The organism is Brenneria sp. L3-3C-1 (assembly GCF_016456245.1).
Classification (GTDB): domain Bacteria; phylum Pseudomonadota; class Gammaproteobacteria; order Enterobacterales; family Enterobacteriaceae; genus Brenneria.
Window position 1 is genome coordinate 576,713 of record NZ_JAEMHF010000002.1, and the last position, 57,671, is coordinate 634,383.

54 protein-coding genes, 1 other RNA gene, 1 pseudogene and 1 riboswitch (1 of these 57 cut by a window edge) are annotated in these 57,671 nt (G+C 51.9%); of the genes and pseudogenes, 29 read left to right on the forward strand and 27 right to left on the reverse strand.

Annotated features, from left to right (window positions below; all coding sequences use genetic code 11):
- The 5 genes from JG725_RS09010 to manD all read right to left on the reverse strand — a co-directional run.
- On the reverse strand, positions 1-538 hold the start of the coding sequence (locus JG725_RS09010; RefSeq protein ID WP_199377676.1) for a TRAP transporter large permease subunit. 947 nt of this gene lie to the left of the window's left edge; 538 of the gene's 1,485 nt are visible here — the first part of the coding sequence; its start codon is at positions 536-538; its stop codon lies beyond the left edge, outside the window.
- The gene (locus tag JG725_RS09015) at positions 535-1,071 is read right to left on the reverse strand and encodes a TRAP transporter small permease subunit (protein ID WP_172289525.1); all 537 of its coding nucleotides are present in this window, start codon (positions 1,069-1,071) and stop codon (positions 535-537) included. Before JG725_RS09015 ends, JG725_RS09010 begins: the two co-directional genes overlap by 4 nt.
- Before the next feature lie 57 nt (positions 1,072-1,128).
- Complete coding sequence (locus JG725_RS09020) at positions 1,129-2,199, reverse strand: TRAP transporter substrate-binding protein (RefSeq protein WP_172289524.1); 1,071 nt, start codon at positions 2,197-2,199, stop codon at positions 1,129-1,131.
- 87 nt (positions 2,200-2,286) lie between these two features.
- Complete coding sequence (locus tag JG725_RS09025; protein ID WP_199377743.1) at positions 2,287-3,297, reverse strand: Zn-dependent oxidoreductase; 1,011 nt, start codon at positions 3,295-3,297, stop codon at positions 2,287-2,289.
- Positions 3,298-3,311: 14 nt separating this feature from the next.
- Positions 3,312-4,526 (reverse strand): D-mannonate dehydratase ManD, encoded by a 1,215-nt coding sequence (manD, locus tag JG725_RS09030; RefSeq protein WP_199377678.1) that lies wholly within the window; start codon positions 4,524-4,526, stop codon positions 3,312-3,314.
- Between the two features lie 686 nt (positions 4,527-5,212).
- Here manD and JG725_RS09035 point away from each other — a divergent pair.
- Genes JG725_RS09035 through JG725_RS09045 form a run of 3 tightly spaced genes read left to right on the forward strand, consistent with a single transcriptional unit; the run spans position 5,213 to position 8,250 of the window.
- Complete coding sequence (locus JG725_RS09035) at positions 5,213-5,917, forward strand: 4Fe-4S dicluster domain-containing protein (protein ID WP_172289521.1); 705 nt, start codon at positions 5,213-5,215, stop codon at positions 5,915-5,917.
- Positions 5,910-6,869 (forward strand): cytochrome c nitrite reductase subunit NrfD, encoded by a 960-nt coding sequence (gene nrfD, locus JG725_RS09040; protein ID WP_199377680.1) that lies wholly within the window; start codon positions 5,910-5,912, stop codon positions 6,867-6,869. The genes JG725_RS09035 and nrfD overlap by 8 nt, the downstream gene beginning before the upstream one ends.
- A 4-nt stretch (positions 6,870-6,873) precedes the next feature.
- On the forward strand, positions 6,874-8,250 hold the full coding sequence (locus JG725_RS09045; RefSeq protein ID WP_199377682.1) for an MFS transporter: 1,377 nt from the start codon (positions 6,874-6,876) through the stop codon (positions 8,248-8,250).
- Between the two features lie 11 nt (positions 8,251-8,261).
- Here the strand turns inward: JG725_RS09045 and alkB are convergent, their stop codons facing one another.
- Both alkB and ada read right to left on the reverse strand, forming a co-directional pair.
- Complete coding sequence (gene alkB, locus JG725_RS09050; protein ID WP_172289518.1) at positions 8,262-8,921, reverse strand: DNA oxidative demethylase AlkB; 660 nt, start codon at positions 8,919-8,921, stop codon at positions 8,262-8,264.
- Entirely contained in the window at positions 8,911-10,008 is a 1,098-nt protein-coding gene (gene ada, locus JG725_RS09055) for a bifunctional DNA-binding transcriptional regulator/O6-methylguanine-DNA methyltransferase Ada (RefSeq protein ID WP_172289517.1), read from the reverse strand. The genes alkB and ada overlap by 11 nt, the downstream gene beginning before the upstream one ends.
- 212 nt (positions 10,009-10,220) lie before the next feature.
- Between ada and JG725_RS09060 the strand changes: the two genes are divergently transcribed.
- Positions 10,221-10,901 (forward strand): DNA-3-methyladenine glycosylase, encoded by a 681-nt coding sequence (locus JG725_RS09060; protein WP_199377684.1) that lies wholly within the window; start codon positions 10,221-10,223, stop codon positions 10,899-10,901.
- 36 nt (positions 10,902-10,937) lie between these two features.
- On the opposite strand, the gene JG725_RS09065 is transcribed toward JG725_RS09060, so the two are convergent.
- Positions 10,938-11,405, reverse strand: coding sequence for a multidrug/biocide efflux PACE transporter (locus JG725_RS09065; RefSeq protein ID WP_172289515.1), 468 nt, complete (start codon positions 11,403-11,405; stop codon positions 10,938-10,940).
- A gap of 144 nt (positions 11,406-11,549) precedes the next feature.
- Between JG725_RS09065 and JG725_RS09070 the strand changes: the two genes are divergently transcribed.
- The 3 genes from JG725_RS09070 (at position 11,550) to tehB (ending at position 15,533) form a co-directional block, all read left to right on the forward strand.
- Positions 11,550-12,446 (forward strand): LysR family transcriptional regulator, encoded by an 897-nt coding sequence (locus JG725_RS09070; RefSeq protein ID WP_199377686.1) that lies wholly within the window; start codon positions 11,550-11,552, stop codon positions 12,444-12,446.
- Between the two features lie 410 nt (positions 12,447-12,856).
- Positions 12,857-14,500: a class I fumarate hydratase FumA gene (fumA, locus tag JG725_RS09075; protein ID WP_199377688.1), complete on the forward strand. Its 1,644-nt coding sequence runs from the start codon at positions 12,857-12,859 to the stop codon at positions 14,498-14,500.
- A 169-nt stretch (positions 14,501-14,669) separates the two neighbouring features.
- The gene (gene tehB, locus JG725_RS09080; RefSeq protein ID WP_199377690.1) at positions 14,670-15,533 is read left to right on the forward strand and encodes an SAM-dependent methyltransferase TehB; all 864 of its coding nucleotides are present in this window, start codon (positions 14,670-14,672) and stop codon (positions 15,531-15,533) included.
- Between the two features lie 99 nt (positions 15,534-15,632).
- On the opposite strand, the gene ribB is transcribed toward tehB, so the two are convergent.
- Positions 15,633-16,286, reverse strand: coding sequence for a 3,4-dihydroxy-2-butanone-4-phosphate synthase (ribB, locus tag JG725_RS09085; RefSeq protein WP_172289511.1), 654 nt, complete (start codon positions 16,284-16,286; stop codon positions 15,633-15,635).
- A gap of 127 nt (positions 16,287-16,413) precedes the next feature.
- Positions 16,414-16,583, reverse strand: a riboswitch (FMN riboswitch).
- Between the two features lie 171 nt (positions 16,584-16,754).
- On the opposite strand from ribB, the gene JG725_RS09090 reads away from it, so the two are divergent.
- On the forward strand, positions 16,755-17,033 hold the full coding sequence (locus JG725_RS09090) for an accessory factor UbiK family protein (RefSeq protein ID WP_172289510.1): 279 nt from the start codon (positions 16,755-16,757) through the stop codon (positions 17,031-17,033).
- 149 nt (positions 17,034-17,182) lie between these two features.
- Here the strand turns inward: JG725_RS09090 and zipA are convergent, their stop codons facing one another.
- A complete protein-coding gene (gene zipA / locus JG725_RS09095; RefSeq protein ID WP_199377745.1) occupies positions 17,183-18,148 on the reverse strand; it encodes a cell division protein ZipA in 966 nt (321 codons plus the stop codon).
- Positions 18,149-18,371: 223 nt separating this feature from the next.
- Between zipA and cysZ the strand changes: the two genes are divergently transcribed.
- The 5 genes from cysZ to crr all read left to right on the forward strand — a co-directional run bounded on the left by cysZ (position 18,372) and on the right by crr (position 23,290).
- On the forward strand, positions 18,372-19,145 hold the full coding sequence (cysZ, locus tag JG725_RS09100) for a sulfate transporter CysZ (RefSeq protein ID WP_199377692.1): 774 nt from the start codon (positions 18,372-18,374) through the stop codon (positions 19,143-19,145).
- A 151-nt stretch (positions 19,146-19,296) separates the two neighbouring features.
- Positions 19,297-20,265, forward strand: coding sequence for a cysteine synthase A (cysK, locus tag JG725_RS09105; RefSeq protein ID WP_172289507.1), 969 nt, complete (start codon positions 19,297-19,299; stop codon positions 20,263-20,265).
- Positions 20,266-20,705: 440 nt separating this feature from the next.
- Positions 20,706-20,963: a phosphocarrier protein Hpr gene (gene ptsH / locus JG725_RS09110; protein WP_172289506.1), complete on the forward strand. Its 258-nt coding sequence runs from the start codon at positions 20,706-20,708 to the stop codon at positions 20,961-20,963.
- Positions 20,964-21,012: 49 nt separating this feature from the next.
- Positions 21,013-22,740: a phosphoenolpyruvate-protein phosphotransferase PtsI gene (ptsI, locus tag JG725_RS09115; RefSeq protein WP_199377693.1), complete on the forward strand. Its 1,728-nt coding sequence runs from the start codon at positions 21,013-21,015 to the stop codon at positions 22,738-22,740.
- Between the two features lie 40 nt (positions 22,741-22,780).
- Positions 22,781-23,290 (forward strand): PTS glucose transporter subunit IIA, encoded by a 510-nt coding sequence (gene crr / locus JG725_RS09120; protein ID WP_172289504.1) that lies wholly within the window; start codon positions 22,781-22,783, stop codon positions 23,288-23,290.
- Positions 23,291-23,348: 58 nt separating this feature from the next.
- Here crr and JG725_RS09125 read toward each other — a convergent pair whose 3' ends face one another.
- Together JG725_RS09125 and JG725_RS09130 are read right to left on the reverse strand one after the other, a co-directional pair.
- Entirely contained in the window at positions 23,349-24,689 is a 1,341-nt protein-coding gene (locus JG725_RS09125; protein WP_172289503.1) for an ATP-binding protein, read from the reverse strand.
- A complete protein-coding gene (locus tag JG725_RS09130; protein ID WP_199377695.1) occupies positions 24,689-25,369 on the reverse strand; it encodes a response regulator transcription factor in 681 nt (226 codons plus the stop codon). The genes JG725_RS09125 and JG725_RS09130 overlap by 1 nt, the downstream gene beginning before the upstream one ends.
- 261 nt (positions 25,370-25,630) lie before the next feature.
- Here JG725_RS09130 and JG725_RS09135 point away from each other — a divergent pair, with 261 nt between their 5' ends.
- On the forward strand, positions 25,631-26,764 hold the full coding sequence (locus JG725_RS09135) for an efflux RND transporter periplasmic adaptor subunit (protein ID WP_233356385.1): 1,134 nt from the start codon (positions 25,631-25,633) through the stop codon (positions 26,762-26,764).
- 2 nt (positions 26,765-26,766) lie between these two features.
- Positions 26,767-28,725, forward strand: a complete 1,959-nt coding sequence (locus tag JG725_RS09140) for a MacB family efflux pump subunit (RefSeq protein WP_199377697.1) — start codon at positions 26,767-26,769, stop codon at positions 28,723-28,725.
- A gap of 254 nt (positions 28,726-28,979) precedes the next feature.
- On the opposite strand, the gene JG725_RS09145 is transcribed toward JG725_RS09140, so the two are convergent.
- The 4 genes from JG725_RS09145 to JG725_RS09160 all read right to left on the reverse strand — a co-directional run bounded on the left by JG725_RS09145 (position 28,980) and on the right by JG725_RS09160 (position 32,892).
- On the reverse strand, positions 28,980-30,272 hold the full coding sequence (locus tag JG725_RS09145) for a TRAP transporter large permease subunit (protein ID WP_199377699.1): 1,293 nt from the start codon (positions 30,270-30,272) through the stop codon (positions 28,980-28,982).
- A 58-nt stretch (positions 30,273-30,330) separates the two neighbouring features.
- Positions 30,331-30,933 carry a TRAP transporter small permease gene (locus tag JG725_RS09150; RefSeq protein WP_172289498.1) on the reverse strand — a complete coding sequence of 201 codons (603 nt, stop codon included), beginning with the start codon at positions 30,931-30,933 and terminating at the stop codon, positions 30,331-30,333.
- A gap of 53 nt (positions 30,934-30,986) precedes the next feature.
- Complete coding sequence (locus JG725_RS09155; RefSeq protein WP_233356372.1) at positions 30,987-32,024, reverse strand: DctP family TRAP transporter solute-binding subunit; 1,038 nt, start codon at positions 32,022-32,024, stop codon at positions 30,987-30,989.
- A 100-nt stretch (positions 32,025-32,124) separates the two neighbouring features.
- Positions 32,125-32,892, reverse strand: coding sequence for an SDR family oxidoreductase (locus tag JG725_RS09160; RefSeq protein ID WP_199377701.1), 768 nt, complete (start codon positions 32,890-32,892; stop codon positions 32,125-32,127).
- A gap of 411 nt (positions 32,893-33,303) precedes the next feature.
- Here JG725_RS09160 and JG725_RS09165 point away from each other — a divergent pair, with 411 nt between their 5' ends.
- On the forward strand, positions 33,304-34,557 hold the full coding sequence (locus JG725_RS09165; RefSeq protein WP_172289496.1) for an enolase C-terminal domain-like protein: 1,254 nt from the start codon (positions 33,304-33,306) through the stop codon (positions 34,555-34,557).
- A gap of 141 nt (positions 34,558-34,698) precedes the next feature.
- On the opposite strand, the gene JG725_RS09170 is transcribed toward JG725_RS09165, so the two are convergent.
- From JG725_RS09170 to JG725_RS09190, 5 genes are all read right to left on the reverse strand, one after another.
- Positions 34,699-35,412 carry a FadR/GntR family transcriptional regulator gene (locus JG725_RS09170; RefSeq protein WP_172289495.1) on the reverse strand — a complete coding sequence of 238 codons (714 nt, stop codon included), beginning with the start codon at positions 35,410-35,412 and terminating at the stop codon, positions 34,699-34,701.
- A gap of 173 nt (positions 35,413-35,585) precedes the next feature.
- Positions 35,586-36,473, reverse strand: coding sequence for a cysteine synthase CysM (cysM, locus tag JG725_RS09175; protein ID WP_199377703.1), 888 nt, complete (start codon positions 36,471-36,473; stop codon positions 35,586-35,588).
- Between the two features lie 31 nt (positions 36,474-36,504).
- Positions 36,505-37,404 carry a Dyp-type peroxidase gene (locus tag JG725_RS09180; protein WP_172289493.1) on the reverse strand — a complete coding sequence of 300 codons (900 nt, stop codon included), beginning with the start codon at positions 37,402-37,404 and terminating at the stop codon, positions 36,505-36,507.
- A gap of 149 nt (positions 37,405-37,553) precedes the next feature.
- The gene (locus JG725_RS09185) at positions 37,554-38,141 is read right to left on the reverse strand and encodes an RpoE-regulated lipoprotein (protein WP_172289492.1); all 588 of its coding nucleotides are present in this window, start codon (positions 38,139-38,141) and stop codon (positions 37,554-37,556) included.
- Between the two features lie 201 nt (positions 38,142-38,342).
- Complete coding sequence (locus JG725_RS09190) at positions 38,343-38,768, reverse strand: GNAT family acetyltransferase (protein WP_172289491.1); 426 nt, start codon at positions 38,766-38,768, stop codon at positions 38,343-38,345.
- 188 nt (positions 38,769-38,956) lie between these two features.
- On the opposite strand from JG725_RS09190, the gene hemF reads away from it, so the two are divergent.
- Both hemF and JG725_RS09200 read left to right on the forward strand, forming a co-directional pair.
- On the forward strand, positions 38,957-39,886 hold the full coding sequence (hemF, locus tag JG725_RS09195) for an oxygen-dependent coproporphyrinogen oxidase (protein WP_172289490.1): 930 nt from the start codon (positions 38,957-38,959) through the stop codon (positions 39,884-39,886).
- Positions 39,886-40,332, forward strand: a complete 447-nt coding sequence (locus JG725_RS09200; protein ID WP_199377706.1) for a YaiI/YqxD family protein — start codon at positions 39,886-39,888, stop codon at positions 40,330-40,332. The genes hemF and JG725_RS09200 overlap by 1 nt, the downstream gene beginning before the upstream one ends.
- A 72-nt stretch (positions 40,333-40,404) precedes the next feature.
- Here the strand turns inward: JG725_RS09200 and maeB are convergent, their stop codons facing one another.
- The 4 genes from maeB to grpE form a co-directional block, all read right to left on the reverse strand.
- On the reverse strand, positions 40,405-42,684 hold the full coding sequence (maeB, locus tag JG725_RS09205; RefSeq protein WP_172289488.1) for an NADP-dependent oxaloacetate-decarboxylating malate dehydrogenase: 2,280 nt from the start codon (positions 42,682-42,684) through the stop codon (positions 40,405-40,407).
- A gap of 281 nt (positions 42,685-42,965) precedes the next feature.
- Positions 42,966-43,544 (reverse strand): GDP-mannose pyrophosphatase NudK, encoded by a 579-nt coding sequence (gene nudK, locus JG725_RS09210; protein ID WP_199377708.1) that lies wholly within the window; start codon positions 43,542-43,544, stop codon positions 42,966-42,968.
- A 66-nt stretch (positions 43,545-43,610) separates the two neighbouring features.
- Complete coding sequence (locus JG725_RS09215; RefSeq protein ID WP_172289486.1) at positions 43,611-44,849, reverse strand: Nramp family divalent metal transporter; 1,239 nt, start codon at positions 44,847-44,849, stop codon at positions 43,611-43,613.
- Between the two features lie 225 nt (positions 44,850-45,074).
- Positions 45,075-45,662 (reverse strand): nucleotide exchange factor GrpE, encoded by a 588-nt coding sequence (gene grpE, locus JG725_RS09220; protein WP_172289485.1) that lies wholly within the window; start codon positions 45,660-45,662, stop codon positions 45,075-45,077.
- A gap of 132 nt (positions 45,663-45,794) precedes the next feature.
- Here grpE and nadK point away from each other — a divergent pair, with 132 nt between their 5' ends.
- From nadK to bamE, 3 genes are all read left to right on the forward strand, one after another.
- Positions 45,795-46,673, forward strand: a complete 879-nt coding sequence (gene nadK / locus JG725_RS09225; RefSeq protein WP_172289484.1) for an NAD(+) kinase — start codon at positions 45,795-45,797, stop codon at positions 46,671-46,673.
- An 84-nt stretch (positions 46,674-46,757) separates the two neighbouring features.
- Complete coding sequence (recN, locus tag JG725_RS09230) at positions 46,758-48,419, forward strand: DNA repair protein RecN (protein ID WP_199377710.1); 1,662 nt, start codon at positions 46,758-46,760, stop codon at positions 48,417-48,419.
- Between the two features lie 223 nt (positions 48,420-48,642).
- Positions 48,643-48,978 carry an outer membrane protein assembly factor BamE gene (bamE, locus tag JG725_RS09235; RefSeq protein WP_172289482.1) on the forward strand — a complete coding sequence of 112 codons (336 nt, stop codon included), beginning with the start codon at positions 48,643-48,645 and terminating at the stop codon, positions 48,976-48,978.
- A 98-nt stretch (positions 48,979-49,076) separates the two neighbouring features.
- Here bamE and JG725_RS09240 read toward each other — a convergent pair whose 3' ends face one another.
- Positions 49,077-49,361, reverse strand: coding sequence for an RnfH family protein (locus JG725_RS09240; RefSeq protein ID WP_172289481.1), 285 nt, complete (start codon positions 49,359-49,361; stop codon positions 49,077-49,079).
- Entirely contained in the window at positions 49,354-49,788 is a 435-nt protein-coding gene (locus JG725_RS09245) for a type II toxin-antitoxin system RatA family toxin (RefSeq protein WP_199377712.1), read from the reverse strand. Before JG725_RS09245 ends, JG725_RS09240 begins: the two co-directional genes overlap by 8 nt.
- Positions 49,789-50,406: 618 nt before the next feature.
- Here JG725_RS09245 and JG725_RS09250 point away from each other — a divergent pair.
- From JG725_RS09250 to JG725_RS09285, 8 genes and pseudogenes are all read left to right on the forward strand, one after another.
- Positions 50,407-51,390 carry an NAD(P)-dependent oxidoreductase gene (locus tag JG725_RS09250; RefSeq protein ID WP_172289479.1) on the forward strand — a complete coding sequence of 328 codons (984 nt, stop codon included), beginning with the start codon at positions 50,407-50,409 and terminating at the stop codon, positions 51,388-51,390.
- 53 nt (positions 51,391-51,443) lie between these two features.
- The gene (locus JG725_RS09255; RefSeq protein WP_199377714.1) at positions 51,444-51,959 is read left to right on the forward strand and encodes a cupin domain-containing protein; all 516 of its coding nucleotides are present in this window, start codon (positions 51,444-51,446) and stop codon (positions 51,957-51,959) included.
- Positions 51,956-52,660 (forward strand): SDR family oxidoreductase, encoded by a 705-nt coding sequence (locus JG725_RS09260; RefSeq protein WP_172289478.1) that lies wholly within the window; start codon positions 51,956-51,958, stop codon positions 52,658-52,660. The genes JG725_RS09255 and JG725_RS09260 overlap by 4 nt, the downstream gene beginning before the upstream one ends.
- 150 nt (positions 52,661-52,810) lie before the next feature.
- Positions 52,811-53,293 (forward strand): SsrA-binding protein SmpB, encoded by a 483-nt coding sequence (gene smpB, locus JG725_RS09265; protein ID WP_172289477.1) that lies wholly within the window; start codon positions 52,811-52,813, stop codon positions 53,291-53,293.
- Positions 53,294-53,343: 50 nt separating this feature from the next.
- Positions 53,344-53,706: a transfer-messenger RNA gene (gene ssrA, locus JG725_RS09270) on the forward strand.
- A 190-nt stretch (positions 53,707-53,896) separates the two neighbouring features.
- Positions 53,897-55,137, forward strand: a pseudogene (locus JG725_RS09275) (integrase domain-containing protein).
- A gap of 235 nt (positions 55,138-55,372) precedes the next feature.
- Positions 55,373-55,618: a helix-turn-helix transcriptional regulator gene (locus JG725_RS09280; protein ID WP_199377716.1), complete on the forward strand. Its 246-nt coding sequence runs from the start codon at positions 55,373-55,375 to the stop codon at positions 55,616-55,618.
- Positions 55,619-56,411: 793 nt separating this feature from the next.
- The gene (locus JG725_RS09285) at positions 56,412-57,287 is read left to right on the forward strand and encodes an integrase domain-containing protein (RefSeq protein WP_199377718.1); all 876 of its coding nucleotides are present in this window, start codon (positions 56,412-56,414) and stop codon (positions 57,285-57,287) included.
- The last annotated feature ends 384 nt before the right edge of the window (positions 57,288-57,671 follow it).

A 57,671-nucleotide genomic window follows, 5' to 3' on the forward strand; every position in this document is an offset into this window, starting at 1 on the left:
CGGCCCGCTGCATACTGGGCAACGCCAGCGTCGTCATCATAATTACCGTGGCCGACACCACGCCGGTCGTTGCGCCCAGGATCCCGCCGATCAACACAACGCCCAGCGCCATGCCGCCGGGCACGCGTTTGGTCAGGATACGAATAGCATCGAGCAGATCCACCGCAATGCCGCTGCGCTCCAGCAGTATCCCCATGAAGATAAACATCGGCCCGGCGACCAGCGTCAGGTTTTCCGCAAGCTGTTGCCAGGCTCGCGGCAGGATATTAAAAAACTCAATCATGGAAAACAGATCGTACTGGCTGGCGATAAAGCCAAACAGCATTCCTGTTCCCCCTAATACATAAGCCACCGGATAACCGGAAAAAATCAGCACGGATAATGTTAAAAACATCGCAATGGGAATTAGGTATCCGGCATCCAGATCCGAGCGAATAACCCCAACCACAACGAAAATAAGCAGCAACGCAAACACCACGCAACCTAACGCTTTACGGCGCGGAGACTTTTTCCCCATGACTGTAACAGAGGCACTCATGATGGATTCCCCGATGAAGATGTGGATAACGTATGTAATTGCCGGCAGATATTAATAATACGGCTGAGGGTGGCTAATAATAATAGCGTCATTCCAATCGGAATAGTGGCCTTAATTATCCAGCGATGCGGTAAACCATGGCTGGAAATAGATCCTTCTCCTTGTTCAAAAGACATCAAGGCGAAATGATAGCCAAAATAAATCACCGCAATAAGGTAAGGCAGGGCAAGAAACAGCGCGCCGAAAAGATCCACACGGAGTCTGGTTTTCTCGCTGAAATTCTCCCTGAACACATCGACACGCACATTCATATCCTTCACCATGACCCCGGCGAACAGGAAAATAAACAGTAAGGTGTGCAGATGCCATTCCGCTTCTTGCAATCCGGTGGAGCCAATACCGCCAAACCGTCGGGAAACGACGTCATACAGCGTAACCAAGGTAAGCGGTATCAGAAACCAGGCGCAAATCCGACCGGTCTTCAGCAGAATCGCATCAATAATATTGGCCAGTTTATAGAGTCGGTTAACCATAAAAAGATTCCTTATGGAAAGCAGCGGGCCATAGCCCGCTGCTGAGCACTATGCAGACTACTCAGGTAAATTGCCCGCTGATAATGCTCTCCACTGAGAGTAGGATTTTTGAAATTGGTTATATGAATCCGCCACCGCTTTAAATTCCGCATTATTACCGCTCAGTTCTTCACTGACCTGTTGCCAGGCGGTATTCAAATCATCCAGAATAGGTTGTGGGAATATTTTAATCTGTACACCTTTTGATTTAATAAAATCAAGCGCGGAGCCTTGAATGGCCTCTCCCACGGCAATACTTTCCAGCACGGCTTTGTTACAGGAAGCCTGAATAGCCTGCTGTTGACGCGGACTCATGCCATCCCATTTGTCCTTATTGATCAAAAGCGTCTGAATGGAAGAGGTCTGATGCCAGCCGGGGAAATAATAATATTTGGCGATTTCATACAACCCCATATTCTGATCCAGCGCGGGCATCGAATATTCCGCGGCATCAATCACGCCGCGTTCCAGCGCGGCATAAATATCCCCACCGGCCATATTCTGCGTGGAAACGCCTAACTTTTCATAGGTTCTCCCGCCCAGCCCGGCAATACGCATTTTTAATCCGCGTAAATCCTGTACGGCGTTAATTTCTTTATTGAACCAGCCGCCGGCTTCAGGGGCATTAAATCCGCAGATCAGTCCTTTAATTTTATATTTTTCCAGCAGCTTATCTCTCAGATCATTACCGCCACCCTGCTCCAGCCAGGAGATAAGTCCATTTGCGTCCATACCAAAAGGAACGGCATCAAAAAAAGCCAGCGCCGGATTTTTCTGGGCAAAGAATGACAGCCCGGCATAGCCCATATCAATTGAACCCGTGGACACGGCATCAAAGATCCCCTCATTGGGAACCAGCCCTTTAGGCTCGAAATACTGAATACGGATGCTGTTATCGGAAGCCGCGGCGATATCTTTGGGTAATTGCTGAGTAACCGGCCCTAATATCGCCAGGGAAGAGGCATAACCACTCTGCATTTTTAAGCGAATTGTTTTATCTTTTTCATTGGCGCTGACCGGCCCAAGACAAAACGCCATGATTAAACTGGCAAGAGACAGGGTACGAGGTATTTTTTGTAATACTTTCATCTTTATATTCACCTTATTGTATTCGGTGCTATCACAGGTAATCATCAGAATGATGCCGAGCGAAAATAAATCCCCCGGGCATGATTTTTACTCCACGCACAAGATAACTTTGCAACACGTGCGCTGTTCAGTTTCAAATAGCGTTAAAGCGGCCTCCGCATCATGAATATTCAGATAGTGCGTCACCAGCTTTTCCGGTTCGAGCAAACCCTGTTGCAGCCAGTCAATCACCTGCGGGAAACGATGGCTATTAAGGCGTGAGGTAAACAACGACAGTTCTTTACTGGTAAGACTTTGTTGGGTGACAGTGCAAGGCTCGCCGGAAAAACCCAGTAGTCCGATACGGGCCGCCGGCGAAGCCAGCGCAACCGCTTCCGCCAGAATGGACGGATGACAGGCGGCGTCGATAATCAGCGTCGGACGAACCCCGGTCAACTGTTCCGCCAATGGCGTCCGGCCGTTATCCAGCGTCAGGTCGGCGCCATTGTCGCGCGCCATCGCCAGGCGCTCCGGCAGGCGATCCGCCACCACGACCTGAGCAACGCCATACACCTTTTTCAGCACCTGAACCGCGGTCAATCCCATCGGCCCCGCGCCATAAATCAAGGCGATATCCTCCGGCGCCGGTTGCAGAAAGGCGCAGATATTGGCGGCGATGGTGAAAGGTTCAACCAGGCTTGCCAGCTTGTCCGGTATCGAATCGGGGATACGGTGGGCATTGGCGGCGGGCGCGCAGGCATACTCGCTGAACCCCCCGTCGCGATGCACGCCGATAACCTGTAATTCAGTACAAACGTTGGGACGGCCTACCGAACAAGGGTAGCAATGACCGCAACTGACCACCGGATCGACCACAACCCGCTCACCGATACGCAAACGATCGACATCCTCGCCGACCGCATCAATCACGCCAAAAAACTCATGCCCGATAACCCGCGGATATTTTGCAAACGGATTATGTCCGTGCCAAATATGCACGTCAGAGCCGCAGATGCTGGCGTAATTCACCTTTACTCTGACTTCGCCGGCAAGCGGCTGGGGGATCGGGCGTTCCTGAATAACCAATTTCCCGGGCGTTTCAATCACCACGCTTTTCATATTCGCTACCTCTGTCACCAATTCCACAGCGTGCCGTCTTCCAGACGCGCGACCGGTAAATGAGCGGGTTCATAGGGATATTTGGCCGCCAGCTTTTCATCAAACTCGATGCCCAGCCCGGGCTTGTCGCCGGGGTGCATATAGCCGTCGTCAAACACCCAGCTATGCGGGAACACGTCCAGCATTTGCTCGGAATAGCCCATGTATTCCTGAACGCCGAAGTTAGGCACCCAAAGGTCGAAATGCAGCGCCGCCGCCATACAAATCGGCGACAGATCGGACGGGCCGTGCGAACCGGTACGCACCTGATACAGAGAAGCGAAATCAGCAATCCGGCGCATCCCGGTAATGCCGCCGGTATGGGTAATCGTGGTGCGGATATAGTCGATCAACTGTTCTTCAATCAGCTGTTTGCAATCCCAGATACTGTTAAACACTTCGCCGACCGCAATCGGCGTAACCGTATGCTGGCGGATTAAGCGGAAACATTCCTGATTTTCCGCCGGGGTGGGATCTTCCATCCAGAACAGGCGATAATCTTCAATGCTCTTGCCGAAGCGGGCCGCTTCGATGGGCGTCAGCCGGTGATGCATGTCGTGCAGCAGGTGTTCCAAGAAGCCAAATTTGTCACGCACCGCCTCAAACAACTTGGGAGTGAAATCGAGGTATTTTTCCGTCGACCACAGTTGCTCTTCAGGCCAGTTGCCTTTTGTCGCCGGTTCGTAGGCCAGACCTTTGCCTTTCGCCATCCCATAGGTAGTTTTCATTCCGGGAACGCCGCACTGCACGCGAATAGCCTTGAATCCCATATCACGGTGTTTGGCGTAATCGTCCAGCACCTCATCGATGGTATGGCCGGTGGTATGGCAATAAACCATTACCCCGGTGCGCGATGCGCCGCCCAATAGTTGGTAAAGCGGCATATTGGCCGCCTTGCCTTTGATATCCCACAGCGCCATATCCACCGCGGAAATGGCCGACATCGTGACCGGGCCGCGACGCCAATACGCGCCTTTATAAAAATACTGCCAGATATCTTCTATCTGATGCGCGTCACGCCCGATCAACTGCGGGCACACATGATCCTTGAGATAAGACGCGACCGGCAGTTCACGACCATTGAGCGTCGCGTCGCCGATACCCGTCAAACCGCTATCGGTGGTAATTTTCACCGTGACAAAGTTACGCCCCGGGCAGGTAACAAACACTTCAGCGCTGACAATTTTCACATTACTTATCCTTCTCTACTCATGACGGCCCACGCCTTAATGGCAACTACCATACAAGTATATTAAGTCGGATAAATTGAATCACTTCACATTTATGCATTCAAAAAATGAATTTCTCACAACAAAGAATTAACAAAGACAAAGGAGGAAAACGCAGCCATCGCGGCCGGAACGGATAGGCGGCGATTTTCAAAAAAAAATTCATTATGTTGCGGATTATTCAGGCGCTATCGAACTGAATAGCCGGGAGACTTACCCGGATAACAGGGAGTTAAAGTAGATTTGGATAAATTTTATGTGGATATACAAAGAAATAAATGTGACTAACAGCACAACCCTATCCGTGGACCTATGGTCAAATAAAAAACAATAAAAAAACAGGGGGTATATCCCCTGGATAATTCGCGCCGCACGACGAAACGTTGTGGTTTTGAACCACGCACAGGCAACGTGAAGTATGACGGGTATGGGTAAGTTAGCGATCAGAATCGGAATATTCTAAGTCAAAAATTACCTCTGATGCCAGATTGGCGCCACTTTCCGCAATGGGTTTTTGTTACAGACACAGGGATTTTCTCGTCTATCCTCAGGATGACTCAAATCCAGCAAAAGCCTATCACGATGGTTTGCTATATCGGCGCCATTTTTCAGCTGCATGACTGCAGTTTCAATGTGAAGGTTATGTTATGGAAGAATTTTCTCGCCGTCGTTTTATCGCGTATCTGGGAAGCGCGATTGTTGTCACCGGGAATTCCAGTCTCGCGCTTGCAGAGACGACGGATCAACCGACCAAAACCGCTAAATCCACTGCCGTTAAATACGGCCTGCTGCACAATGAGCAACGCTGCATTGGCTGCAACGCCTGTATCGGCGCCTGTAAAACCACCAACAACGTACCCGATGGCGTGACCAGGCTGGAAATACTGAAAACCGTGGATATTCCCGCCGAGGGGAAAACGCGCTCATTCAGACAATATTTCCGCAAATCCTGTCAGCATTGTGAGAACCCGCCCTGCGTGTCGGTATGCCCGACCGGCGCGTCATTTAAAGACGCCTTAACCGGCATCGTCGACGTCAACGACAAACGCTGCGTCGGTTGCCGCTACTGCATCGCCGCCTGCCCTTATCACGTCCGTTTCATTAACCCGGTCAGTAAAACAGCGGATAAATGTAATTTTTGCCGGGAAACCAATCTGGCGGCGGGCAAACAACCCGCCTGCGTTGAAATATGCCCGACCAAAGCCCTGGTGTTCGGCGATCTGAACGATCCCGACAGCGATATTTCAAAAATGATTAAGAGCAATTCAACCTATCGGTCGAAAGTCTATCTGGGCACCGAACCACAACTTTATCGCGTACCGGGCAGACGGGGAGAAATAGACAATGCTTAACGCTTTCCATTTTGACACGCTGGTATGGGATTGGCCCATCGCCATTTATCTGTTGCTGGTGGGTATCTCGGCGGGAATGGTGTCGCTGTCGATTCTGATTAAATACTATGTGCCTGCCGAATATAACGGCAGCAATAACATTATAAAATCGACCGCCGTCATCGCCCCGCTGGCGGTCATCATCGGGCTGTTGATCCTGATTTTTCACCTGACGCGGCCGATGACCTTCTGGTATCTGATGGTTTTCTATAGCCCCACCTCCATCATGTCGCTGGGGGTGATGTTATTTCAGATCTATTTCTTGGCGATCGCGCTGTGGATTATCAACCTCTACCGTAGCGAGTTGCTCCACCTGATAGAAACTAAAATCCATCGCCCGGCGCTGACCGCGCTGGCGCAAAAAATCACCGCCGCGATTGCCAATAAAGCCGGCCTGATTGAAAAAACGCTGCTGGTGCTGGCCATTCTGCTCGGCTGCTATACCGGTTTCCTGCTGTCGGCGCTGAAATCGTTCCCGTTATTAAACAACCCGGTATTACCGGTATTGTTTTTGGCTTCCGGCACCACTTCAGGCATTGCGGTCGCGATGCTCGCCAGCGCCATGAATCGTCATGCTTCCGGCAATACCGCAACCATGCGTTTTATACATAAAATAGAGAATCCGGTTATCTACGCCGAAGTGTTTCTGCTGTTTGCCTTCTTTGTCGGCCTGTTTCTCGGCGGCGGACAAAAAGCGGTGGCGGCGCATACCGCGCTTACCGGCTTCTGGGGCGGCGTGTTCTGGATCGGTATTGTCGGCATGGGAATTGTCGTACCGCTGCTCGCCAGCTTTTTAGGCAAAAACCATGAACCGGGCAGAATGAATCTCGCGGCAATGGCCGCGTTAAGCCTGTTAGGCGTGTTTTTGTTGCGCATGTTCGTGCTCTATGCCGGACAAATGACGGTGGCCTGAGCCGATGAATACATCATGGGTGTTGTTCTGGATTGCATCGATCACCTTTTTTATGCAATCCCTGGATACCACCATGCTGTATATCGCCATTCCAGCCATTGCGGATTCACTGCATCAACCGGTGTTGCATATGGAAATCATCGTCATTTCCTACGTCATCACCGTGGTGGCCTTTACGCCGGTCAATGGCTGGCTGGCGGAGCGTTTCGGCGAAAAAAAAACCTATCTGTTGGCCATCGGCATATTTATGCTCGGCTCGCTGCTGTGCGTGACCGCGAACTCTATTCTTGGCTTAAGCGCCTTTCGTTTTATTCAGGGGATCGGCGGCGCGCTGATGTTGCCGATCATCAGAACCGTCATCTTAAGAACCACGCCGCAGGCCATGAAGCTGATATTCCTGAACCGCATTACCTTGCTCGGTTTATTGGGTACGATGATTGGGCCGGTATTAGGCAGCTTCGTGGTTAATCTTGTTTCATGGCGGGTTATTTTTATCGCTAATATTCCGTTATCGCTGCTCTGCCTTTTTTTGGCGCAAAAATATATTCCCGACGAAGCCATCAGCGTGGAGCGCCAGGCCGATTCTTATGGGCTGGTGTTGCTGGTATTAATGCTTTTTCTCGCCGCATTCACGCTCACCGCGATGCCCAAAAATCTACTCCCCGCGCCTACCGCCATCCTGCTTTGTTTGTCAGGCACCGGTCTGGCTTTTCTTTATTTCAAGCGGGACATCACCAAAAGAGAGACGCTGTTTCCCTCATCGCTATTTGAAATAAAAACGTTCTCCATCGGTATCTTTGGCGGAATTTTAACCCGGGTGTTGCTGTCGTCCACGCCCGTGGTGCTCTCATTAATGTTGCAGACGACGCTGGCCTGCCCGCCGGTGGAAACAAGCATGATCCTGCTGCTTTTTTCTACCGGCGCGCTGCTGTCGAAAATGCTTTTCGAGCCAATGATTAAACGCGCCGGCTACCGCAGGCTGCTAATGATGACCACCGGTTTTACCTCGATATTTATTCTTGCCATGAGTTTCGCGGTACAGGAAAAATCGATGATGCAGATCGGCATTATCGCCACTATTCTGGGAATATTGATTTCAACGCTGCATTCCGCAGAAAATACGTTGGCATTCAGCAACCTGAACAATTCAACTTATCATAGCGGCAATAACCTGCTGACCATGACGCAATTAATCTCGGTGATGGTCAGTATGGCGCTCACCTTTCCGGTATTACGCTTTCTGTCCCAATTTGAAACCATCTTTAACGTAAGCAGCTTTAGCCTGTTATTTTTATTGCTTGGCATTGGATTACCGATTTGCTGTCTGGTATTCAAGCATCTTAATGAAGACGACGGCCATCATTTTATTCACGGCAGATAACGATTAACGGTTCAGGCGCCCGCTTTACGAAACGTCAGATTAAACCGATACTCTCCCGGCAGGTACGAAGGCACCGAACCGCCTTTCAGCGGCAAAATCCCGTGATAGCGCAGCCGCGACGCGCCGCCCCAGACCACCACATCGCCGTGCCCCAGCGGCAGCCGCTGCGCCCGCTCGCCACGCGTCATGCCGCCAAACAAGAACACGGCGCTTAGCCCCAGAGAGAAAGAGACAATGGGCTGTCGGCGATCATATTCGTCTTTATCCTGATGCAGCGACAGCCGGGCGCCGACCTCATAACGATTAATCAGACAGGCATCGGGTTCAAAATCGACAAAACCGGCTTCACCGGCGGCTTTTTTCGCCAGTTGAGAAAAGATATCCGGCATAGCCGGCCACGGCTTCCCGCTGAGCGGATCAACGGGAGAATAGCGATAGCCGGTTTCATCCGTCACCCAGCCTAGCGGCCCGCAGTTGCTCATGGCGACCGACATGGTATAGCCGCCCGGCGTCGTCATATGGCGGAACGCCGCTTGCGCGGCAACGGCGTTGACCGCCGCCATCAACGCCGGAGCCTGTTGATAAGCAAACCCGCGCAGGATAACCGCGCCGGGCGCCAGTGGTTCCGTCCAGCGTCTCGGTTCTTCCTGCTCAAATAAATCAAGATTCATGACGCGCTGATGCCTCCGCTTCTTTTACCCGTGCTTCTTTCGCCAACAAGGCGCTTTTACGCGCCACGCCCCAGCGATAACCCGACAATGAACCATCATGGCGAACCACCCGATGACAGGGGATCGCCACGGCCAGCCGGTTCGCCGCGCAGGCGCCCGCCACCGCCCGCACCGACGCGGGTGAACCGATCCTGGCGGCGATGTCGCGATAGCTAGCGGTCTCCCCGGCCGGAATATCCCGCAGCGCCTGCCACACCCGTCGCTGGAATGCCGTTCCGCGGATATCAAGCGGCAACGCCAGCCCGATTTCCGGCGCATCGACAAAGCCTACCACCTGCGCCACTCGCTGCTCAAACGCCGCATCTCCGCCCACCAGTTGCGCATTGGCAAACATATCCTGCAACGCATTCACCAGTTGTTGCGCATCATCCCCCAACAGAATAGCGCAAATCCCCCGCTCGCTCTCAGCCACCAGAATATCCCCCACCGAACAGGCGCCGACAGCGAAATAGATCGTCATACCCAGCCCTTTGTGTTGAAAGGTTGTCGGCGTCATGCCCAGTTGCGCATTGGACTCCGCATAGAAGCGCCCGGTGTCGCTATAGCCGGCATCCAGGATCGCGTCGGTAATGGCGTGATCTTTCGTCAGCCGTTGACGGAGCTGTTGCTGACGATGAGCTTTGGCATAGTGTTTTGGCGTAACGCCGGTTATCGACTTAAATAAACGGTGAAAATGAAACCGGCTTAACCCCACCGCTTTCGCCAGCGCATCCAGCGCCGGGGGCTTCTCGGTCTGCTCTATCATCCGACAGGCCCGGACAATTTGTTCCGCCTGCTGCGCCTCCCGCGATATTCCGCCCTGGCGGCAACGCTTACAAGGGCGAAATCCCGCCGCCTGCGCCTGGTCAGCGGTGGCGAAGAACACCACATTTTCACGTCTGGGTCGACGTGAGGCGCAGGACGGCGCACAATACACCCCGGTCGTTTTCACCGCATAAATAAAGTGGCCGTCCGCCGCTTTATTGCGGGCCAGCACCGCCAGCCAGCGCGGATCGTCTTCCTGATGGGATTTATCGCCCGGTTTCATTTTTCACCTCCCGCGTAATGGACTCCGGCAGCCTTATCCGCCAGGGACAGGCAATCACCATAAGATGAAAAGACTTCGCCAACACGCTCAATTCTTGCTTTTTAATTCCGCATACCGCTCGCGGCCGCGCACGGCATAGCAGATCGCCATACAATCACCTATGCTCAGGTTCCTGACGCTTAATTTTATCACCCCAGACTTGGAAAAAGTTTATGACACCCGATCGCCAGCAGCACGTTGACCGCCTGGCCAGAGAACATCTCTGCGCGATTAATGACCGGTGGGCCGATCTGATATCACAAATCGGCGACTGCCATCATCAAACGGCGCCTCACCGCGAACCTTATGAGGCATTAATTCGCGCCGTTGCCTACCAGCAGCTCACCACCCGGGCCGGCGATGCGATGGTGGCGAAACTATTGCGCGTTCATGACCAGACAGGACAAACCTTTCCCAGCGCGGAGCAAATAGCCGCCTGCTCCAGTGAAACGCTAAGACAATGCGGCTTCTCCGCCCGTAAGGCTGAAACCCTGCGCGCTATCGCCCAGGGAGCGCTCAGCGGGCTGGTTCCCAGCCTCGAACAGGCCACGGCGATGGACGATGAGGCGCTCATCGAACAACTCTGCTCGCTAAAAGGCATCGGGCGCTGGACGGTGGAAATGTTTCTGATTTACTCGCTCGAACGCACTGACATTATGCCGCTGGACGATCTGGGGATTAAGCAAGGGCTGAGTTATGTTTACGGACTGCCGGAAACGCCGTCCCGGCATACGCTGCATGAATTGAGCCGCCGCTGTCAGCCTTATCGCACGATTGCGTCCTGGTATTTATGGCGGGTTCCGTCGCTGCCGGCGTACCAGGCGTTTAAAATGACGCGCCGGCGGAGCCGCTGACCGTGCGGCTTCCCTGAAAGCAAACCTGCGCCATCATCAGCGCAGGCGAGAATTCACGGATACGCCATGCGCATTGCTCATCTCGCGCCGATGAACGATACGCGCGCGCAAGATATCGTAAAGCCAGTTGTATGCCATGGTATAAGGCAGAAAGAACAGAAAAAAACCGATGTCGATCATCAACGCCTGCCACAGCGTAATATTCAGCATCCACGCCGCCAGCGGCAGGCCGATAAAAATAAATCCGCCTTCAAACCCTAACGCATGGCCTATCCGCAGCGGCCAACGGCGCGTCCCCCGCTCGACGGGCCACAGCCGGTCGAATACGGCGTTATAAATCATGTTCCAGATCATCGCCACGCCGGACAACACGATCGCCAGCGCGCCGATATCCAATATCGGCCTGTTCAGCACCCAGGCCCCCACGGGGGCGGAAATCAGCAGGGCAATAATTTCAAAACCAACCGCATGGACAATGCGTTCACGTAGCGTTTTCTTTTGCATAGCACATTCACTTCTATTCACTCGGTGTTCACTGATCGATCCCCGCCGCTTTCAAGGGCGGGAACGCGATACCGGGTATCATTTTCATCGTAATAGCTGATAGAATAAAATTAGAATCCATCGATAAAAGCGATAGAGTGAGAGATGCGTTATTCCCCTGAATCCTTGCTGGCGTTTATCGCTACCGTCAATACCGGCTCATTTTCAGCCGCTGCGCGGCATCTGCATAAAAGCCAGTCCACCGTCAGCGCGGCCATCGCCAATCTGGAAGCAGACTTAGGGCTGACGCTGTTCGATCGCGCCGGGCATCAGCCCGTTTTGACCCAGGCAGGTAAAAAAATTCTGGCTTATGTGCAGGCGATCCTGTCCGCCAGCGATGCGCTGGATGAGTTGGCGATCCGGCTGGCCGACAATATTGAACCACGGCTGACATTTGTGCTGTCCGATACCTGGAAAACCATGCATTACGAACCCGTATTGCAACGCTTCGCCCAGCGTTTTCCTGATATTGAGTTTGAATGCCTGATTGCGGAAGATGACGATGTGATTGATTTGCTGCAATCCCAACGCGCACACGTCGGGCTGGTGCGGGCGCAATCCGCTTATCCACCGGATATCGCGGTTTCCCGATCGCAGATAAAAACAGAAATGGCGATATTTGTTGCGGCGACGCATCCGCTGGCCACCGAGAAAAAAGTCACCCGCAGCCAGCTCTCCACCGTGCGCCAGCTTTATCTGAACACCTATAAACGCAACGATAGGCTACAGGCTGAAGGCGTAGTCTGGTCCGCGCCGTCCTATCTTATGCTGCTGGAAATGGCGGAACAGGGTTTTGGCTGGAGCATCCTGCCGCGCTGGCTGGTTTCACAGTACAGCCAACATTTGGTCGAATTGCCCGTCGCCGGCTGGCCGCTGCTTATCGAGGTCGATATCGCCTGGTCTAAACCCTGTCCGCCCGGCCCGGCGGGCCTATGGATGATTGATAACCTACTGGCTCAGCAGGACGTTGCCGCTGTTTCACCGACAACGCCGCATCCCTAAGACACTACGCGGCGCCGGGTTTCCGATGCCGCTTACTTATATTATTTTGGACTTATGTCAGCGGCTAAAAAAAATTACTGCGCTAATTAAATGATTATGATTGCCAAATAGAGGTTTATTTTAATTAAATAATTTAATTAACCAACTTAACCCCGCGTAATCTTAATAATTCAGCCTGTTTCATTACAATGATTTTACTTTTTATATTATGTTGTAAAAAAAACACTTACGCGATTTTCTTGCCAATTCTGTGATGAACCAAAGTGGTTCTACCCATCATAAAACCATACTATTATAGAGTGAATTGCTTTTGTATTTGCGCCAAATGCGGTTGCCCTGCCCTATGCAAAGGTTATTAGAATCATACGGGATATAAACCTACTAATAATGCGAACGCAAGTGAGAAAAAAATGTCGAATAAACCCTTTTATTACCAAGATCCTTTTCCGCTAAGTAAAGATGACACCGAGTATCGCCTTCTCAGCAGTGACTACGTGTCCGTTACGCAATTTGAAGGCCAGGACATCCTGAAAATCGAACCGGAAGCGCTTACCCTGCTCGCCCAGCAAGCCTTCCACGATGCATCTTTTATGCTCCGCCCGTCCCATCAGCAACAGGTTGCCGATATTCTTCACGACCCGGAAGCCAGCGAAAACGACAAATACGTCGCCCTGCAATTTCTGCGCAACTCTGAAATCGCCGCTAAAGGCATTCTGCCGACCTGTCAGGATACCGGAACCGCGATTATCGTCGGCAAGAAAGGCCAGCGGATCTGGACCGGCGCCAACGATGCCGAAGCGTTGTCCCACGGCGTTTACAATACCTTTATCGAAGATAACCTGCGCTATTCGCAGAATGCCGCGCTGGATATGTACCAGGAAGTGAACACCGGCACCAATCTGCCTGCGCAGATCGACCTCTACAGTACCGAGGGCGAAGACTATAAGTTCCTGTTTGTCTGCAAAGGCGGCGGTTCCGCCAACAAAACCTATCTGTATCAGGAAACCAAAGCGCTGTTGACGCCCGGCAAACTGAAAAACTTCCTGCTGGAAAAAATGCGCACGCTGGGCACGGCCGCCTGCCCGCCGTACCATATCGCCTTTGTTATCGGCGGCACCTCCGCCGAAACCACTCTCAAAACCGTTAAGCTGGCCTCAACCAAATATTATGACGAATTGCCGACCGAGGGTAATGAACACGGTCAGGCATTCCGGGATATCGCGCTTGAACAGGAACTGCTGGAAGAGGCCCGCAATCTTGGTCTGGGCGCGCAGTTCGGCGGTAAATATTTCGCCCACGATGTGCGCATTATCCGCCTGCCGCGCCACGGCGCGTCCTGCCCGGTCGGTATGGGGGTGTCCTGTTCCGCCGACCGCAACATCAAGGGGAAAATCAACCGCAAAGGCGTATGGCTGGAACAGCTTGAGCACAATCCGGGTAAATATATTCCTGAACATTTGCGAGAAGCGGGTGAAGGCGAAGCGGTCAAAATCGATCTCAATCGCCCAATGCCGGAAATTCTGCAAGAGCTGTCGCAATACCCGGTTTCCACCCGTCTGTCTCTGACCGGCACCATCATCGTGGGCCGCGACATCGCGCACGCCAAACTGAAAGAACGTCTGGACAAGGGTGAAGGTCTACCGCAGTACATTAAAGATCACCCGATCTACTACGCCGGCCCGGCCAAAACCCCGGCGGGCTATGCCTCAGGTTCTTTAGGCCCGACGACGGCCGGACGCATGGATTCCTATGTCGATTTACTGCAAGCCAACGGCGGCAGCATGATCATGCTGGCAAAAGGCAACCGCAGCCAGCAGGTGACCGATGCGTGTAAGAAACACGGTGGTTTCTACCTCGGCAGCATTGGCGGCCCGGCGGCCATTCTGGCGCAGAACAGCATCAAAAGCCTGACCTGCGTGGAATATCCGGAACTGGGTATGGAAGCGATCTGGAAAATCGAAGTGGAAGATTTCCCCGCCTTTATTCTGGTGGATGATAAGGGAAATGATTTCTTCCAGGTGATTCAGGCCGCCAAATGCACCCAATGCGCCTGATGGTTCACGGTTAACGTATCAGTCAGAACCATTCCGGCACTAACGCCGGAATGGTTTTTTTACTTTATCCCCGCCGAAAAACAAATAATGTATTTTAAATACATATTTCTGGTCAGCCTGCGCGCCGGTTTATAGAATACCGACATCCCGTTTATCGACCGAGGTAAAGATGCAAGATCTGATTAGTTATAAGAAGATGCCGCAGTGGAACCCTCAGACATTGCCCACAGCCTTTCAGGAGAGACACAACACCCAGGAAGGCACCTGGGCCAAGCTCACCATCCTGCAAGGGAAAATGACCTTTGCGCTGTTACACGAAAACGGCGACATTCAGGAAACATTTCATTGCTCACAGCAACATCAGCCGCCTTTTGTAGAGCCGCAAGTCTGGCACCGTATCGTCTCCTTTTCGGACGATCTTGAATGCCAACTGAGCTTTTTCTGCACCCCGGAGGATTTCTATCATAAAAAGTACGGACTGACGCGCACCCATTCCGACGTCATTGACGCCATGCCATTTATCAAACCCGGCAAAACGCTGGATTTAGGCTGCGGCGGCGGGCGTAACGCGCTATATCTGAATCTGCGTGGATTTAATGTCACCGCCTACGATAAAAACGAACACAGCATCGGCGCATTAAATGACATTATCCGAAAAGAAGATCTGAAGAATATTCAGGCGCGTATTTACGATATCAACCTGGCGGCAATAAAAGAGCGGTACGATTTTATTCTCTCAACCGTCGTTCTTATGTTTTTGGCGCCCGAGCGCATGCCCCATATCATTCGTAATATACAGGAAAGCACGTTGCCAGGCGGACATAACCTGATTATTGCCGCCATGTCGACCGATGACTACCCTTGCCCGATGCCGTTCTCTTTCACATTTAAGGAAGGTGAACTGAAGAATTATTATGCCGATTGGGAGATCGTCAAATATAACGAAGACCTCGGCGAATTACACAAGACGGATGAAAACGGCAACAGGATTAAGCTACGTTTTGCGACGTTGTTGGCAAGAAAAATATCATGATACGACCCGGCCTGATTCCATAAGCCGGTGGTAAAGACCAAATAACAAAGGGCCGATAAATCGGCCCTCTAACTGATTACCAGGCGTCAATGCGTGAAATCAACTTGCCTTACGTTCCGTCGCCTGACGATAGGCCACCAGGTCTTCAATGGTTAATACCGGCATATCATGTTGTTTGGCAAAAGCGATCACTTCCGGCGCATGCGCCATAGAGCCATCGTCGTTGGTCAGTTCGCACAACACGCCAGCGGGCTTAAGACCGGCCAGCGTCGTCAGATCAACGGATGCTTCGGTATGCCCGCCACGGGTTAATACCCCGCCCGGCTGGGCGCGCAGCGGAAAAACATGTCCGGGATGATTCAAATCGCTTGGCTTGGCATTATCCGCTATCGCCGCACGGATAGTGGTGATGCGATCGGCGGCGGAAACCCCCGTGGTGACGCCTTCAGCCGCTTCAATAGTGACCGTGAAAGCCGTTTGATAATGACTGGAGTTATGCGCCACCATCATCGGTAATTCCAGTTGCTGACGACGTTCTTCCGTCAGGCACAGGCACACGATGCCGCTGCCATGACGAATAGTCAGCGCCATTTGCTCTACGGTCATATTTTCAGCCGCAAAAATCATGTCACCTTCGTTTTCGCGATCTTCATCATCCAACACCAATACACCACGTCCTTGACGTAATGCATCTAGTGCGCGTTCCACACGTTCAGTCGGATTGCCGAATTCAGAAAGTAATGTCTGATTCATGGTAAAAAAACCTCAATGTTAATATGGATTACCAGAATCAGGGCGAGCTTGAGGAGTAATCATTACGACTGATTGCATTGTAATGACTAACAAAATAACGCGAGCGGGCGTTACACCCGACAGGTACCGTTACTCTCTCCCATCCGGACTTTAACCGTCGGCTCCGGAATCACACCGGATCTGCTGACCTCACGTTGGAAAACCAAACGGTGAGCGCTCGCGGGCTTCCAACACGTATACGTTATATACGGCTGGTTTACCGCCGGTGGGGAATCACACCCCGCCCTGAGAATAAGCAGGGTTACTATAACGCTAACAAAGTGGCAGGGCAATTGATTAGCCACAGGAAATGTGACATGACAACGATGAATAACGGCAATGTAAATAAGAGTTTTAGTTTATCCAACACTCAACTAGCATTACACTTACCGATATGATCATCCTACATAACATTATCAGGAAAGCGCCATGATTGACCCGAAAAAAATTGAGCAGATCGCCCGTCAGGTGCATGAGTCTATGCCAAAAGGTATCCGGGAATTGGGCGATGATGTAGAGAAGAAAATCCGTCAGGTATTGCAGGCACAATTCAGTCGGCTGGATTTGGTCAACCGCGAAGAATTCGACGTTCAGACTCAGGTTCTGCTACGCACCCGCGAGAAAATCTCCCGACTGGAGCAGCGCCTGACGGAACTGGAAGCGAAATTCTCCGCCGCTGAAAAATCAACGGCAGCAGATAACGAATAACTGCGCTCCGATAATCGATGCCGCCGACCATTTGGCCGCGGCGTTGAATCAACAGGTCGCGCATTCCGCTTGCCGACGCGCAGCCATGAACATCAATAAAAAAGCCTCCGGCACTGGAGGCTTTCACCATGATCAGGTCAGTGACGCTATCAGGTATTGGCTTTCAACACATCCCGAATACGCATTTTATAGGATTCGACTTTCTGCGGCGTCATCATTCTTCGCTCATCGTCCAGCACCACGCCGCCGACATCATCGGCGATACGCTGCGCCGACTGTAGCATCAGCTTAAAGTTCTGGCCGGCGTCACCGTAAGAAGGCACCATCATAAACATCGAAACGCCGGGAGTGGAAAACTCTGCCATGTCCTCAGGATCAAACGAGCCGGGCTTGACCATATTCGCCAGACTGAACAACACCGGCCCGGCGCCGGCCGGGTTGACATGACGGTGGAAAATATTCATTTCTCCGAACTGGAATCCTGCCTGCAACACGCTTTGCAGCAGCAGTTCGCCGCCGATGACGCCGCCATGATGCGCGGCGACATGCAGCACCAAAACGGCTTCTTTCGGTTGCTCGTCCTGAACAGGCTCTGGCGCTGCCGGCTGAGACTGGGCGGCGGTTGATTCCGTTTCTTCGTGCTCACTCTCCGCCAGAGAGAAATCATCGGAAAATGCGGAGCGTTCCCGTGGCGACATATCCAGTTTGGGTTCAACGATCTTGGGACGACCATCCCCATGAATTTGAGAACGCGGGGAATCAACAGGCGTGGCTTCATCCAGCAACGGATCATAGGCTGACTCAGGCTGAACAGTATTCCTGAATGGCGATTGGGTTTCAGGCCGTGTTTCTTCCTTTGCGCTATAACTCTTTTCGTTATAGCTGCCCAGCGAAGGCTCATTCTGCGTCCGCGCGCTTTTCACGCGCACCTCGCCGACGCCCTCATCAAGATCCTCAAGCGGAGTGTCATCACGCTCTTTTTTCAATCGCTTAACCGGGCGATCACGAAAAAGGGACGAACGCTCTTTACGGCTGGTCCACAAGCCGTGCAGTAACAGCGCTATTATAGCGATCGCGCCAACGACGATTAATATCAGACGCAAGTCCTGCATTATTGCTATCCCAATTGTTCCAATACATTGCCACCACGGCAAATGGTTATATACCACTAACTCTATTTGCCTGCGTACACAAGTGCAAGTCTGCACGGTACATTATGACAATAAAGATAGATACAACGCATTTTTTTGCTGTTTTTTCATCCAAATGCAGACTGGTCAGTCTAAAATCATCCCGATATGATGCAATCACGAATAGACGACTGAGAACAATCATCCTATGCCTTACTCAAAACAGGTTGCCAAACCCCGCAGCGGCGTACATTACTTTATCGAGGGATGGCGCCTGATTTCACTGCCCGGCATCCGACGTTTCGTCATCCTGCCCTTGCTGGTGAATAGTTTACTGATGGGGGGCGCGTTCTGGTGGCTGTTCACCCGCCTTGGCGATTGGATCCCGCAGCTCATGAGCCATGTTCCGACATGGCTTCAGTGGCTTAGCTATCTGATCTGGCCGATCGCCGTGCTGTCTGTGCTGCTGGTTTTCGGCTATCTATTCAGCACGCTCGCCAATTTTATTGCCGCACCCTTTAACGGCCTGCTGGCAGAACAGTTGGAAGCGCGCCTGACCGGCCAGTCATTACCTGACAGCGGCATGCTGGGGATGGCGAAAGACGTTCCCCGCATAATGAAACGCGAGGTACAGAAACTGGCCTATTACCTGCCACGCGCCCTGTTTCTGCTTTTACTCTACTTCATACCGGGCATCGGGCAGACCGTCGCCCCGGTGCTTTGGTTCCTGTTCAGCGCCTGGATGCTGGCCATTCAATATTGCGACTATCCTTTCGATAATCATAAGGTCAGCTTTCCCGACATGCGTCAGGCACTGCGGCGACACAAAATTACCAATATGCAGTTTGGCGCGTTGATCAGCTTGTTTACTCTGATTCCGTTCCTGAATCTGGTCATCATGCCGGTCGCCGTTTGCGGCGCAACCGCGCTGTGGGTCGAACGGTATCGCAATCTTTCCACGGCAATGCAAAAACAGCAGTGAGAGATGGCTCACATGAGCGGATGTTTTCTATTGTAATGAAAAGATATTTCTTAAGAACATAACGATATAGCAATTCTTTACTTCACTGGAGTGTGTGAACGAGTATTCTCTCTATGTTCGCAAAAATTTCATACAGTTATAAGGACAGGCTATGAGCAAGATCTACGAAGACAATTCTTTTACAATCGGCCATACGCCGCTGGTTCGTCTGAACCGTATCGGCAACGGACGCATTCTGGCTAAGGTTGAATCCCGCAATCCCAGTTTTAGCGTTAAATGCCGTATCGGTTCAAACCTGATTTGGGATGCGGAAAAGCGCGGCGTGTTGAAAAAAGGCATCGAACTGGTTGAACCAACCAGCGGGAATACCGGTATCGCGTTAGCCTATGTCGCTGCCGCGCGGGGTTATAAGCTGACGCTGACCATGCCGGAAACCATGAGTATCGAACGCCGTAAACTTCTGAAAGCGCTGGGAGCGAAACTGGTGCTTACCGAAGGAGCAAAAGGCATGAAAGGCGCCATCGCCAAGGCCGAAGAGATTGTCGCCAGCGATCCTGAGCGTTTTTTGCTGCTACAGCAGTTCAGTAACCCGGCCAACCCGGAAATTCATGAAAAGACCACCGGGCCGGAAATCTGGGAAGATACCGACGGCGAAGTGGATGTATTTATCGCCGGTGTGGGTACTGGCGGCACTCTGACCGGGGTTAGCCGTTACATCAAAAACACCAAAGGCAAGGCCATCACCAGCGTGGCCGTGGAACCTACTGATTCACCGGTTATCAGTCAGGCGCTGGCGGGTGAAGAGCTGAAACCCGGTCCGCACAAGATCCAGGGGATTGGCGCAGGCTTCATTCCGGGCAACCTCGACCTTACGCTGATAGACCGGGTAGAAAAAATCACTAACGAAGAAGCGATCAGTACCGCGCGTCGTTTAATGGAAGAAGAAGGTATTTTAGCCGGGATCTCTTCAGGCGCCGCCGTTGCCGCCGCGCTTAACCTGCTCAAAGAAAAAGAATTCGAGGATAAAACCATCGTTGTTATCCTGCCATCCTCCGGTGAGCGCTACCTGAGTACGGCGCTGTTCGCCGATCTCTTTACCGAGCAGGAATTGCAGCAATAAATGCGTTCTTCCATCCGCAAGGATAAGTAAAAAGAATGTTAAAAAAGCACCTGTTCAGGTGCTTTTTTTGGGCCATTTTTGTGGAGTAGTTCAAACTTTCCATCATCGATGGATTGCTTTTCTATGTCAGGTCTAGTATTTAACCGAACAATTATTTTGATGCGTGAAATAAATACCGCACCAAAATCCCTGGCGGCTGAATCGATTTAACCATGCAAAAATGGCTGCAACATCATTTTGCTACTGATTTCAAATAATGATTCGAGAACCAGGCGAGGTTTGGTGGTATTTTATTCAGGAAATACTTTTCGCCGTTTCCTTGCCGCATCCCGGCCTGCCCCTGTAACATATCAGGGCTAACCACACAGGCTAAAGTTTAGTGAATACACTAAGCTTTAGTTCCACAACATTAATTTAATCCACAAGTTGGGGAAAACAGAATGTTCCAGCAAGAAGTGACTATTACAGCACCGAATGGCCTGCACACTCGTCCTGCTGCTCAGTTTGTCAAGGAAGCCAAAGGGTTTACTTCCGAAATCACCGTAACCTCCAATGGCAAAAGCGCCAGCGCCAAGAGCCTGTTCAAATTGCAGACGCTTGGTTTAACGCAGGGTACTGTGGTGACTATCGCCGCAGAAGGTGAGGATGAAAAGAAAGCCGTAGAACATCTGGTTAAACTGATGGCGGAGCTTGAGTAACAACAGGCAAGCCTTTTTAGTGAGCATCAGAATCGAGTAAGGTAGGGTTATGATTTCAGGCATATTAGTATCACCGGGCATTGCTTTTGGTAAGGCACTGTTACTGAAAGAAGATGAAATAGTCATCAACCGGAAAAAAATCTCTGCTGACCAAGTAGAGCACGAAGTTGAACGTTTTCTGACTGGTCGGGCCAAGGCCTCTAAACAGCTGGAAGCCATCAAGAACAAAGCGGGTGAAACGCTGGGCGCAGAGAAAGAAGCCATCTTCGAAGGCCACATCATGTTGCTGGAAGATGAAGAGTTCGAGCAGGAAATCATAGCCCTGATTAAAGATGAACACGCTTCTGCCGACGCCGCCGCATTTTCAGTGATTGAAAATCAGGCCAAAGCGCTGGAAGAACTTGACGATGAATATCTGAAAGAACGTGCCGCAGACATGCGGGATATCGGCAAACGTCTGCTGAAGAACATTCTTGATATGACCATCGTCGATCTGGGCGATATCAAAGACGAAGTCATTCTGGTCGCCACCGACCTGACGCCGTCTGAAACCGCACAGTTGAATCTGGACAAAGTGTTGGGCTTTATCACCGATCTCGGTGGCCGTACTTCTCATACGTCCATTATGGCCCGCTCGCTGGAGCTACCGGCGATTGTCGGCACGACCAATGTCACCAAGCAGGTTAAAAACGGCGATTTTCTGATTCTGGATGCGGTAAATAACAAAATTTATCAGAATCCGTCCTCTGAAGTTATCGATGAATTAAAAGCGGTTCAGCAACAATACAGCTCTGAAAAGCACGAACTGGCCAAACTGAAAGATTTGCCGGCGGTCACGCTGGACGGTCATCAGGTTGAAGTGTGCGCCAACATCGGTACGGTGCGTGACGTCGCCGGCGCCGAACGCAACGGCGCCGAAGGCGTTGGTCTGTACCGCACCGAATTCTTGTTTATGGATCGCGACGCGCTGCCGACCGAAGAAGAGCAGTTCCAGGCTTACAAAGCCGTTGCCGAAGCCGTCGGCGCTCAGGCGGTGATCGTGCGCACCATGGATATCGGCGGCGATAAAGACCTGCCTTACATGAATCTGCCGAAGGAAGAGAACCCGTTCCTGGGCTGGCGTGCAATCCGTATCTGTCTGGATCGCAAAGAAATTCTCCATGCACAGTTGCGTGCTATCCTGCGCGCTTCCAGTTTCGGCAAACTGCGCATTATGTTCCCGATGATCATCTCGGTCGAAGAAGTTCGCGAACTGAAAGCCGAACTGGAGATGCTGAAAGGGCAACTGAGGGAAGAAGGTAAAGCCTTTGATGAGTCCATCGAAGTGGGTGTAATGGTCGAAACGCCGGCGGCGGCGGCCATTGCTCATCATTTGGCGAAAGAAGTTGACTTCTTTAGTATTGGGACAAACGACTTAACCCAGTATACTCTGGCGGTTGATCGTGGTAATGAGCTGATTTCTCATCTCTACAACCCGATGTCTCCAGCAGTATTGACCCTGATTAAACAGGTGATTGACGCATCCCATGCCGAAGGTAAGTGGACGGGAATGTGTGGTGAGCTCGCTGGTGACGAACGTGCTACACTACTGTTATTGGGAATGGGTCTGGACGAATTCAGCATGAGTGCAATCTCTATCCCGAGCATCAAGAAAATTATCCGTAATGCGAATTACGAAGATGCGAAGGCGCTGGCGGAGCAGGCTCTGTCCCAACCAACAGCACAAGAGTTAAGCAACCTGGTGAGCCGATTCATTAAAGAAAAAACGCTCTGCTGATTCCACATGCTGGCCCAATATTAATGCTTAGGAGAAGATCATGGGTTTGTTCGATAAGTTGAAATCTCTGGTTTCGGATGACAAAAAAGACACTGGCAGCATCGAAATCATTGCCCCGCTGTCCGGCGAAATCGTCAATATTGAAGATGTGCCCGATGTCGTCTTTGCTGAAAAGATCGTGGGTGACGGGATTGCCATTAAACCTACGGGTAACAAAATCGTTGCGCCGGTAGATGGCACGATCGGTAAAATTTTTGAAACTAACCATGCTTTTTCTATCGAGTCTGATAGCGGTATTGAGCTATTCGTTCACTTTGGTATCGATACCGTCGAACTGAAAGGCGAAGGCTTCAAACGTATCGCGGAAGAAGGTCAACGCGTGAAGAAAGGCGATCTCATTATTGAGTTCGATCTGCCGCTGTTGGAAGAAAAAGCCAAGTCCACGCTGACGCCGGTGGTTATCTCCAATATGGATGAAATCAAAGAACTGATTAAGCTGAACGGCACCGTGGTTGTTGGTGAAACGCCGGTTATTCGTATTAAGAAATAAACCGCATCGTCATTGATTGATGGTTGAAAAACGGCACCCCTGCGGTGCCGTTTTTGTATTACTTCCAGCGAGGAATACGCAGACAAATAATCAACCCGCCCTGCTCCCCGTTTTCTGCTTCAATGTGCCCACCATGGGCCAGCACAACTTTGCGGGCAATGGCCAACCCTAACCCGTAGCCTTTGCCGGAAAGCGGCGATTCGATGCGGATAAAGGGATCAAAAATGCTGGATAACTTACTTTTCTCGACCCCCGGCCCTTGATCGACCACCCGGATCGTCCATTCATGTTCATCTCCGCTGAGCGAAACGCAAACCTGTTGCGCGCGGGAGGAAAACCTCAGCGCATTACGCACGATATTATCAATCGCTCTGCGCATCAGATTAGCATTGCCCTTAACCGTGTGATCGACGCCGTCATCCGCTTGTAACAGGATTTCCACGCCGGGAACCTGCGCTTCGTAACGCGCGTCATTGACCACCGCCGTTACCAGTCCCAGCAAATCAAAATATTCTTCGTCAACGCCAGAATTTTGCGTGCGCGAGAGCGCCAGCAGTTCGCCGATCATCTTGTCCATACGGGCAGACTCACGTTCTATGCGCAACAGCGAACTTTCCGTATTGTCGGCATTCTGACGCGCCAGACCGATAGCCAATTGCAATCGGGCCAGGGGAGAACGCAATTCATGGGAAACATCATGCAGCAGTTGTTCTCTGGTACTGACCAGGATGTCCAGTCGTTCGACCATCGAGTCAAAGTCGCGCGCCACTTCACTGATTTCATCATGCCGTTTGCGCATCACCGGCAACAGGCGCACGGAGAGATCGCCCTGAGCCACCCGACCAAAGCCGCCGCGAAGCTGATTAAGCGGCCGGGTCAGATTCCATGCCAATAGCCAACTGAAAAGCAATCCGCCTAGACCGCCGACCCAGATCAGAGGCGCAGGCATATTGAGAATTTGCGGCGGTCTGCGGGACCGAAACTCGCTATGCAGCCGTTTTATATCATAACGCACCTGATACCACTCGCCCTGTGGCCCGTTAACCTGTTCGACTATATTGCGCGGCGCGCCCCTTTTAAACTCAGCAGCCGACTCCGTTCGAGGCGCGATTTCCCGATCGGGCAAGGGCTGCGATGACGTGGTTACCGATATATAGTGCCGTTCTTTTTCCGGCCACTGCGCCATCACGCCGTTCAGCGCAGTCAATCCCCCCTGCCGCAACGCTGTCGTTGCAATCGTCGTCTGCATGGTTGCAATGCGCGTAACAACGCTCTCTTCCAGCGGTTTAAACCGCTCGCCATACATAGAGAATGCCAACCATAACAGTTGCGAAATGACGATAAACGTCAACCAGAACCCCAGTAATATTTTCCAGAACAGCCGCCCGCGTATCATCATTAACGAATCCGATATCCCACGCTGCGCACCGTTTCAATCGTCATCTCATTGCCATCCAGCGCGCTGAGCTTCTGGCGAATATTACTGATATGCACGTCCACGCTGCGATCGTACGCCTCACGTCGGCGCCCAAGGCACGTTTCCGAGAGTTCATCTTTTGATACCACCCGTTCCGGGGATCGCAGCAGTAATTCCAATAAATTAAACTCCGATGCGGTCAGATCAAAAGCCTGCCCCCGCCACTCGCTGCTGCGAGTCGCCGGGTTAAGCACCAGTTCGCCGCACGAGGCGACGCCTTCATCCGATTTTTTACTTGGCTGGTCGTCATAACGACGCAGCACCGCTCTCAGCCGGGCAACCAGTTCACGCGGATAGCAGGGCTTCGGCATGTAGTCATCGGCGCCCATCTCCAGCCCGATGACGCGATCGATATTGTCGCCCTTTGCCGTCAGCATAATCACCGGCAACTGCTGGCTTTTTCTTATCTGACGCAAAACATCAATACCGCTCATGTCCGGCAACATGATATCCAGGATAATCGCGGTATACTCGCCTGATACCGCACCATCAATTCCCTCTTTGCCGGTCAGTACCCTTGATGTCGCAAACCCTTCGGCATTCAGATATTCGCAAAGCATATTTCCCAGTTCTACGTCATCATCGACCAGTAAAATTTTCATACCCTGTCCCCATTCGCGGATGTATCGTGTATTCTCAGGTCTGGCATAAATCTTCGCAGCCAGATTTACGAAATCCTTGCATATTCTTTCACTAAAGATTACCTATTCCTTTTCGTACCCGGAGTAAATTATCCTATCCAGCTGTTTACTTATTTGCCGATGTATTTTTAAGGACGCTTTTTCCTGATGCCATTACGATTCATGACAACCCGCAACGTTAGCGTGGCGGTTGGTGTTGTACTTACCGCCGTGCTTATTTATATGTTTTCATCGCGGTCGGATTCCACAGTAAATTATATCACCGCCGTCGCTGAAGTCCGCGATATGGAAGAAACCGTTCTGGCGGATGGCACCATAGAAGCACAAAAACTGGTTAGCGTCGGTGCGCAGGTTTCAGGACAGATAAAAGCGCTGCACGTGACGTTGGGAGATAGCGTCACCAAAGGGCAGTTGCTGGCGGAAATTGATGACCTTACGCAGCAAAACACGTTGAAAAACAGTGAAGCCGCATTAAAAAACGTGCAGGCGCAACGGGCGGCCAAAGTCGCCACGCTGCGCAATGACGAATTGAATTGGCAACGCCAGCAGATGCTGATAAAACGCGGCGTCGGCGCCCAGGCGGATTACGACAGCGCCAAAGCCACGCTGGATGCGACAAAAGCCGATATTGACGCGTTGGATGCGCAAATTGTTCAGGCCCAGATCGCCGTGAACACAGCCCAGGTCAATCTAGGGTATACCAAAATTCTGTCGCCGATGGACGGCACCATCGTCTCGCTGCCGGTCGAAGCGGGGCAAACGGTCAATGCAGCGCAAAGTACGCCCACCATCGCCAAAGTCGCCAATTTGGACACCATGACGATCAAAGCGCAAATATCCGAGGCCGACATCGTTAAAATCAAGACCGGCATGCCGGTGTGGTTCAGTATTCTCGGCGAACCGGCCCAACGTTATCAGGCAACGCTGCGGGACATTGAGCCGGCCCCGGACTCCATTGACGACGACGACACCTCATCATCGTCTTCCAGCAGCAGCACCAGCAGTTCATCATCCAGCAGCGCCATCTATTACAACGGCCTGTTCGACATAGAGAATCCCGACGGCATATTGCGCATCTCCATGACCGCGCAGGTCTATATCCTGCTGTCGTCGGTCAAAGGCGCCATTGCCGTTCCCGCCACCGCCTTAAGCTCTCACGACGGCATGAGCTTCGTACAGGTGGTTAACGACCAGGGACAGGTTGAATCCAGGGCGGTCACCGTCGGTCTTAACGACAACGTTTATACCCAACTGCTCACTGGCGTCAATGCGGGCGAGCGCGTCATCGTCAGCCAGCAATCAGGCAACAGCAGCAATACCACCACGCGTCGGGCCGGCCCGCCGATGGGGATGTAAGCATGTCTGAGCCATTACTCAAACTTAGCAATATCACGCGCCGCTTCATCAACGGCGAACAAACCGTCACGGTGCTGAAGAATATTAATCTGACGATCGGCGCCGGGGAAATGGTCGCCATCGTGGGGGCATCAGGATCGGGGAAATCGACCCTGATGAACATCCTGGGATGTCTGGATAAACCGTCAGAGGGGGACTATCAGGTTGCCGGGCACGCGGTGCAGACGTTAAGCAGCGATCGGTTGGCGCAGCTGCGCCGCGAAAACTTTGGCTTTATCTTCCAACGCTACCACCTGTTGGGCGATCTCACCGCACAAGGCAACGTGGAAGTTCCCGCCATCTATGCGGGTAAATCGCGCCAGCTTCGGCGGCAGCGCGCCGCCGACCTGCTTGGCAGGCTGGGGCTGGGCGAACGCCTGAACTATCGTCCCAGTCAGCTTTCCGGCGGGCAACAACAGCGGGTCAGTATCGCCCGCGCGCTGATGAACGGCGGCAGCGTTATTTTGGCCGACGAACCTACGGGCGCACTGGATACGCACAGCGGCAATGACGTGCTCGGCATTCTTAAAGATCTGCATACCCAGGGCCACACGGTGGTGATTGTGACGCATGATATGCAAATCGCGGAAATGGCCGAGCGAATTATCGAGATCCGCGACGGCGAAATCATCGCCGACCGTCAGGTGAAACCGTCGCCGGCGCTGCCGCAGCCGCAGCCCTCGCCCGCCGCGTCGTCATCAACAGTATCATCTCTTAACCAGATGAAAGATCGCTTCATTGATGCGTTTAAAATGGCGCTGCTGGCGATGAATGCGCAACGCATGAGAACCTTTCTGACGATGCTCGGCATCATCATCGGCATCGCCTCCGTGGTGTCCGTGGTGGCATTGGGAAAAGGTTCGCAGCAGAAGATACTGGAGGATATCAGCGCCATGGGCACCAGTACGCTGGAGATTTACCCTGGTAAAGACTTCGGCGATATGCGATCCAGCGCGATTCAGACGCTGCGCGCCACGGATATTTCACCGCTGGCGCAGCAGCCCTATGTGCATAGCGTAACGCCTTCGGTATCGACCAGCATTACGCTGCGCTACCGCAACATTGCCGTTTCGGCAAACGTGACCGGGGTTGGCGAACAGTTCTTTACCGTTCGCGGCTACCAGCTTGAACAAGGCATCACCTTTCCGAGCAGCAGCGTTGATAATCTGACGCAAGACGCGGTGATTGATAAAAATACCCGGGATAAGCTGTTCCCCAACGGAGAAGATCCGATTGGTCAGGTCATTTTACTTGATTCGATGCCGAGCCGGATTATCGGCGTGGTCAGTAAAAGCCAGTCCGGATTCGGCAGCGATGAAAACCTGAACGTCTGGGTGCCCTACACCACGGCGATGAAGCGCATGATCGGCCAGTCTTATCTGAAAAGCATTACCGTGCGGGTGAACGACAATGTCGATCTGAACGTCGCGGAACAGGGAATTACCCAGATACTGACTCAACGACATGGCACAAAAGACTTTTTTGTCATGAACACCGACAGCATCCGCCAGACCATTGAGAAAACCACCTCGACCATGACGCTGCTGGTGTCAATGATTGCGCTGATTTCCCTGCTGGTCGGCGGCATCGGGGTGATGAATATCATGCTGGTTTCCGTCACCGAGCGCACGCGGGAAATTGGCGTACGCATGGCGGTCGGCGCCAGAACCAGCGACATCATGCAGCAATTTCTGATCGAAGCCGTACTGGTCTGTCTGTTCGGCGGGGCGTTGGGCGTGGCGCTCTCGCTGAGCGTGGGGGTGATATTCGCCAAATTCAGCACCAATTTCGCCATGGTCTACTCCAGCGGATCGATTATCGCCGCCTTCCTTTGCTCCAGCTTGATTGGCATTATCTTCGGCTTCTTCCCCGCGCGACGTGCCGCGCAAATGGAGCCGATACACGCGCTGGAGCGGGAGTAAAGTCGAAGCCACGCCGCTGACGAGGTGTCTGCGGCGTTCTCCCCCTTATTTCGGAGCGCCATTCCATCCGAGGGGCGCTCTCTGACGAACCAGCGCCTGGCGCTCATTTTCTCCTGGAGTGGACTGACTTTCCGGTTTCTGAAACGACTATCAACTTAATAAAAAATAAACCCTGGTGTTAGCAATAATCAAATAATAATAAATATAACTTAATGATTTTATGAAGTTAGCATAAAACGACCATCCTATTATTATCAGGATGTCAACCATGCCAAAGGCGCCATGACTAACTGCGGAAACAGTACCAGCAGGAATAATACGACAAACTGGGCAAGGACAAACGGCCATACCCCCACCAGTGCCTGATTCATAGAAAGTCCGGCAATCCCTCTGACCACATTTAATACATTCCCGGCTGGCGGTGTTAATAACCCAATCGCGTTATTCATAATAAACAGGACGCCGAAATACACTGGATCAATACCAGCCTGTACCACAACAGGCAATAATACCGGAGTAAGAATCAGAATGGTTGGCGTGAAATCCATAAACATTCCGATGATAATGATAATTACCATCATGATCAGCAGCATCACCATGGGCTTATCACTAAAAGGACGGAGCATATCGGCGAAATCCGCCGGAATATTGGCAATGGTGATCATATAAGCCGAGAGCATCGCGGCAGCGACCATTAGCATAATCACCGCAGTTAACTTAGCGGCATTCAGACACAATTCAAAAATATGCCGTAACTTTATTTCCCGATAAATAATAACGCCAACAAAAAGTGAATAAACGGCGGCAACAACCGCGGCTTCGGTTGGTGTAAATAGCCCCATCCTTAAACCAACAATAATAATCACCGGCAGCATCAACGCCCAGACACTGCGACGTGTTTCATGCCAACGTTCGCGCAAACTGACTTTCGGGAAAACTTTCAACTGACCGATTTTATCCGTACGCCCCATCAATATATACCAGGTCACGACCAAAGACAGCGCCATTAATAAACCAGGTACAATACCGGCCATAAACAGTTTCGTAATAGAAACGTTTCCAATAATTCCAAATAAGATCAACCCGACTGACGGAGGTAACACCGGAGCAATAACACCTCCAGCCCCCAGCAAACCAGCAGAACGCCCAAGATCATAACCCCCTGCCCGCATCATCGGTAATAGCATGGCGGCCAGCGCAGCAGTGTCGGCCACAGCCGACCCGGATAGGCTAGCCATAATCAGGGCGGCAAAAATGACCACATAACCAAGCCCCCCTGGGACATGGCCGACCCAGGCCACCGCCAGATTAACAATACGCTTCGACAATCCGCCCGCCAGCATAAACTCACCAGCCAGCAGGAAAAAAGGGATCGCCAGCAACGCAAAATTATCCGCACCAGGAATAATGGTTTGAATAATAATTTGTGGATCAAACATACCCTGCGACACCATTAACACCACACCACTGAGCAACAGTGCAAATGCCACTGGAACGCCTAATGCCAGAGCACCTAACAGGGTGATAATAAATAGGGTTATAATCATATATTATCCTAAATTAACTGACAGTTTACTATGGCGATATATAGCGAATTAAACCGAGTTATTTTGTTTCAGAATCTGCCTCTTCGGATTTCTTTTTCCCACCAGACGCCATTGAGTACTCAGCCTCACTGACTTTATTCATCAATAATCGAGCCAGATTATAAATACATATTAGCGCCATACTTCCTGATGAAATATAAATTACCCCATAGACTAACAGCAGAGGAACACCACTGACCGGGGCCGGATCGTCGACAAATAATTCATGCTGTAACCAGAAACCATAAAACATCAGTACACAGCAAACCATGACCAGTAGCTGCGTAACCCCCCAGCATATTTTTCGTGATAATCGGGGTAATAGCTGCTGTACGGTATCCACGCTTAAATGCCGCTGATCGCGCGATGCGCTGATGACACCTAAAAATATCACCCAGAAAAAACAGAACCGAGATAACTCATCAGAAACAGGAAAGCCAGAATGAAAGCCATATCGCATAACCACATTGCCAAAAACCATCACCACCATACTGATGATGCATATCACTAAGATAATATCCACTAATCTGAATAATTTATTTATGATATAAGCCATATATTCCTCATTACCAGCACGGCTATCGGTATAGAAATATTTATCTTCTCTGAACACGCTATACATTAAGGTCCGGCACAGTGACACCGGACCACAGTAAAAACGCCTAGCCCCTCACTTTATTCTACTGCCTGCTGGCGAACTTTCTCTATCTCATCAATAAATGTTTTGACAAAATCGGCACCGATAATACCGGTATGTTTTTCAATAACCGGCTTAACAACGGTACGGATTTTATCCAGTTCTTCTGGCGGAAGAACGCTGATTTGCATACCGGCCTGTTCCAGTTGATTAACTGCATCGTCAGCCTGACGTATTTCTTCGGCGCGCTGAAATACCTGTGTTTCCTGAGCAATTTTATGAATAATATCCTTCTGCTGAGGGGTAAGCGAATCAAACCATTTCTCCGCCACGACCAACACTACCGGAGTATAGACATGGCGAGTTACGGTAAAATATTTTTCAACCTCGTATACTTTGTTCTGGTACATATCAACCACTGGATGCTCGTGTCCATCCAGTACCCCAGTTTCCAACGCAGTAAAAACCTCAGTGTAAGAAAGAGGTACCGGATTCATACCGATAGTCTGAAAGCTGTCAATCGCCACTTTGGTCGGCATCACGCGAATCTTCAGTCCTTTCATATCGGCCATGGTATTCACCGCATGTTTATTGTTGGCCAGATCACGAAATGCACCGCCGCTCCACGTTAATCCATACAGCTTAAGTTTCGACAGGTTCTTAAGCATCTCCTGTCCAACTGGCCCATCCAGGACTTTGGCGACTTCATCATGATTCTGGAACAAGAAAGGAAAGTCGAAAATCTGCAACGTTTTTTGTCTGCCAGCCAATGGTGAAACGGATCCCAGATAAAATTGTTGTACGTTGCTCTGGGTGGCCTGCAACATCTGTTGCTCCGATCCCAGCGAAGAAGAACCGAAAACATTAATTTTAATTTCGCCATTCGTGGCTTTATTGACTTCATCGGCAAATTTCTGCATGGCAATGCCACGCGGATGATGATCGGTAAAGCTGTGTCCCAAACGGGCTGTTTTCACGGTCTGAGCATTAACCATCTGTGCAAAGGTTACGCAACAGAAAGTAATCGCAACGATCACCCCGGCTTTTTTTAATCCGACAAACGGTTGAAATAGCATAGTAGGCTCCGTATTTATTATCGGTCAGAGATATTTGTTATAGTTGTCTGTGCCGTCGGTGCAGGGACGGGAAATCACGCCCTCTTTACCAGAGGCAAAATTACAATACGGCCAGCCACCCTCCATCAACATAGACTATCTGTCCATTTACATAGTCCGAAGCGGATGAAGACAGATAAATAGCCGTACCAATCAACTCGTCTGGATGACCCCAGCGTTTGGAGGGGTTACTCGCTTTCACCCAGGCGTCAAACTCTTGGTTATCAATCAGCGCCGTGTTCATATCGGTGAGGATGTAACCTGGGCCGATAGCGTTGGTCTGAATATTAAACTCCGCCCATTCTGCGGCCATGGAACAGGTGAGCAATTTAATCCCTCCTTTGGCGGCGGTATAAGGCGCGACAGTAGGACGGGCGGCCTGACTGGTGAGTGAACCAATATTGATAATTTTTCCGCCCTTTCCCCGTGAAATCATGCGTTTTGCCGCCGCTCGCGAAACAATAAATGTACTGGTCAGGTTGGTATCAATCACACGTTTCCATTGTTCCAGCTCCAAATCGACCATCGGTTTGCGATATTGGATGCCGGCATTATTGATCAGGATATCCACTTGCAGGCCTTGCTGATCCAGCGCGACGAACGCACTTTCCACTGCGTCTTCATTGGTGACATCAAAGGCTATGCTGTGTGCCTGATACCCTTTTTCACATAGTTTTTGTACTGATTCATTCAGTGACGCTTCACGTATGTCGTTTAAGATCACACGGGCGCCAGCAGTGGCTAACCCTTCAGCATAGGCCAACCCCAGACCACGTGCAGAACCCGTGACCAGTGCCGTTTTTCCAGTCAAATCAAACAGAGCGGACATAGAAAATCCTCATGTTTACTATTAAGAGAAGCGAACGCCATCAACTTGTATGACATCACTCATATTTAACTTGTTATACGATTGTTTTTAAATCAACAGACATCGGTTAATTTTGCAGAACCGATCACAAAACTAACTTATACTTCATTGTTTACATTAAAGTAAAAAATTTAATTTATTGTTTTTTATAGCTTACTTTATAAGTTGCATAAATAAACATGATGCTTAAAATTTTCTTCAACAATGAATTGAACGATGATATAAATAAAATCAACTTGTAGGACGACTGCTGTGTATTTAGGAGTAATGGCCAGTAGTAGCCGGACGTTTTTTGTTGGTGGAAAGCCAGGCATACAACTGCGCGTGGAATAGTAAAATTATAATATTTAACTTTAAAAATAAGGAGTTACTGTGAGTAATATAAAAATTACTGCGGTGAAGACAATCCTGACGGCACCAGGCGGTATTGACTTGGCGGTAGTGAAGGTTGAAACCAGCCAGCCAGGTCTTTACGGGCTGGGCTGCGCCACCTTTACCCAGCGCATTCATGCGGTTAAAACGGCTATTGACGAATATATGACGCCTTTCCTGATTGGCAAGGATCCAACACGAATCGAGGATATCTGGCAGTCTGCCTGTGTAAGCGGTTACTGGCGCAGCGGTCCGATCATGAATAATGCGCTGTCGGGCGTGGACATGGCGCTATGGGACATCAAGGGCAAACTGGCCGGAATGCCGGTCTATGAACTGCTTGGCGGCAAATGTCGTGACGGCATCCCATTGTATGTCCACACCGACGGTGGAGACGAGTTTGAAGTCGAAGACAATGTCCGTGCCCGCATGGAAGAGGGGTATCAGTACGTCCGTTGCCAGATGGGCATGTATGGTGGGGCAGGTACAGACGATCTGAAACTGATAGCCACCCAGTTGGCACGAGCGAAAAACATCCAGCCTAAGCGTTCTCCACGTAGCAGCACGCCGGGTATCTATTTTGATCCGGAAGCCTATGTGAAAAGCGTTCCGCATTTATTCGAGCATCTGCGCAACAAACTCGGCTTTGGCATTGAGTTCATCCATGACATTCATGAGCGTGTGACCCCTATCGCCGCCATCCACCTGGCTAAAATACTGGAGCCGTACCAATTGTTCTATCTTGAAGATCCGGTGGCGCCAGAGAATATCGACTGGCTGAAAATGCTGCGTCAGCAATCCTCCACGCCAATTTCAATGGGTGAGTTATTTACCAACATCAATGACTGGAAACCGCTGATCGCCAATAACCTGATCGACTATATTCGCTGCCACGTCAGCACCATAGGCGGTATTACACCGGCGAAAAAACTGGCGACGTTAAGCGAAATCCATGGGATCCGCACGGCCTGGCACGGACCGGGGGATATCTCGCCAGTAGGCGTTTGTGCCAACCTGCATTTGGATATGAGCGTGACTAACTTTGGTATTCAGGAATACACACCGGTGAACGATGCGCTCCGTGACGTGTTCCCTGGTTGTCCAGAGATAGAGAAAGGGTACGCCTATCTGAGCGAGCGTCCTGGGCTGGGGATTGATATCGACGAGAAAAAAGCCGCGAAATATCCCTGCATTGGCGGTATTCCATCCTGGACTAACGCCCGTACGCCCGACGGCACCGCCTCCCGGCCTTAATGGGAGAAGAAATGGCTGCTGAACGCAGCCATTTGAGGTTGCTGACAAAGTCGTCTGTAAGCCTGAGATACCCGGCCTACCGTACCGAGGGGCGCACGCCGCTACGGCCCCTCGCCACGCTCTGCCAAATAATGAGCGTTCTCAATCCTCTATTCGTTGACTGTTAAGCTTTTCAATTGCAGTAACGTTTTCTGACATCGCTTCATTAAGCACCGCTACGGCGGTAGATGCATCACGGTTCTTGATAGCCATAAATACCTTGATATGCGCCTCGACGCTCTCAAGCGAGATACCCAGTGAACGGTTCAGTTCTTCAAGGTAGTAGTAGTAAATATCCTTAATGGAGTTCATCACGTTGTAGAATACTTTGTTCTGTGAAGCCTTAGCGATCGCCAGATGGAAATCAAAATCCGCCTGAGAGTATTTCTTATAGTCATCCTTGTTTGTCAGCATACGATTCAACGCTTTTTCCAGAGCGGAAATATCCTCCGCTGTGGCATTCTGAACCGCTAACTCCATGCATTTGAACTCGACTGTCTGGCGGAATATCATCATGTCGTGAAACTCTTCGCGGCTGAGATGCATGATCGGCTGCTGCTCATTAAGCAGGCTACGTTGGCTGAAGTTTTTGGTAACGAAACTGCCTTTCCCCTGATGAGTAATGACAATACCCAGATCGCGTAGTCGTTGTACCGCGCTACGGATGCTGACTCGGCTGACGTTGAATGACACAGTAAGTTCGGATTCTGAGGGGAGCTTACTGCCCGGCGGCCAGCTACCATCCAGCAGTTTTTCCTTAATTTGCTCATAAACTGCATTGACTACATTGTGTTTCTGGATTGATTTAATGCTCATGAGGGCTATCGCATATAAGTTGTCCTACAACATATCATGGATATAACATGCAGTGTGCGGCATGTGAAGCCTGCGCCGCTGTTTTGTATTCTGAATCTAACTGAAAATTGACCGCTCTCACGCTTAGAACCTATCCGGATAGGCCATGGTATGACTTCATCCTTGTTCTGCTTTCAGAACGCCTCAAACACGCCTGTCGATAAATAGCGATCGCCGCGGTCGCAGGCGATCGCCACGATCACGCTGCCGGGATTGTCCGCCGCAATACGCAACGCGCCGCAGACGGCGCCGCCGGAACTGACGCCGCAGAAAATGCCTTCCCGGCGGGCGAGTTGACGCAGTGTGCTCTCCGCTTCCTGCTGCGAAATATCCATAATGCGATCGACAAGATCGGGGCGGAAGATACCGGGCTGATACCCCGGCGCCCAGCGCCGGATACCGGGAATCTGGCTGCCTTCGGCAGGCTGTAATCCTACGGTGACGATCTCATTACGCTGTGCTTTCAGATAACGGCTGACGCCGGAAATGGTGCCGGTGGTTCCCATACTGGATACAAAATGCGTCAGCTTGCCCGCCGTTTGCCGCCAGATCTCCGGGCCGGTGGTCAGAAAATGGGCGAGAGCGTTGTCCGGGTTATTAAACTGATCGAGGATTTTCCCTTCGCCTGACTGCGCCATGTGCCGCGCCAAATCGCGCGCGCCCTCCATCCCCGCTTGCCGGCTGACCAACACCAGCTCCGCGCCGTAGGCACGCATCGCAGACTGACGCTCGCGGCTCATATTTTCCGGCATCAATAGGCGTAGACGGTAGCCTTTCAGCGCCGCGATCATCGCCAGCGCAATACCCGTATTCCCACTGGTCGCTTCAATCAACCTATCACCGGGAGCGATATCACCCCGCTTTTCCGCCTGCTGAACCATGGATAATGCCGCACGATCTTTTACCGATCCCGCCGGGTTGTTTCCTTCCAGTTTCAGCCAGACTTCACTGCCCGTCCCCTGCGCCAAACGCTGCAATTTCACCAGCGGAGTATTGCCGATACCCTGTTCAAGCGTTGTCAAAAACCGGCCCTCACAAATGCCCTAAAGCAGATTACAGCGTCAGCAGACGTTCCAGCGAAGGCGCAAAGAAATAGCTGCCGCTTACCGCCCGGGTGAAGCGCAGCATATCGTCACGCTTGCCGTCCCGCTCGCCAAACATGCTGAGCAGTTGCTGCTCAATGTTATGCAGCCGGGCGCAGTAGGCGATGAAATACAACCCGTGCTTGCCGCTCGCCGTGCCGTAAGGCAGGCTCTGACGTAAAATTTTCAGCCCTTTGCCGTCTTCTTTCAAATCCACGCGGCTGACATGAGACGTCGACGGGCGCTGTTCAGAAGAAAGCTCTTCGTTATCGAACTTGGTGCGGCCGATCATCTGCTCTTGCTGCTCAACGCTGAAACGCTGCCACTGCTTGAGATTATGTTCCCAGCGCTGAACAAAAACATAGCTGCCGCCGGCATCGGGCTGACCGTCGGGAACGATAGCCACACCGTGGCGATCGTCGCCCTGCGGGTTTTCCGTCCCATCCACGAAACCACTCAGATCGCGGTCCTCGACACAGCGAAAGCCGTGTATTTCTTCTTCCACATGGATGGCGCTGCCAAAAGCGGCCAGAGCCGCCTGCGCCAGACTGAAATTCACATCATGCCGGTATGACTGAATATGAATCAGCAGGTCGCGTTGGGTTGCCGGCGCCAGCCCTTTACCCAACGGCGTAAAGGGTTTGAGCTCCAGCGCGGAATTGAGGCAATCCAGATCGCGCCACACATCATTGCCAAAAGCCAGCACCGCGCCCAAGCCCGCATCGGGAAACTGCTGTTGCAGCTCGGACAGCGCCTGACAAAACTTTTTGCATCCCTGGCGGATGGCATCAAATTCCCCCTGCACCATAGCTTCCATAAAAATGGCAAAACGGCGATGCTCCAGCAAGATACCGCTTTGAATTTGTGTCATCTGCGCTTCCTCAATCTCATTATTTTTCTTAGTCGTATTGGTAATGTGTTTATCCGCAATCCCTTATCCCCTAGGTGCAGAAGCGCTATCATACCGGAACAAATGCGGTTTTTACTTTGCTTAAACGCAATTTCAGTTCCGGCATCCGATCAATCGCGAGCCTGCGCATGCCAGATAATCTTGCTCACACGCCATGTTTTGAGAATGTCGTCAGGCGGCATCAGCCCTTCCGGCCCGCTCCACTCGCCGGAAAACAGATAGCTGACATGTTTGCTCTGCGGGGCGACGCACTCAACGCTTTGAGCGTCATCTCCTTGCCCCGGCTGGCATACGCCAAACGCCTTGCTGTAGGAGGCGCTGAATGCATCGCCGATTTTTACTCCCCACTGGCTATCGATTGCCGCATCCATCACCTCGACTTTGCGAACGTGACTTTTCGGCTCACCGCTGATGATCAATTTAACTTCCTGACCGTCCAGCGCCTGATAAAAAGCGACCAGTTGACCGTTGTCCGAACCCATTCCGCCGCGGAGGCGATAATCGCCGTTCAGCGCCTTGTGTAACACCGGCTCGGACAATGGCGTACCGGCATTAATCTCCCCAACGCCGGCGTCCGACACCTGAAGCGAACCGCCAAACCAGCTAAACGGCGACAGGCTGGACCAGGAGAAATGGCTCATCGTGCCGCACCCGGTCAGTAACAGTGGTAAACCCAGCAATAACGGGCGAAATCTCATGACTTTTACTCCTCAATATTGAACGGCCGCAATCGTTAGCCGCCATCACCAGATTTGGATTTGAGTATAAGGCGGGCGGAAAGTGCCGTAAAAGGCAGGGTAATCGGGTTTTAATTATCATTGAATCAACAATGCGGTGAGAAGACCCAGCGGCCCTGAGTCATCGATAAATAGAGGTGATCTAACGTATCCGGCGCCGGATCAGTATTCCTGATCCTCAATCAGCCGTTTACCCAGCGTCACGCAGTCCACCATCTCATAGTCCAGCTTTTCATACATGCCAATCACCGCGTCGTTATCCTCCCGCACCATCAGGTGGATCTTGGGACAACCACGGGCAATGAGTTTTTTTTCCAGACGGCTGATCAGCGCATTGGCAATGCCTCTGCCGCGGAAATCCGGATGCACGCCGAGATAATAGGCGGAACCGCGATGGCCGTCATAGCCGCCCATGATGGAACCCACCACTTCGCCGCTCACTTCCGCCACCAGAAACAGCTCGGGATCGTGGTTCAATTTGCGTTCAATATCCATTTCAGGATCGTTCCACGGACGCAGCAAATCGCAGCGCTCCCAAAGGGTGATCACTTCCTCAAAGTCATCTTGCCGGAATATGCGGATTTCCATCACGTTGGCCACTGTGCAATTAGGTAAGTTCTGATTATCGCGTGATTTTTGTCAGACGCAATATCAAATTGCCGCCGGTCAAGAGAAATGCGCCTTGCGGCCGTGGGGGATATGATTTATTGATCGGCAATAATCGTTATACTGGAGCGCTTTATTCAATTCAGTGGTGATAAAAGGAACCTTTGCGCATGTCTCACACCAGTACGGTAACAACCTTTCTGCGCGGATTGCAGGATGATCTCTGTCGGCAGCTCGCCGCAGCGGACGGCGCCACCGATTTTGATGAAGATATCTGGCAGCGCGCTGAAGGCGGCGGCGGATGCAGCCGCGTATTATCCGGCGGCGATGTTTTCGAACGGGCCGGCGTCAACTTTTCTCATATCACCGGCAGTTCGCTTCCCCCTTCCGCCAGCGCCCATCGCCCCGAGCTGGCGGGCCGCGGTTTTCAGGCGATGGGCGTTTCGCTGGTCGTTCATCCGCGCAATCCCTATGTGCCCACCAGCCACGCCAACGTGCGCTTTTTTATCGCGGAAAAACCGGGGGAAGATCCGGTGTGGTGGTTCGGCGGCGGTTTCGATCTGACGCCGTTTTATGGCTTCGAGGAAGACGCCGTGCACTGGCATCGCACCGCCCGCGATTTATGTCGCCCGTTCGGCGCGGACGTCTACCCGCGTTATAAACAATGGTGCGACGATTATTTTTTCCTGAAACATCGTAATGAGGCGCGCGGCATCGGCGGGTTGTTCTTTGACGATTTGAACACGCCTGATTTTGATACCGCCTTTGCCTTTACCCGCGCGGTTGGCGAAGGGTTTTTGCATGCCTATCTGCCGATAGTCGAACGTCGCAAGGCCCTGCCGTGGGGCGAGCGCGAGCGCGAATTCCAGCTTTATCGCCGCGGGCGCTATGTGGAATTCAATCTGGTGTGGGATCGCGGTACGCTATTTGGCCTGCAAAGCGGCGGACGCACCGAATCGATTTTGATGTCCATGCCGCCGCTGGCGCGTTGGGAATATCAGTATCGCCCTCAGCCCAACAGCCCCGAGGCCGCGCTATACCGGGATTTCTTGCCCGTCAGGGATTGGCTGGGCGACAACAAAAACGGAGTAACGGAATAATGCAGATTTGGGTCGATGCCGACGCTTGTCCCAACGTCATCAAAGAGGTGCTGTTTCGCGCCGCGGAGCGCACGGAAACACCGGTAACGCTGGTCGCCAATCAGTCATTGAAAGTGCCGCCGTCACGTTTTATCCACACCCTGCGCGTCGCCGCCGGATTCGATGTCGCGGATAACGAAATCGTGCGCCGGGTTGAAGCGGGCGATCTGGTGGTGACCGCCGATATTCCGCTGGCCGCCGAAGCGATCGAAAAAGGCGCTGTGGCGCTCAATCCGCGCGGCGAACGCTATACGCCGGACACCATCCGCGAACGGCTGAACATGCGCGATTTTATGGATACCCTGCGCGCCAGCGGCATCCAGACCGGCGGCCCGAATACGCTGAATCAACGTGACCGTCAGCAGTTCGCCAACGAACTGGATAAATGGCTGCGGCAATCAATGTAACGCCCAGAGGATCAGAAAAAGCAAAGCCCGCGGTCGCATCATGCGATTGCGGGCTTTTGACCTCAACCGGCCTTACAGCGGCTGGGTTTGCGCCTCAACCACCGCCAGCGCCACCATATTAACGATACGCCGCACCGAGGCGATCGGCGTCAGAATATGCACCGGTTTGGCGACCCCCATCAGCACCGGCCCGACGGTTACCCCTTCGGAAGAAGAGACGCGCAGCAGGTTATAGCTGATACGGGCCGATTCCATATTGGGCATGATCAGGATATTGGCCGAACCTTTCAGCGGACTGTCCGGCATCTGCTCGCGGCGGATCGACTCCACCAGCGCGGCATCGCCGTGCATTTCGCCGTCGATTTCCAGCTCCGGCGCCAGTTTATTCACCAGCGCCAGCGTAGCGCGCATTTTCGCGGCGGTGGGCGAGTCAGAAGTGCCAAAGTTCGAATGCGACAACAGGGCGACTTTCGGCTCGATCCCGAAACGACGCACGGTGTCCGCCGCCATCAGGGTAATCTCCGCCAACTGCTCCGGGGTGGGATCGGCATTGACATAGGTATCGGCGATGAACGTATTCCCGCTCGGCAACAGCAAGGCGTTCATAGCGCCGGCGACGTGGACGCCTTCGCGATAGCCAAAGACTTTTTCCACCACGGCGAAATGCTCTTCATAAGTGCCGATGGTTCCGCAAATCAAGGCGTCGGCTTCACCGCGCAGCACCATGATGGAACCAATCAATGTCGGATTACCGATCACCTCGCGCTGCGCCTTTTCCTGCGACACGCCGCGACGCTTCATGATCTCGAAATATTCGCTCCAGTATTCTTTAAAGCGCGGATCGGATTCATTGTTGACCACTTCAAAGTCTTTACCAATGGTCAACTGTAACCCCAGCTTTTGCAGGCGCATTTCAATCACGTTCGGCCGCCCAATCAATATCGGAAAAGCCAGCCCCAGCGTCACCAGTTCCTGCGTCGCGTGCAGCACGCGCGGATCTTCCCCTTCGGCCAGCACCACCCGACGGGGCTGCTGACGCGCCTGAGAGAAAACCGGCTTCATAAACAGGTTGGTCTTGTAGACAAACTCCGTCAGCTTCTCGACATAAGCAGTAAAGTCTTCAATCGGCCGCGTCGCCACGCCGGACGCCATCGCCGCTTTCGCCACCGCCGGGGCTATCTTGATAATCAGGCGCGGATCGAACGGTTTCGGGATCAGATACTCCGGGCCGAACGACAGATCCTGATCGCCATAGGCCGAGGCCACCACTTCGCTCTGCTCCGCCAGCGCCAGATTGGCAATGGCGTGCACGCACGCCAGCTTCATCTCTTCATTGATGGTGGTCGCCCCGACATCCAGCGCGCCGCGGAAGATGAACGGGAAGCACAGCACGTTGTTCACCTGATTCGGGTAGTCTGAACGGCCGGTACAGATAATGGCGTCCGGGCGAACCTCCTTGACCAGCGGCGGCAGAATTTCCGGTTCAGGGTTGGCCAGCGCCAGGATTAGCGGACGTGGCGCCATGGTTTTCACCATCTCCTGCGTCAACACCCCGGGGCCGGAGCAGCCGAGGAAAATATCGGCATCGGGGATAACGTCCGCCAGCTTACGCTTGCCGTTATCCTCAACGGCGTAAGCCGCTTTGGTTTCCGCCATATCCTCTTCACGGCCTTTGTAGATCACGCCGCGCGAGTCACACACCACGATGTTGTGCGGCTTCATGCCCAGCGCCACCAGCAGGTTCAGACAGGCGATGGATGCCGCTCCCGCGCCGGAAACCACCAGGCGTACGTCAGCGATATTCTTCTCCACCACCCGCAGCCCGTTCAGCACCGCCGCGGTACAGATAATGGCGGTGCCGTGCTGGTCGTCATGGAATACCGGAATTTTCATACGCTCGCGCAGTTTCTTTTCAATGTAAAAGCATTCCGGCGCTTTGATATCTTCCAGATTGATGCCGCCAAACGTCGGCTCCAGCGCGGCAATGATGTCGATCAGTTTATCCGGATCCAGTTCATCCACTTCAATATCGAACACGTCAATACCGGAGAATTTCTTAAACAAAACCCCCTTGCCCTCCATCACCGGCTTGCCGGCCAGCGCGCCAATATTGCCAAGGCCGAGCACGGCGGTTCCGTTGGAGATCACCGCCACCAGATTGCCGCGCGCGGTGTACTTGTAGGCCGCCAGCGGATCTTCCGCAATTTCCAGACAGGGCGCCGCCACCCCGGGTGAATAAGCCAGCGCCAGATCGCGCTGGGTCGCCAACGGCTTGGTTGGAGAAACCTGTATTTTCCCGGGCACCGGATATTGGTGAAAATCAAGGGCGCTTTGCTTTAGTTGTTCATCCATTTTTTATCCCTTCTTGGTTTTTGTTGTGGCGTACATGTAGGGTCAAGGATCACCAGTATAATGTTTGAGAATTGTTAAACTTTGAAGGATGACAAAAAGCGGAAGGTTAATGCAGATTAAAATAGTTACTTTATTTGTTAGTTTTTTGTTCAATCAAAAAACATCACACCGTCGGAGGACAAAACATCGGCGACGAAATCGTCACTCCTGGTTTTGCGCGACGCCCGTTGCCCGCACTTTCACGGGCGCGTTCGACATCAACACGCCCGGCAGTACGCCCGCTACTTGGTAAACCATCCCTGAATCTGCGCGTGCTGTAGCAACATGATGGTTTTGGCATCCATAATGCGCCCTTCTTTCACCATTTCGAGCGCCTCGGTAAAAGACAGCTCCAGCACTTCAATGTCCTCATCGTCGATACCGCCGCCCTGGTTATTCCGCAACGACTCATCATACTCCGCGGCGAAGAAATGCAGCCGTTCGGTGATGCCGCCGGGCGACATAAAAGCCTCAAACAATTTTTCAACCTTGCCAATCGCATAGCCGGTTTCTTCAATCGCTTCATTACGGATGCATGTCTCCGGCAAGTTATCGTCCAGTAAGCCGGCGCAGGCCTCCAGCAACATGCCGCTTTCATTGCCATTCAGATAGGTGGGGATTCGGAACTGGCGGGTCAGGATCACGGTGCCCTTTTTTCGATTATACAGCAGAATGGTCGCGCCATCGCCACGATCGTACACCTCCCGGATCTGACGCACCACGCCGCCATTCTTTCTTTTTAAATCAAAAACATATTTGTGAAGAATAAACCAATGATCGGACAACAGTTTCTTTTCGATGAGCGTAATTGGCGACGACATAACTGAACCACTATAAGCAAGAATCGATATCTGATGATAAGAAGATACCGACAGGATTGCACGTCGTCATAGTCCTAAAGCGGTACTGACCAGCAGATAAAGATTGAGCGACACGACAATCGACACAATCGCTTTGCCGATGATTTGTATCAGCCGATGGTTGACCAAATCGCCCATTAATTCCCGGTTACCGGTGAATGACAGCAGAGGAACCAGCGCCAGAGCAATACCAAAGCTCAGGATCACCTGACTTAATACCAGCACCCGGGTGGGATCCATACCAGACAGGATAACGATAAATGATGGCAGCATGGTCACCGCGCGCCGCACCCACAGCGGAATATGGAAATGAACAAATCCCTGCATGACCACCTGCCCGGCCAGCGTGCCGACGACCGTCGAGGAAAGCCCTGCCGCAACCAAACTCAGGCCGAAAATGGTCGCCGCCGCTTTCCCCAGCAAAGGCTCCAGCGTCAGATAGGCACGATCCAGATCGGCAATATCCTGATTGCCGCTGAAATGAAACGCCGCGGCTGCCGTCGCCATCATCGCCAGATTGACAAATCCGGCGATGGTCATGGCAATAGCCACATCGACTTTGCTCGAGGAATAACGTTCGGCGCGGGAATGCTTATCCGCGCGCTGCGTCAAAGAAGAGTGCAGATAAATAACATGCGGCATGATCGTCGCCCCCAACACGCCCGCGGCCAGAAACACCGCATCCGACGTCGGCAGGCTGGGGATAACCATCCCTTTGGTCAGGGCGGCCAGTTCCGGCTGCGAGAAAACCAATTCAACAATATAAGCCGCGGCCACAAACAGCAGCAGCCCGCCAATCACTCTCTCCAGCGGCTTTTGTCCGCGCTGTTGCAGCATCAAAATCAGGAAAGTCGCGATACCGGTGAGAACGGCGCCTTCAAGCAGCGAAACGCCTAACAACAGCTTGAAACCGATAGCCGCCCCGATGAATTCAGCCAGATCGGTCGCCATGGCGATGATCTCGGCCTGCACCCAGTAGGCCCAAACGGCGGGCCGCGGAAAACGATCGCGGATCAGTTCCGCAAGATTTTTACCGGTGGCGATACCCAGCTTGGCTGACAGCAACTGGATCAACATCGCCATGATATTGGCCCACACCACCACCCATAACAGGGTATAACCATAGGCGGCGCCGGACTGAATATTCGTCGCGAAGTTGCCCGGGTCGATATAACCGATCGCGGCAATGAAGGCCGGCCCCATCAGAGAAAGTTTGATCTTTCTTGACGCGCGGCTTGCTGACTCGACGATAGGGTTGCCCCGCATAGTATGACCTTTCTAATACTGTTGTTTTTACTACCTTCACATTAATGATAATGATTATCAACCGCATTTATAACGACAATACCAATTCTTCTGATAGTTAAAGATGATGGTGCGGCAGAAAAATAAAAAGTCCCTTTTTAACAAACCAATAGTAATTAACTATAAACAAAAAACCCCATGCCTGAAGCACGGGGTTGGGATTGATGCGAAACGAAATAGGCTGAATCAGTCTTTCGCCTTAGACACCGCGACCATCGCCGGACGCAGTAAACGCCCGTTCAGCGTGTAGCCTTTCTGCATCACCATCATTACGTGATTTGGCGGATAATCATCGGATTCCAGCATCGTCATTGCCTGGTGAACTTCCGGGTTAAAGGGAACATTCACTTCCCCCACCACCTCGATGCCAAACTTATGCACGGCATCCAGCAACGATTTCAACGTCAGCTCAACGCCTTCAATCATCGATGCCAGCGCATCGTTGGATTTGTCCGCCACATCCAGCGCGCGTTCAAGGTTATCGATTACCGGCAACATTTCACCGGCAAATTTTTCCACTGCGAATTTGTGCGCCTTCTCGACGTCCATTTCCGCACGACGACGGATATTGTCGGCTTCGGCCCGGGCGCGCAGTATGCTGTCGCGCTCACGCTGTTGCAGCTCGGCCAATTGTGTTTCCAGTTCGGCAATACGCTCATCGCGCGGGTCGGCTACGTCTGTTGCTTGCGGCGCCGCTTCCGCCTGTTGCCCTTTCGCTGTCTTCGTGTGATCCAAGACTTGCTCATCGGGCGTGTTCTGTTCTTTACTACTCATGAAATTCTCCGCGGTTTAGCATTAATCTCGCTAGTTGCTTATTATGGGGATCAAAACCGGGGATGCAAGGGAACCAGTCACATATTGGTTTCACCCGACACCGGGCACATCACGCTGAGGATAACGACAGCAATGGTTAAACCATTTAATTGTATTGGCATCGTCGGCCACCCGCGCCACCCCACCGCGCTGGCAACTCACGAAATGCTCTATCACTGGCTGACCGCGAAAGGTTATGCGGTGCTTATTGAGCAGCAGATTGCCCTCGACCTGAATCTGAAAGGCGCCCGAACCGCCAGCCTGGCCGATATCGGCCAACAAGCCGATCTGGCGGTGGTGGTGGGCGGCGACGGCAACATGCTGGGCGCGGCCCGCGTGTTATCACGCTATGACATTCAGGTCATCGGCGTTAACCGCGGCAATCTCGGTTTCCTGACCGATCTGGATCCCGATCAGGCCCAGCAGCAGCTATCCGAAGTATTAAACGGCCACTACCTGAGCGAACGGCGTTTTATGCTGGAAGCCCATATCTGCCGTGCCGATCAACCCAGCAGCAGCAGCACCGCCATTAATGAAATCGTGCTCCATCCCGGCAAAGTGGCGCATATGATCGAATTTGAAGTCTACATCGACGACAACTTCGCTTTTTCTCAACGTTCAGACGGCCTGATTATCTCCACGCCAACCGGCTCGACCGCCTATTCCTTATCGGGCGGCGGTCCGATCCTGACGCCCTCGCTGGATGCCATCGCGCTGGTGCCCATGTTTCCCCATACGCTCTCGGCCCGCCCGCTGGTCATTAACAGCAGCAGCACCATCCGGTTAAAATTTTCCCACACCACCAGCGATCTGGAAATCAGTTGCGACAGCCAGATTTCATTACCGCTACAGGAAAGAGAAGAGGTGCTGATTCGCCGCAGCGAAAATTACCTGAATCTAATCCATCCTGAAAATTACAGTTATTTCAATACATTAAGCACAAAGCTCGGCTGGTCTAAAAAATTGTTCTAAATTTGTCCTCAGCTACTTTACTGTATATAAAACCAGTTTATACTGTATGTAATTACACCATGTACTTACATACAGGAAACTATCATGCTGGCGCAACTCACTATCAGTAACTTCGCCATCGTGCGCGAATTGGAAATCGATTTCCAGGCAGGAATGAGCGTTATCACCGGGGAAACCGGCGCCGGGAAATCCATTGCGATTGATGCCCTCGGTCTGTGTCTGGGAAATCGTTCCGACGCCAGCATGGTAAGGCCGGGGGCGCCCCGCGCCGATATCTGCGCCCGTTTTTCGCTGGCGGACACGCCCGGCGCCCACCGGTGGCTGGAGCAAAACCAATTGGACGACAGCAACGAGTGCCTGCTACGCCGGGTCATTGGCGCCGACGGCCGTTCCCGTGGTTTTATCAACGGCACCGCGGTGCCGCTTTCTCAGTTGCGCGAGCTTGGCCAACATCTTATCCAGCTTCACGGCCAGCATGCGCATCAGCTGCTGCTCAGGCCCGAACACCAGAAACATCTGCTGGATGCCTACGCAGACGAGCCTCAATTACTTGGCGCCATGCAGCAAATCTGGCAGCAATGGCACCAAAGCTGCCGTTCACTGGCGCAGTTGCAACAGGCCACCATTGAGCGGGAAGCGCGACGCGAGCTGCTGCAATACCAGTTGAAAGAGCTGAATGAGTTTGCGCCTCAGCCAGGCGAATACGAACAGATCGATGTCGAATACAAGCGTCTGGCGAACAGCGGGCAACGGCTGGCGCTGAGCCAGCAGACGTTACAGTTGCTCAGCGAGGACGAAGAGCAAAATATGCTCGGCATGCTGCACACCGTCAAACATCAGCTCACCGAATTGGTCGGCATGGACGACAAGCTGTCCGGCGTGCTTTCCATGCTGGAGGAAGCGGGCATCCAAATCAGCGAAGCCAGCGATGAACTGCGCCATTACAGCGAGCAAATGGATCTCGATCCAATCCGACTATACGAACTGGAGCAACGGCTATCCCGCCAGTTGTCGCTGGCGCGTAAACATCATGTTCCACCGGAAGCATTGCCCGCATTCCATCAACAACTTTTGGAAGAGCAACTGCTGCTGGAACAACAGGAAAGCGACCACAAAACCTTGAGCGGCGCCGTAAGCGAATATCATCAACAGGCGCTGCATATCGCCGAGCAATTACACGCGCGTCGGCAACACTATGCCAACGAGCTGGCCCAGCTCATCACATCCAATATGCATGAACTGGCTATGCCACACGGACACTTCACCATTGACGTGAAGTTTACGCCGGAATACCTGACGGCCAGCGGCGCGGACAGCATTGAGTTTTGCGTCACCACCAACCCCGGGCAACCGCATCAGGCGTTAGCCAAAGTGGCCTCCGGTGGGGAGCTTTCCCGTATCGCGCTGATCGTTCAGGTTATCACCGCCCGTAAAATGGACACGCCGGCGCTGATTTTCGATGAGGTCGATGTGGGGATCAGCGGCCCGACAGCGGCGATTGTGGGCAAAATGCTGCGTCAGCTTGGCGAATCGACGCAGGTTATGTGCGTCACTCATCTACCGCAGGTCGCCGGTTGCGGTCACCAGCACTTCTTTGTCAGCAAACAAACCGACGGCGCAGAAACGGAAACGCTGATGCAGCCGCTTGATAAACGCGCCCGGTTACAGGAACTGGCGCGCCTGCTGGGCGGAAGCGCCGTGACTAAGAACACGCTGGCGAACGCCAAAGAACTTCTGGCCGCATAAGGCTGAATCCTGTGGCGGGCAGGGATAGTCGCCATAAAAAAATGCCGGAGCATTTTTTAACGTCACGCAGTGGCGGCCCGTAAGGGTGGCGGGCACGGATAGCCCGCCATAAAAAATCTCAACTTTTTCGCCTTCTTGGGGTCATACAGGGATCTTGCAGGTTTTCAAGTCAGGCAAGGTCTATTATCATCGGCAACCTATGCCCTTAAGGAATGTAATCACTATGCGCTGTAAAACGCTGACTGTCGTCGCTGCGGTGGTTGTTATGCTGACTGCCGGTTGTTCCACGTTAGAGAAAGTGGTTTATCGGCCAGACATCAATCAGGGAAACTATCTGGCACCGGGTGATGTCGCCAAAATTCATACCGGAATGACTAAACAACAGGTCGCTTACACCCTGGGAACACCGATGTTGCAGGATCCGTTTGGCAGCGATACCTGGTTTTACGTCTTCCGCCAACAGCCGGGTCATGAGTCGGTAAAACAACAAACCCTGACGCTCACTTTTAATAGCGGCGGCGTGTTGACCCATATCGATAACAAACCCGCACTGAATTAATCGGGTACGGCCGGCGGAGTAGACGCTAATCCGACACGGCGAAGACCAACTGTTTTATCAGGAACGGTTTCCGCTGTGCGGATAAGGCTCCAGAGGCCTTATTTTTTTGAGCGCTCGGCTCGCTGACGTCGCAGCTCTTTCGGGTCGGCGATCAACGGGCGATAAATCTCCACGCGATCGCCATCATTGAGAATATCGGTCAGCTTGACTGCCCTGCTGTAGATCCCGACTTTGTTGGTCTGTAGATCAATCTCTCCCCGCAGCTCCAGCAACCCCGAGGCAATAATCGCCTCTTCGACCGAACTGCCTTGCGCTAAGGTTATCGTCCGCAGATATTGACGCTCCGGTAAGGCATAAACCACGTCAACGCAAATATCAGGCACTGTAAACCTCTTTGGCGCGTTGTGTGAACGCCTGAACCATATTTCCCGCCAGATCCTTGAAAACTTTACCGAAAGCGAGTTCAATCAAAGCATTGGTGAATTCAAAATCAAGATGCAGTTCAACTTTGCAAGCATCATTGCTCAATGGCGTAAAATGCCAATCTCCCGACAACTGGCGGAAAGGCCCGTCAACCAGTTGCATATTGATATTCTGATTGTTGGTCAGCGTATTGCGTGTGGTAAATGTCTTGCGAATCCCCGCCTTGGCGACATCAACGGCGGCGGTCATTTCATCCGGCGTAGCGGAAAGCACCCGACTACCGGTACAACCCGGCAAAAAAGCAGGATACGAAGAGACATCATTCACCAATTGGTACATCTGCTCCGCGCTAAACGGCACCAGGGCAGAACGACTTATTTTCGGCATACAATTTTCCGTGATTCATAAAACGCGCAAAATAATAGCACTGATAAGCCGACAGATAAAAATTCTGCGCGCACTATCGCACAATATCATCAACCGTGACCCTAGTCCTACGGCGGGGTTATTGCGTACTGCCAGCCACACAGGCGTCACCTTCAGGGATAACCGCCAACATCATATCCCGCCGTTTTAAGTGGCTCACGGAATACCTCATATTGACTATCACGACATCTTACAGAGCATTATGTCCCGAGCGGGTCGCCTCACTGAAAGTGACGATCGCATTTCGCACTTACAACACTATCCGAACACTATATGTTTATTATTATTTATACTTTTATGTCATAAGGTATTCTTTTACTCAATACCAAGCTTATCATTAAAATTATAATGATTTGAATTTAAATCACTTTAAATAGCATAAAAACAAATATACAGAAAATTCCTAACCCATAAGATAAAAAAAAGCATAAGATAATCTTAATAACCCGTCCGTTTATCGGACATGGAAAATAATGGATTTCATCCTATATCGTTACCTATCACAGCCCTAAGTATGGCATCAGGGAGCATTGCGGCTGTTGAAATGGACTAATTAGTGTTAACAAAATGAGGTGATTTATGAGGGTTTTAATAACAGGAAGTAGCGGGAATCTGGGAACAGCATTATCGATTAAATGTAAAGAAAGAGGATTTGAAGTTATTGGGCTGGATAAAAGACAGTCTGAAGAAACGAATGTCATCGGCTGTATTAATAACAGAACGCTCGTCGATAGCTGTATGCAAGGTATTGATATTGTTTTTCATACCGCAGCGCTGCATAAACCGCACATCGTCACGCATTCTTATAAAGAATTTATTGAAACTAATACGTTAGGTACCTATAACCTCTTGCAGTCCGCGGCAATGCACAACGTCAAGTCGTTCATTTTCTCAAGTACCACGAGCGTGTATGGCGATAGTCTGTCGCCCGATGCGTATTTGCCATCAAGTTGGATTGATGAAAATAAACAGATCGAAAGTAAAAATATTTACGGCGTAACAAAATTGGGTTCTGAAGAACTTTGCCGAATCTTTTCGCGCAATCATGGCTTAAATTGCATTGTCTTTCGCGTATCGCGATTCTTTTATGAAGATGATGATAACCCGGCGATCAGAGCGCATTACTGTGGGGACAATGCGAAAGTCAATGAATTGCTTTACCGACGAATAGATGTCGAAGACGCGGTTAACGCCCATCTTTGCGCAGCATTAACCTATACGCCGAAAAACGGTTTTGACAGATTTCTTCTCAGCACCACCACGCCATTTAAAAAAGAACATTGCTTACTTCTCAATAAAAATGCCGACGCCATAGTCGGTAAACTCTTCCCACAATATCGTGAGATATACGCGGCATTAGGATGGAAACTGTTCCCTCGTATTGACCGCGTATATGTCAATGAAAAAGCTCAACGGGTACTTAACTGGCGGCCTAAATACACATTTGAATACGCGCTCGACTGTTTGTCTCAACAACGTTCATTTCGCAGCCCGCTTGCCGAAAAAATCGGTTGGCATAGATATCATGACCAGGTTTTTGAAAATATGCCCTACCCAATCTAAAACAACGAACGGCATCGGGTATCAAGGACAATAGCAATTAACGGAGGATTGTTATGCCACATCTGAACAAACACCAACTCATTGAGTTATTAGCGCTGAAAAAACACGAAGAAGGCGGATACTATAACGAAACTTACCGCAGTCCGGAAAAAATACAAACCGAGCGTGAACACAACAACGGTCTTAGAACATTATCAACCTGTATTTATTATCTTCTGACTGACGACAGCCCTATCGGATATTTTCATAAAAATATTTCGCCTATCCTGCATTTTTATCATTCAGGCGCACCGCTTACCTACCGCTTTATTCATCCTGACGGAAAAACAGAAGAACATATTCTCGGGCCGGATATCCGCAACGGCCACAAACTTCAACTGGTGGCGCCCGGCGAAGTATGGAAATCGACGGAATTATCGCCCGGCGCATCATACGGACTGGTCAGTGAAATTGTTCTACCTGGTTGGGAAATCTACGACTCCGCAATCGCGCAATATCACGAACTATCGACACGCTATCCGCAACACGAAGCCTGGATAAAACGCTACTGCTATGGAGAAAAACCATGAGCAAGTCCGTCGTGATTACAGGCGCAGCCAGAGGGATTGGCAAAGCGGTGACCGAGTACTTCATCCAACAGGGCGAATACGATGTTATTGCAATAATACGACGTCACGATCGGATCGAGCAGCTCATGACGGAATGGCAAAACATCAATCCGTCATGCCGTATCGACATCAAAGCGGCGGACTTTTCAGATAGACACGCGGTCGAAAAAGTATGTCGGGCATTGAGTCAGAAAAAAAATATCGCCGTTCTGATTAATAACGCCGGTATTTTTTATAGCGGTACGGTGGATATCGATTACCAGCGATTGCTTGACCTGACGACGGTCAACTTCCTGTCACCGTTTTTGATCACCCACACGGTGGTTAATCTGATGCGGGAAAATAAGCAGGGCTATATTTTTAATATCGCCAGCAATTCGGCAAGGCGGCCCATACCGGGCATCGGAGCCTATAGCGCGTCCAAGCATGCGTTGTTAGGGTTCTCCGAATCGTTAATGCTCGACTTGCTGCCGTATAATATTAAAGTTTCCAATATCAATCCCGCTTTCGTCGATACTGACATGACTCGCGGCTTTCCCGGCGTCACCGCCAACGACAAAATACAAACGGACGATATCGTCCGTTGCATCAGCTTCTTGCTGTCTCTGTCGGCCGGGGCCATCGTGCCAAATATCGACGTGGAATGCGTCAAATTCCTGTAAAAGCCATGCATTGACAGGCAACAACACGCCGGGCACCTGTCCGGCGTCACCTTAACGCCCCAACTCTTTAACGCAAGTCGTCCCGGACATAAAAACATCCTGCGCATCAGGGATTTCATTCCCTTTTACATCCAGTATAATGACGGCACTATGACAAAGAAAAAAGCGTACAAACCCGGTTCCGCCACCATTGCGCAAAACAAGCGCGCCCGCCATGAATACTTCATTGAGGAAGAATTTGAGGCAGGGCTTGCATTGCAAGGTTGGGAAGTAAAATCACTGCGTGCGGGCAAAGCCAATATCAGCGACAGCTATGTAACATTCAGAGACGGTGAGGCGTACTTGTTCGGCGCCACCATCACACCGCTCAATGTTGCGTCTTCGCATGTGGTTTGCGACCCGACGCGTACACGTAAACTCTTACTCAACAAACGAGAATTGGACTCGTTATTGGGGCGCGTCAGTCGGGATGGTTATACGGTTGTCGCCTTATCCATGTACTGGAAAAATGCCTGGAGCAAAGTCAAAATCGGCGTGGCGAAAGGTAAGAAAGATCACGACAAGCGTGATGACATCAAAGAACGTGAATGGAAATTAGACAAAGCCCGTATCATGAAGAACGCTAACCGATAAGCCGGTGGCTTAAGTGGTATAAGTTCTGGTATACTGGCGACTGTTTCTTGGGGGCTGATTCTGGATTCGACGGGATTTGCAAAGCCCAAGGTGCATGCCGAGGGGCGGTTGGCCTCGTAAAAAGCCGCAAAAAAATAGTCGCAAACGACGAAAACTACGCTTTAGCAGCTTAATAACCTGCTGAGAGCCCTCTCTCCCTAGCCTCCGCTCTTAGGACGGGGATCAAGAGAGGTCAAACCCAAAAGAGATCGCGTGGATGCCTTGCCTGGGGTTGAAGCGCTAAATCTAATCAGGCTAGTTTGTTAGTGGCGTGTCTGTCCGCAGCTGGCAAGCGAATGTAAAGATAGACTAAGCATGTAGTACCAACGGTAGAGTAATTCCGGACGGGGGTTCAAATCCCCCCAGCTCCACCAATTTAGACACCGGTTATTACCAGATAAGGCCGGTGAAGTACGAAAAGCCCGCATGGCGCAAGCCCTGCGGGCTTTTTTACGTCTGCTGGGCGCTGTGGCGATCTTATGGCTTCCACAACTTTTAGGTACCTTCTTAGGTACCCGAAAGGCAGGTACCCATTTAGCGGGTACCTAAATGATGGAGGTACCTATGGCACGGTTAACAAAACCCCTCACCGATACGGAGATCAAAGCCGCCAAACCACAGGAGGCGGATTACACACTGCATGACGGCGACGGTCTGCAACTGCTAATCAAAAGCAGCGGCAGGAAAATCTGGCAGATGCGTACTACCGGCCTTTAACCAAAAAGCGCGCAAAACTGACTTTTGGGCCTTATCCCGAAGTTACTCTGGCCGACGCCCGGCAACGCCGTACAGCGGCCCGCGCCCTGCTGGTAAAAGATATTGACCCTTATGAACACCAGCTTTCATTGCGCAAGCAAGCGCTGGAAACCCAATCCAACACCTTTAAGGTCGTTGCCGAACGCTGGCTACAGCTAAAAAAGAGCAGCGTCACCGCCGACTATGCCTCCGATATCCGGCGCTCCCTCGAAAAGGATATCTTTCCCGCCATCGGCGATATCAGCATTACCGACATTAAAGCGCGCACGCTGGTGCAGGCTATCCAGCCGGTGCAGGCCAGAGGCGCACTGGAAACGGTAAGACGGTTATGCCAGCGGATTAACGAGGTGATGATCTATGCCATGAACGTTGGTCTGATCGATGCGGCGCCCAGCGTTAACATCAGCAAGGCATTCGAGAAACCGCAGAAAAAGCACATGCCTAGTATCCGCCCGGATCAACTGCCGCAACTGATGCAAACGATGCGGCTGGCAAATATCGAGTTACCGACCCGCTGTCTGTTTATGTGGCAGCTTCTCACCCTCACCCGCCCTGTCGAAGCCGCTGAGACGCGCTGGCAAGAGATCGATCTGGACGCTAAAGAATGGCGCATTCCGGCTGAACGCATGAAAATGAAGCGTGTACATATCGTTCCGCTGTCAGAACAGGCACTGGCTATTCTGGAACTTATGCGGCCTTTAAGCAGCCATCGGGAATATGTTTTCCCCAGCCGCATTAAGCCATTACAGCCAATGAATAGCCAGACGGTCAACGCCGCGCTAAAACGCGCCGGATTAGGCGGCATTCTGGTATCACACGGCATGCGCTCCATCGCCAGCACCGCGCTTAATGAACAAGGCTTTCCACCCGATGTCATCGAAGCCGCCCTCGCCCACGTAGATAAAAATGAAGTACGCCGGGCCTATAACCGCAGCGATTATCTGGAACAACGTCGCCCCATGATGCAATGGTGGGCCGACTTTGTGAAAGCGGCGGACAACGGCAGCTTGCTGGAAGGCGGGGTCCGAGGACTTAAGGCGATCGGGTGATTATATGAGGCCGTGTTTACTCTCCCGCCTCACACCATAAGCAAGTGATGGTGTGAGGCGGGAGACGCGTTATTTTTCGCTCATCGTCAATGGACAAATCCTCAACCCCACGTCTTTAGTAACTCTTAAGATAAAGTCACTTAACGGATGCTAAAAAGGAAGAAATTAAAAATATGCCTTAGTCAGAACAAACGATTTCATCGCCTCTGACGGGCATCAACCTGGGTGACTTCGTATGATTGAACAAGACTGGCATCCGGCAGATATCATTGCTGGTTTAAGAAAGAAAGGCACAACGCTGGCTGCGGTTTCCAGAGACGCGGGACTCGCCTCTTCCACTTTGGCAAATACACTGACGCGCCATTGGCCTAAAGGAGAACGCTTAATCGCCGAAGCCTTGCATAAACGCCCCGAAGAGATCTGGCCTTCGCGTTATAACAGCGGACAGCATCAACAATACCGAGATGGAACTTCGGATTAGCCACTAAAAATTTACAAAATTTTTTTCATACTGCTAGTGGATTTAGACGCTCCTTACTGGATTTCTATGGAATAGAAACCCAGTAAGGAGCCAACAAGCGCAGCGCGTTAGCCGCTTGATATACGGATTTTGGCGCAGTAAATTGTCAGCGCTATACCGCTGCTGCACGCAGCACTCCCATGTTGCCACGACCTTCAAGGCAACGCGCAGGACCAACCTGTGTGGTCGATTCCCAACCCGCCCCGCTACCCTTTTGCGGGTGATCGCTGCGGCGATGGTAGCTACCTTATTTCAGCGCCTTAGGGCCGCATCCTGCTTGTCCTTCGTGAAGCAACTGCTTTTTGCATACGCATTGATGCGTACAACAACCTTTTATTGCTGGCGCAACCGTCTGCGGCCTTTTGCTGCCTCAGCCTAGCTTATCCATGAGGCAGCGGCGTCACTTCATACGGCGAAAAACCGTTGCAAGTGACGCCGCGAACGATCTCTGCGCCAGCCCTTACGCCACAGCGATTTCCGGCGTGCCCTGTCATCTGACGCACATTTTCTGCGTCAATTCTCATCAACCCACTTATCAGAGGAGGACTGAACCGATACCTGAGGCGGGCTTTCAGCCTGAGGGGATTACCCTGCTGATGCAGGCGGCTGCACCGAGTGCATAACCGATATCTCCGTCATACCTCAACCGCTGCCGCTCCGGCGCGCAGGTATTGTTCAGTGCGACACGGTAAATCCGTGTCGTAAATCGCCGTGCGCCGGAGAACAGAGGTTATTGAGGATGGGGGGATAACATATGTCACGATTAAGCCGGGAGATGCAGACGCTGGCCCGACAGGCTGGCGGCAGCCATAAGACGGTACATGACCGACTAAAAATTGCAGAGCGGCTTGCCAGTCACCTGCTGTCTTTGAATATTCAGACCCGCACGGTGCAGCATCTGAAAGCAAAACATATCGAATGCTATATCGCCGAACGGTTAGAACAGGGAATTACACTGCGCACGCTGCATAATGAAATGGCGGCGGTGCGGGTGATGCTGCGCACCGCCGGGCGGACTAAACTGGCGGATGCGGAACGGCTGAGCAATAAGGCGCTAGGTCTGGGTGGCGCTAGTCGCGATGGCTCACGGCAAGCAATTACGCCGGAGCGCTATCAGGCGACGCTGGCAATCCTGCAACAGAAAGACGCCGGACTCGCTCTGACGCTGCAACTGGCTCGGATGATGGGCCTACGTTCGCAGGAAGCGGTGCAATGTTCGCAGTCGCTCCAGACATGGGCCACCGCGCTGGAGCGAGGCGACGAACAACTGAAGGTGGTATTCGGCACCAAAGGCGGACGGCCCCGACAAACGCGGGTTCTGGATCGGGAAGCGTTAACACAGACAGTGAATCAGGCGCTGACGATTGCAGCTGCCCGCAACGGTCGGCTGATTGATAAACCGGATCTGAAAAGCGCCATTAATCGCTGGCGCTCGCAAACTGCTATGGCCGGACTAAAGGGGCAATATTCCCCGCACAGCCTGCGTTACGCATGGGCGCAGGATGCGATGCATTATTACCGGCAGCAAGGTTTCAGTAACAGGGAAGCCAGCGCGCTGGTGTCGATGGATTTAGGGCATGGCGATGGGCGTGGGCGGTATGTGGAGCGGGTTTATGGGAAAGCGCTGTAGAGCGTCGTTGAATAAATCGGCGTGTACTGACCCATGCTCGATCTGGCTCTTTTGCTGATCTGAGCGCAATCTAATCCGGCAAGCGGCTATGTGCCAAAACCGGACATTCGTTGCACATCTGGACGAATACACAGCGTTATTTGCTTTGACCATAAAACAGGCTCGCCTTGAGCAAATGATCAGGCACATATATTTGTTGCTGATGAAGTAAAATAAAGCTAATTTAGGTACTTAGCTTGGTACCAGCCTAAAAATAAATTACTAAGTCGAAGTCTAAGTTTATAACAATCGCTTTCAATGTGACCATCGGCCACTGTCACCTTAATGTGCAAAAACGCATAAAAGGCGCCAATAGCCTCTGGCAGTTGAGGTGGGGGTTAGGCG

Coding starts and splice junctions, on each gene's coding strand:
- JG725_RS09015 (WP_172289525.1), bottom strand. CDS start 1,071: ATGGTTAACCGACTCTATAAACTGGCCAATATTATTGATGCGATTCTG.
- JG725_RS09020 (WP_172289524.1), bottom strand. CDS start 2,199: ATGAAAGTATTACAAAAAATACCTCGTACCCTGTCTCTTGCCAGTTTA.
- JG725_RS09025 (WP_199377743.1), bottom strand. CDS start 3,297: ATGAAAAGCGTGGTGATTGAAACGCCCGGGAAATTGGTTATTCAGGAA.
- JG725_RS09035 (WP_172289521.1), top strand. CDS start 5,213: ATGGAAGAATTTTCTCGCCGTCGTTTTATCGCGTATCTGGGAAGCGCG.
- nrfD (WP_199377680.1), top strand. CDS start 5,910: ATGCTTAACGCTTTCCATTTTGACACGCTGGTATGGGATTGGCCCATC.
- JG725_RS09045 (WP_199377682.1), top strand. CDS start 6,874: ATGAATACATCATGGGTGTTGTTCTGGATTGCATCGATCACCTTTTTT.
- alkB (WP_172289518.1), bottom strand. CDS start 8,921: ATGAATCTTGATTTATTTGAGCAGGAAGAACCGAGACGCTGGACGGAA.
- ada (WP_172289517.1), bottom strand. CDS start 10,008: ATGAAACCGGGCGATAAATCCCATCAGGAAGACGATCCGCGCTGGCTG.
- JG725_RS09060 (WP_199377684.1), top strand. CDS start 10,221: ATGACACCCGATCGCCAGCAGCACGTTGACCGCCTGGCCAGAGAACAT.
- JG725_RS09065 (WP_172289515.1), bottom strand. CDS start 11,405: ATGCAAAAGAAAACGCTACGTGAACGCATTGTCCATGCGGTTGGTTTT.
- JG725_RS09070 (WP_199377686.1), top strand. CDS start 11,550: ATGCGTTATTCCCCTGAATCCTTGCTGGCGTTTATCGCTACCGTCAAT.
- fumA (WP_199377688.1), top strand. CDS start 12,857: ATGTCGAATAAACCCTTTTATTACCAAGATCCTTTTCCGCTAAGTAAA.
- tehB (WP_199377690.1), top strand. CDS start 14,670: ATGCAAGATCTGATTAGTTATAAGAAGATGCCGCAGTGGAACCCTCAG.
- ribB (WP_172289511.1), bottom strand. CDS start 16,286: ATGAATCAGACATTACTTTCTGAATTCGGCAATCCGACTGAACGTGTG.
- JG725_RS09090 (WP_172289510.1), top strand. CDS start 16,755: ATGATTGACCCGAAAAAAATTGAGCAGATCGCCCGTCAGGTGCATGAG.
- cysZ (WP_199377692.1), top strand. CDS start 18,372: ATGCCTTACTCAAAACAGGTTGCCAAACCCCGCAGCGGCGTACATTAC.
- cysK (WP_172289507.1), top strand. CDS start 19,297: ATGAGCAAGATCTACGAAGACAATTCTTTTACAATCGGCCATACGCCG.
- ptsH (WP_172289506.1), top strand. CDS start 20,706: ATGTTCCAGCAAGAAGTGACTATTACAGCACCGAATGGCCTGCACACT.
- ptsI (WP_199377693.1), top strand. CDS start 21,013: ATGATTTCAGGCATATTAGTATCACCGGGCATTGCTTTTGGTAAGGCA.
- crr (WP_172289504.1), top strand. CDS start 22,781: ATGGGTTTGTTCGATAAGTTGAAATCTCTGGTTTCGGATGACAAAAAA.
- JG725_RS09125 (WP_172289503.1), bottom strand. CDS start 24,689: ATGATGATACGCGGGCGGCTGTTCTGGAAAATATTACTGGGGTTCTGG.
- JG725_RS09130 (WP_199377695.1), bottom strand. CDS start 25,369: ATGAAAATTTTACTGGTCGATGATGACGTAGAACTGGGAAATATGCTT.
- JG725_RS09135 (WP_233356385.1), top strand. CDS start 25,631: ATGTTTTCATCGCGGTCGGATTCCACAGTAAATTATATCACCGCCGTC.
- JG725_RS09140 (WP_199377697.1), top strand. CDS start 26,767: ATGTCTGAGCCATTACTCAAACTTAGCAATATCACGCGCCGCTTCATC.
- JG725_RS09145 (WP_199377699.1), bottom strand. CDS start 30,272: ATGATTATAACCCTATTTATTATCACCCTGTTAGGTGCTCTGGCATTA.
- JG725_RS09150 (WP_172289498.1), bottom strand. CDS start 30,933: ATGTATAGCGTGTTCAGAGAAGATAAATATTTCTATACCGATAGCCGT.
- JG725_RS09155 (WP_233356372.1), bottom strand. CDS start 32,024: ATGCTATTTCAACCGTTTGTCGGATTAAAAAAAGCCGGGGTGATCGTT.
- JG725_RS09160 (WP_199377701.1), bottom strand. CDS start 32,892: ATGTCCGCTCTGTTTGATTTGACTGGAAAAACGGCACTGGTCACGGGT.
- JG725_RS09170 (WP_172289495.1), bottom strand. CDS start 35,412: ATGAGCATTAAATCAATCCAGAAACACAATGTAGTCAATGCAGTTTAT.
- JG725_RS09180 (WP_172289493.1), bottom strand. CDS start 37,404: ATGACACAAATTCAAAGCGGTATCTTGCTGGAGCATCGCCGTTTTGCC.
- JG725_RS09185 (WP_172289492.1), bottom strand. CDS start 38,141: ATGAGATTTCGCCCGTTATTGCTGGGTTTACCACTGTTACTGACCGGG.
- JG725_RS09190 (WP_172289491.1), bottom strand. CDS start 38,768: ATGGAAATCCGCATATTCCGGCAAGATGACTTTGAGGAAGTGATCACC.
- hemF (WP_172289490.1), top strand. CDS start 38,957: ATGTCTCACACCAGTACGGTAACAACCTTTCTGCGCGGATTGCAGGAT.
- JG725_RS09200 (WP_199377706.1), top strand. CDS start 39,886: ATGCAGATTTGGGTCGATGCCGACGCTTGTCCCAACGTCATCAAAGAG.
- maeB (WP_172289488.1), bottom strand. CDS start 42,684: ATGGATGAACAACTAAAGCAAAGCGCCCTTGATTTTCACCAATATCCG.
- nudK (WP_199377708.1), bottom strand. CDS start 43,544: ATGTCGTCGCCAATTACGCTCATCGAAAAGAAACTGTTGTCCGATCAT.
- JG725_RS09215 (WP_172289486.1), bottom strand. CDS start 44,849: ATGCGGGGCAACCCTATCGTCGAGTCAGCAAGCCGCGCGTCAAGAAAG.
- grpE (WP_172289485.1), bottom strand. CDS start 45,662: ATGAGTAGTAAAGAACAGAACACGCCCGATGAGCAAGTCTTGGATCAC.
- nadK (WP_172289484.1), top strand. CDS start 45,795: ATGGTTAAACCATTTAATTGTATTGGCATCGTCGGCCACCCGCGCCAC.
- recN (WP_199377710.1), top strand. CDS start 46,758: ATGCTGGCGCAACTCACTATCAGTAACTTCGCCATCGTGCGCGAATTG.
- bamE (WP_172289482.1), top strand. CDS start 48,643: ATGCGCTGTAAAACGCTGACTGTCGTCGCTGCGGTGGTTGTTATGCTG.
- JG725_RS09245 (WP_199377712.1), bottom strand. CDS start 49,788: ATGCCGAAAATAAGTCGTTCTGCCCTGGTGCCGTTTAGCGCGGAGCAG.
- JG725_RS09250 (WP_172289479.1), top strand. CDS start 50,407: ATGAGGGTTTTAATAACAGGAAGTAGCGGGAATCTGGGAACAGCATTA.
- JG725_RS09255 (WP_199377714.1), top strand. CDS start 51,444: ATGCCACATCTGAACAAACACCAACTCATTGAGTTATTAGCGCTGAAA.
- JG725_RS09260 (WP_172289478.1), top strand. CDS start 51,956: ATGAGCAAGTCCGTCGTGATTACAGGCGCAGCCAGAGGGATTGGCAAA.
- smpB (WP_172289477.1), top strand. CDS start 52,811: ATGACAAAGAAAAAAGCGTACAAACCCGGTTCCGCCACCATTGCGCAA.
- JG725_RS09280 (WP_199377716.1), top strand. CDS start 55,373: ATGATTGAACAAGACTGGCATCCGGCAGATATCATTGCTGGTTTAAGA.
- JG725_RS09285 (WP_199377718.1), top strand. CDS start 56,412: ATGTCACGATTAAGCCGGGAGATGCAGACGCTGGCCCGACAGGCTGGC.